Origin of the sequence: Pseudomonas sp. R38(2017), from assembly GCF_002112395.1 — a bacterium.
Taxonomy (GTDB): domain Bacteria; phylum Pseudomonadota; class Gammaproteobacteria; order Pseudomonadales; family Pseudomonadaceae; genus Aquipseudomonas.
The window spans coordinates 1-55,293 of the sequence record NZ_NEHN01000010.1 but is presented as its reverse complement, the minus strand read 5'-3'; the positions used below and the strand labels follow the sequence as shown (position 1 = coordinate 55,293).

Below are 55,293 nucleotides of genomic sequence, written 5' to 3'. Positions count from 1 at the left end.
CGAAGCCGCGTGCGGCGCGTTTTTCCAGGAAGTGCATGCCGGTCATCGCCAGCACCGTCAGGCACAGGTACATGAGGGCGGCGACCATATAAAAGGTGAACGGCTGTTTGGACACGGTCACGCCGATCTGCGCGTGACGCATGATTTCTTCCAGGCCGATGACCGACACCAGCGCGGTGTCCTTCATCAGAATCATGAACAGGTTACCCAGACCGGGCAGGGCGATGCGCCACATCTGCGGCATGATCAGCTTGGTGAAGATCCGCCATTTCGACAGGCCCAGGGCCACGCCGGCCTCACGGTGGCCCTTGGGAATGGCAAGGATCGCGCCTCGGAACACTTCCGTGGCGTAGGCGCCGAAGCACAGGCCCAGCGCGATGACGCCGGCGGCGAAGGCGCTGAGTTCCAGTTCGGGGTTGCCGAAGAACTCTCCAAGCGCGCGCATGGCATTGACCGTACCGAAGTAGATCAGCAGTACCCAGAGCAATTCCGGGACGCCGCGCACCAGGGTCGAATAAGTGCCGCCAAGCCATTGCAGCGGCTTGTACGGAGAAGTCTTGGCCAGGGCGCCGAGCAGACCGAGCACCAGCCCGAGGCACAGAGCCGTAAGTGCCAGTTTGACGGTCATCAGCGCGCCGGCGGCGAGCGCCGGGCCGAATCCGTAGAGGTCGATAATCATGGATTTCTTTTCAAATCGCGGCAGGCAAGGCCGGGATCCCGCACCGTCGGATCACGGTGCAGGTCCCGCACGTCAGGATCAGTAGATGCTGAACGGGAAGTACTTGTCGTTGATCTTCTTGTAGGTACCGTCGGCGACGATTTCCTTCAATGCGACGTTCAGCTTCTCGCGCAGCGGGTCACCTTTGCGCACGGCGATGCCGATCTTGTCGCTTTCCACGACCGGGTCACCCTTGAACTCGTAGTTCTTGCCGGCGTCGGTTTTCAGCCAGTCATAGTTGGCGTACTTGTCGGCGAGGATGGCGTCGACACGACCGGAAGTCAGGTCGAGGTAGGCGTTTTCCTGAGTGTCATAGAGTTTGACCTGGATATCGCTACCGTAGGTGTCTTCAAGCCAGGTGCCGGCCAGGGTCGCGCGTTGCGTACCAATGATCTTGCCTTTGAGCGCGTCCTTGTCGGTTTTGAAGTCGACGTTTTTCGGCGCGATGAACTGCAGCTTGTTCGAGTAGTACGGGTCGGTGAAGTCCACCGCACCCTTGCGCTCGTCGGTGATCGACAGCGAGGAAATCAGGAAGTCGAACTTCTTGGCGTTCAGGGCCGGGACGATGCCGTCCCAGTCGGAGGTGACCACGGAACATTCGACTTTCATCTTGGCGCACAGGGCGTCGCCGATGTCTTTGTCGAAGCCGACGACGTTGCCGCTGGCATCTTTATTGTTGAACGGCGGGTAAGCCGCTTCGATGCCCATCTTCAGGGTCTCAGCCATGGCGCCGGCGCTGAACGCCAGGGAGACGGCGGCGGCCAGGAAGACCTTTTTGTAGTTCTGCATGCGGGTAGCTCCGTTAGCGGTTGCTGGACATGAATTGTTTGCAGCGCGCCGAAAGCGGGTTTTCGAACACCTGCTGTGGCGATCCTTGCTCTTCGACCAGGCCCTGGTGGAGGAACACCACTTCACTGGACACCTGGCGGGCGAACCCCATTTCGTGGGTCACGAGCAGCATGGTGCGGCCTTCTTCGGCCAATGCGCGGATGACATTAAGTACTTCCTGGACCATTTCCGGGTCAAGGGCGGAGGTGGGCTCGTCGAACAGGATCACCTTGGGCTGCATTGCCAGCGTGCGGGCAATCGCCGCGCGCTGTTGCTGGCCGCCGGACAGTTGCGCCGGGTAGGCGTGGCGCTTGTCGGCGATGCCGACCTTGGCCAGCAGGGCTTCGGCGACTTCGATGGCTTCGGCCTTGCTCTGGCCGAGCACGCGGCGCGGGGCTTCGATGATGTTGTCGAGCACGCTCATGTGCGGCCATAGATTAAAGTTTTGAAACACAAAACCAATCTCGGAGCGCAGGCGGTTGATCTGCTTGCCGTCGGCGGCAACCAGTTCGCCATTCTTGGCGGCCTTGAGCTTGAGTTCTTCGCCGGCGACCAGGATCTGGCCCTGGTGCGGGTTTTCCAACAGGTTGATGCAACGCAGGAACGTGGACTTGCCGGAACCGGAGGAACCGAGGATCGAGATCACATCGCCGTCGCGGGCGGTCAGCGAGATGCCTTTGAGCACCTCAAGCTGTCCGTAGCGTTTGTGCAGGTTGCGGATTTCAAGCGCGGGCGTGGCCTCAGCCATGTGCGTTCCTCATATATGTTGCGCTCCAGCTGTTGGTGGCCTTCCTGGCGAGGCGGCCAAGCTAGCATAGCGTTTCAATGGCAGCCAACAGCGCTACGAGCGGTAAACGGATGGCGTGTGGCAGGTTGTCGCATCAGCGCAGCAGACTGTCGCCCCGTCAACAACCGAACGGGTGTTTGAACGTTGATTCCCGTGGGTGTCGCGTAAAAAAAGGCGCGATGTTGCCACCTTTGGCGGGGTGTTGGAAGCGCTATCCGGCCGAACGTTCCTCATTCGCCCTTTTATTGTGCATCCCGCACTTTTTCAGTGTGTTTCTGGTGCGCTTGTTCGTTTGAAAAGTGAGTCGCAGGGTAACGCTTTGGCGAAAGGCCAGTATTCTCAAGGACTTGCGATGACTGTCCGGTCGCGCTAAAAACCGCGGGCCAGAAGACTTTGAAACATTTTGGCGCAATTATTGCGTGCAGAATCTGGAACGCCCCGTTGGATTCTTTTTACGAGAAGGAACGCCAGACGGGCCGGACGCAATCGCTTTCCTCGCAAAGGTAGTTTCAATGAGCAGTACCTCAAGCTCCAATGGCCTCGAACAGGGGCTCAAACCGCGTCATGTGACCATGCTGTCGATCGCCGGTGTGATCGGTGCAGGTCTGTTCGTCGGCTCCGGCCACGCGATCGCCGCCGCCGGCCCGGCCGTGCTGCTGGCCTACGCCGCTGCCGGTATGCTGGTTGTGCTGGTCATGCGCATGCTCGGCGAAATGGCTGTTGCCTCGCCGGATACCGGCTCCTTCTCGACTTATGCCGATCGGGCCATCGGCCATTGGGCCGGTTTCACCATCGGCTGGCTCTACTGGTGGTTCTGGGTTCTGGTGATCCCGCTGGAGGCCAACGCCGCTGCAACCATCCTGCACGCCTGGTTTCCGAGTGTGGAAATCTGGGCATTCGCACTGATCATCACCATGCTGCTGACCGTGACCAACCTGTTCAGCGTGAAAAACTACGGTGAGTTCGAATTCTGGTTCGCCCTGCTCAAAGTTGTGGCGATCATCGGTTTCATCATTCTGGGTGTGGCGGCGATTTTCGGTTTCCTGCCGAACAGTCAGGTGAGCGGCGTTTCGCACATCTTCGACACCCAAGGCTTCCTGCCAAACGGTCTCGGCGCTGTATTGGGCGCGATCCTGACCACCATGTTCTCCTTCATGGGTACCGAAATCGTGACCATCGCGGCCGCGGAATCGAAGAACCCGGGCAAGCAGATCTCCAAGGCCACCAACTCGGTGATCTGGCGGATCGGTCTGTTCTACCTCGTATCGATCTTCATCGTCGTGGCCCTGGTGCCATGGAATGATCCGGCGCTGGCCAGCCTCGGTTCCTACCAGACTGTGCTGGAGCGCATGGGCATCCCGAATGCCAAGATGATCGTCGATATCGTGGTACTGGTCGCTGTGACCAGCTGCCTGAACTCGGCGCTGTACACCTCTTCGCGCATGCTGTTCTCCCTCGGCAAGCGTGGTGATGCTCCTGCCATGGCAACCCGTACCAACAAAAGCGGCACCCCTTACTGGGCGGTGATGCTGTCCACTGGCGCGGCGTTCCTGTGCACCTTCGCCAACTATGTGGCCCCGGCTGCGGTGTTCGAGTTCCTGCTGGCCAGCTCCGGCGCCATCGCGCTGCTGGTGTACCTGGTGATCGCGATTTCGCAACTGCGCATGCGTAAACAGCGCATGGCTCGCGGCGAAAAAATCGTCTTCAGCATGTGGCTGTTCCCGGGCCTGACCTACGCGGTGATCGCCTTCATCGTGGCAGCCCTGACCATCATGCTGTTCCAGGACGCCCACCGCGTGGAAATCCTCGCGACTGGCCTGCTGAGTCTGGTCGTAGTAGCTACCGGTCTGTTGGTAGCTCGCCGTCGCAAGGCGGAAAACCGTGGCGCGGCGGTCCTGAACTGATCCGTATCGCGTAATGCAAAACGGCCGCTGTCAGTGATGACAAGCGGCCGTTTTTGTTATTGCGAGCGGTTTATTCGCTCTTCTCTTCCTGCGCTTCCACCGACTGTCCATAGGTGTCCAGCGCAATCCCGAAATCAGTGATGAACTGCGGTTCGCTCAGCCAGGCCTGGGCGGTCTCGCGGTCCATGCCATCGGCCCACATGCGGTAGTCGATCAGCATGTCGGCAGCCAGATGGGTGGCGGCCATGCCTTCGTTGTCGGCGTTTTCCATGTCCAGCAGTTCAGGATGATCAACGATGATGAACGCCAGCTCCCGCAGCAGCGTCAGCAGCATGTCGTTGCGGCTGATGGCTTCGGCGTCGCGCATCTTGCTGAACATCGCCAGGGTGTATTCCGGGATCGGCTCGGCCAGGTGACCGAGGTCATCGTCCTGGGCCAGAGGTTTGCGGCCGACCATGCGGATTTGCTTGGCTTTGGCCTTGGCGCGTTTGGCGCGTTTCTGCTGCTTGTTCAGGGATGCCATGGGAACTCAGTTTTTCTGTTGGGTTTGTGCGGCGATTGCGTCGGACGCGGCCACATAGTCTTTCTGGAAAGCAGGGGATTCGATCCAGGCCAGGGCGCCGGCTTCGTCGGTCTCGGTGGACCACTGGCGGTACTCGATCAGTGCGGCGAGGATGAAGTCCATCGCACCTTCTTCGCCTTCCTGTTCGTACACCAGCTCCAGCAGCGGGTCTTCGAGGAACGCGGTGCACATGGCCTGCTGGCTGATCTTCTCGGCGTCGATCATTTTCTTGAACAGTTCGGTCAGGTCCACCGACTCGAAATCGATGCGGTCGTCGTTCGGGTCCAGCTCGACTGGCGTTTCCGCACGTTTGGTGCGGTTCTGCTTGGCCTTGGTCTTGGCCCGGGCGGCGCGTTTTTGCTGCTTGTTGGCGGAAGCCATGGTGTGTGTTCCGTGATGCGTTAAAGGGCTTGGCTGCGCGGCACTTGCCGCCCCGGAGTGTCGGGGGCCAGTGCGCCGGTTTGCAGCCAGGTCAGAGCGATGGGCCATAGTGTGGCTTGGTATGCGCTGCGAAAAAAGGCGAAATGTCCGACTTCTTGTTCGCCGATGTCCTGCGGTTCGATTCGCAGGTGGGTCTTTCGGGCGTTGTGGAAGTAATCGAGCAGGCGTTCGGTCGCTGGAATGGTTCCGTAAGGATCGTCGCTGATACTGATTGCCAGGGCGTTTGCGTGGACGTTGGTGAAGGGCAGATCGACCATTGCCCGACCGCTTGGGCGTTGCTCATAACGTGCGGCAGGCGTGCTCCAATCGCGCACCACGCCCGCGGGCGTGTCTTCCAGCCAGCCGAGCCGCTTGCCCGGAAAGTAGCCACAGAGCAGCGTCACCAGCGGCATCAGCAGATGCCATTTGCCGAACATCCGCCAGCGGTGTTCCGAGGCGTAATCGCGCCAGTAAGCGAACTGCGCGCCGACCGTAACCAATCGTCGGATCATCTGCCCGGAGGCTCCCAGACCTGCTGCGCAGCCACCAAAGCTGTGCCCGACCACATCGATCGGCTGACCGGGAAACTCCCGCTGCGCGCGTTTGAGCATCGCCTCGAAATCCAGCGCGCCCCAATCCGTCCACGAGGCCTGCAAATGCCTCATCGACTTCGGTCGCGACTCACCAATGCCCCGGTAGTCGTAAATGATCACGTCGAAACCGTTGGCGAACAGGTACGCCGCGAAGCGCGAGTAGTGACGGCAACGCACCGAGGTGGCCGCGTTGATGATTACCACCGAACGCTGCAGGTCGGGCAACGCGTGGCGCCAGGTGAAGCCGCCAAGACGATAGCCATCGGCGGCGGGCTCGTGAAAGGGTTCGTCCAGAACGGCGCTTGCGAGCGCGGTTCTGCCCTGAGGATCTTCCAGTGCGTGCGTCTCTTGAAAACCCATGGCTCTCGACCTTCGCGGAATAGCTGCCAACGATAGTCTCAGGCGGCTCGGTGAACAATCCGTCGTCGGTTAATCATCCGGCTGATCGGTCAGGCGCTCGTCGAGAAACCTCTGTTCCCGGTTCAGTTCCGCTCGCAATTCCTCCTCACTCGGCAGCACCAGTTTGTAGCTGCTGGCGAACAGTTGTTCATTGCCCTTGAGGATTGTGTAGCGCGCAACCGATTCATTTTGCTGTGCGCAGAGGATGATCCCCACCGTCGGCCCATCACCCTCGCTGCGTTTCAGGTCGTCGTACATGCGGATGTACATGTCCATCTGGCCCACGTCCCGGGCGCTGAGTTTGCCGCGCTTCAAATCGAGGATAACGAAGCATTTGAGCAGGTAGTTGTAGAACACCAGGTCAATGTAAAAATCATCGTCTCCAGCGCTGATGCGTTGCTGACGTCCGACAAAAGCGAAGCCCTTGCCCAATTCGAGGAGAAAACCCTGGAGCTGATCGATCAAGGCCTGTTCCAGTTCGGACTCCTGAAGTTTGCCCGGTGAGGGCAGGCCGAGAAATTCCAGAAGGACGGGGTCGCGGATGAATTCCCGAGGATTGTTTATCATCGCGGCGATGTTGGTCGCTGCCTCTGCATAGACGTCGGTCCTGTCTTGGCTCATCAACAGACGTTCGTAGTAAAGCGTGTTGATTTGGCGATCCAGGGCGCGGCTTGACCAGTTTTGTGCAGCTGCTTCGTTCATGTACCACTGCCGGGCCGGTTCGCTTTCAATCCCCAATAGCTTGCGGTAGTGGGTCCAGCTCAATTCGTGACGCAGTGCGTCACGAATTGGAAATGCTTGATAAAACAAGCGCATGTAGCGAAGGTTGGAAGAATCGAAGCCTTTTCCAAAATCCGCAGTCAGCTCCTTGGCCAACGTAGCCAGAAGCTGTTTTCCATACCCGGCCCGCCGGGCTCCCTGTTGTTCGAACTCGACAATATGCCGCCCGATCTGCCAGCAGGTCTGGACCTGAATCGTGTCGACCGTTCGCAGCACTTTTTGGCGTGCCTGACGAATCAGGTCGCCAAGGTCGCCCAGCAACGAATCGAGTTTCGGATCTTGCGCTTCAGAAGGTTCAAGTTGGCTCATCAGGTTTTCCGACGCAGGAGGAACAGAAGCAAAAGCATGCCTGTAACCCACGGCTTGGCGATGCCGGCCATGTCTGGTTCAACTGAAGGAAGGGTGAGCGGGTTTTGCGGGATCTGACCGAAGGCGGCAATGATTGGGGAATACAACGCGTAGTCCTTTTCGCACCCAAGACAACTCCCAATCAATCTAAAACCAGCCCCGCATCGCAAAATCTAAACAGGAGTAACGATTGGGTTCTGCGAGAACCCGGGAGTACTCATCATGAAACGCGTCACTTCACTCATGTTGCCCGTCGCCGCTGTGGCGATTCTGATGTTCCCGCTCATGGCGCAGGCCACGAGTGCCGAGCCTATCGAAAGCGCCGGCGTGCAAGTCCAGCAGCAACAGCAGAACGGGATCAATTATCTGTCCGGCGGGATTGGCCTGGACGAGTCTCGGGCCATTCAACAGTCCACCGGTTACAACCTGCATATGACTTTCGCCGTCGGTGCGCAAAATCTGTACACCTCGGACGTTGATCTGGTTGTCCAGAAGGCGACGGGGCAGCCTGTACTGAATCTGAGTCAGATCGGACCGCTGGTTTATGCACAGTTGCCACCAGGCAAATACACCGTGGTTGCCACGCGCAATGGCGAGGTGCGCCGGGACGTTGCCAATGTCGGCAGCGGCGCAGCCAGCAATCTGGTGTTTCATTGGGACTGGCATCAATAGCTTCGGCCAGGACGGGATTCGCCCTGAATCCCGTCCTTCACGATTACTTGCGCGCTTTCAGGTAGATACGTAACCCGAACAACGAAATCGCCAGCAGCAACAGCGTGCCAAGGCTTTGCCATATCACTTCGAACCAGTATTTGTGCGGTTGCAGGTCGCGCAGCCAAGTGTTGCGCGGGCCTCGATTGTTCGTCGTGATCGAACCTGTGATCAGGCTGTCGATGATCATGTAGAGGGACGCGCCGATGGCGAACGTGATCAACACCCCGACAAGAAGGGTCAGCCAGAATGAAGTCCGGCTCTGCCGATAAGGTGGCGGATAGGGCAGGGGGACGCGGGTGCGTTTCTGGTTCATCGACGTGATGACCCTCTTCCGTAAGGGGCGGGCAAAGAACCGCGAATGGCGGCCTGCAAGAAGCGCGTAATTCAGCCATCATCAAATCGCAGGCATAAAAAAACCCTGAATCTTGCGATTCAGGGTTTTCGGTATTTGGTGCCCAGAGACGGAATCGAACCGCCGACACGGGGATTTTCAATCCCCTGCTCTACCGACTGAGCTATCTGGGCAACGGGGCGCATTAAAAGGGTTTTTCGGATTTACGTCAACGACTTTTTTAAAATTTCTTAAATTAATTCCGTCGCTTACGATCAGACCCCCGATTTCCGCTGATTATTCCGCTGGCGGAACGTAGCCTTCGGCCTGGGCGTATTCCTCGCCGGAGAAGTACTTGTCCATTTCGCCCTGCAGATATTTGCGGTCTTCGGCGTTCATCATGTTCAGGCGTTTTTCGTTGATCAGCAGGGTCTGGTGTTTCTGCCAGTCGGCCCAGGCCTTGGCCGAGACGTGTTCGAAGATGTCCTGGCCCTTGGCGCCCGGGTACGGTGGGCGCTCCAGACCTTCGAGTTGTTCTTTGTACTTGCGGCACATTACGGTGCGGGTCATGTCGACTCTCCTGCATTCAAGACGGCGGCCGCGCGTTCGAGCAAGGTCTTGACCGGGGCGGCGAGGCCCAGGCGCGGCGGGGTGGCGAGGTTATACCAGAGCCAGTCGGCCTCGGCCACGTGACCGCCGGCTTCCTGCACCTGGACCAGCCAGGGTTCGATGGACAGCTGGAAGTGGCTGAATGTGTGGACGAGGCTCGGCAGCGCCTGCTGCTCGCCCAGTTCCAGCGAGTGCTGTGCGGCGAGGTGTTGCAGGTCGTCGAGGTCGTCGAGCTCCGGCAGGCTCCACAAACCGCCCCACAATCCGCTGGACGGGCGGCGATAAAGCAGAATCGCGCCATCCTCGTTGGCCAGTAGCGGCATCAGCGTGCGTTTCTGCGGGATGGCCTTGCGTGGCTTTGGAATCGGGTAACGGGTCTCCAGGCCAAGCAGGTGCGCTTCGCAACCCTTTTTCAGCGGGCACAGCAGGCAGCTCGGTTTGCTGCGGGTGCACAGCGTGGCGCCCAGATCCATCATCGCCTGGGTGTAGGCGTTGACCCGATCCTGCGGCGTGAAGCGCTCTGCGTTGGCCCACAGCTGTTTGGCGACCTTCGGCTCGCCCGGATAGCCTTCTTGCGCTGTAAAACGCGCCAGCACCCGTTTGACGTTGCCGTCGAGGATCGGCGCGCGCAGGCCCATGCTGATGCTGGCAATCGCGCCGGCGGTAGACAGGCCGATGCCCGGCAAGTCCGTGAGCTTCTCGACATCCCGGGGAAATTCGCCGCCGTACTGGCTGACGACGATCTTCGCGGTCTTCTGCAAATTGCGCGCGCGAGTGTAGTAACCCAGGCCCGTCCACAGGTGCAGCACTTCGTCCTCCGGGGCTTCGGCCAGGGCCTCGACCGTCGGCAGCGCGGCCATGAACCGGTCGAAGTAATTGAGCACGGTGCTGACCTGGGTCTGCTGCAACATGATCTCGGACACCCACACCCGATACGGGTTGATGTTCTGTTGCCAGGGCAAATCATGGCGGCCGTGGCGGTCGAACCATTCCAGTACCGCCGTGGAAAACTGCTCCGCTCTCATCGCTTGAACAGCCCCTTCAATGCGTTTTTCAGTTCCGGGCTGACTTTGTCGCCCAGTTTTTCGTCGATTTTTTCACTGAGCTTGTCGCCGGCCATTTTGGTCGCGACCTGGCCCAGGCGCTCGTTGTCTACGCGGCAGGCCTTGGCGCCCAGTTCCAGCGGGCCACGGCAGCGCAGCGGCCATTCGATGCCGACGAACTTCTCGCCGACCTGGCAGGCCGGGTCCGGCATGGCGCTGGTGTCGCCTTCGACGATGATGCCGACGCGATAGTCCATGCCCAGCACTTTCAGGTCGATGTCGCCGTCGCCGTTGACGGTCATGCCCGGGATGCGCACTTTCAGATCCGGGTTGTTGGCCACGCCGTTGCGGAAGGTCAGGTTGCCCTTGAGCTCCTGGAACGGCGTGTCCTTGCCGCGCGGTTCGCCGCTCAGGGATTTGCGGTTGAGGGTGGCGATGCCTTTGCACAGTTGCTGTTCAAGGTTGGCATTGAGCAGCACGCCGTTGTTGATCACGAAACTGGCGTTGCCGTTGAGGGTGTCGATCAGTGCCTGTTGGCTGTTGCCGCTGCCGGTGACGGTACTGGTGAGGTTCACCAGGCCTTTGACCGGTGGGTTCTTGCCTTGGCTTTCGAGGATTTTTTCCACCGGCACCCGGTTGATCCGGGTTTGCAGATTCAGCACTGGTGTCGTCTGGCGCACGTCCAGCGTGCCCTTGGCTTCGAAGTCGCCGTTGTACAACTCGCCGCGAAGGTTCTCCAGGGTCAGCAGGCCGCCCTGGCCGGAGGCTTTCAGTGCAGCGTTCTGGATCGGCAACTTATCGAGGGTCAACTGGCCGAAGGTCAGGTCGGCGTTCACGTCCAGTTTGCTCAGGCGCTCCACCGGGAACAGGCGCTCGGTGCTCCAGGCGCTTTTGCTCGGTTTGTCCGGCAGCGGAGTGCTGCCGGCGCCGGCCATGGCATCGGCTTCGGTGCTGGCGACTTCGGTCTGCCGCGCCTGGGTGGCGCTGGCGGCTTTTTCCGATTTCGGCGGCAGGTAGCGGTCAACGTTGAAGGTGTCAGCCTTGAGGATCGCTCGCAGCGATTGCTTGGCGAAGTCTTCGACGGCGATGCGACCGCTGAAGCTGCTGTCGTCGAGTTTCAGGTTGATGTTGTCCAGCGCCAGGCTGGTCGGTGTGGCGGCGACACGGCTGACCAGTTCGACCTTGCTCAGGTTGCCTTCGGCCATGGCCGGCAGGGTCTGGCCGATGCTGTCGACGAACTTGGCCAGATCGAACTGGGCGATGGAAATCGCACCAGTGATCTGCGGGGTCTTGTCCAGATCGTTGGCCTTCAGTTCGCCCAGTGCGCGCAACTGGTTGGCGGAGATCTTGATCCCGGTCCATTCGGCGACGTTCGCGGCCTTGTCGAGCAACATCTGCCCTTGGGCGGAGAACGTCATGGCTTTGCCTTGCAGCGGGTCGCCGGTCAGTTCGCCGGACAGCTTAAGATCTTCGAACTTGTAGCGTTGCAGGGCGCGCTCGATGCGCAGTTCGCCATTGAGCTCGGTGCGCACCCGCAGCACGGGCTGATTGGTGCTGAGGAACGCCGTGGCTTTCAGCGGAATGTTGGTCGAATCGTGCACCGCACCGGTGCTCAGCTGGATGCTTTCGGCGCTGAACTGTTTGCCGGTCTGCTCATCGTTGTATTCAACCCGGGCGTTGTTGACCGTCAGGCTGTCGATGTCGAGGCGGATCGGCTGCGGCGGCTTTTCCGGCTGGGCAGGCGTTTCGGCGACCGGTTCGCCGGCGGTAGCTGGCGGGGTGCTGCCCGGCGCAGGGGCGGCAGTCGGCAGCTTGCCGATGTCTTCCCAGTTGCCGTGGCCGTTCTTGTCGCGGTTCAGACGCAGGTTCAGGCCTTCGACGCGCACGTCGCTCATCTGCACTTCGCGGCGCAGCAGCGGCAGCACGCGCACCGACAGACCGAGCATCTGCAGATCGGCATACGGCTCGTCAGGCTTGATCAGGGTGGCGACGCTGGCCTCGTGCAATTCCAGGCCGAGCCACGGGAACAGGCTCCAGCCGATATCGCCATTGAGCGTCAGCTCGATGTGGGCCTTGTCGCGGGCTATCTGGCGGATCTCGTTTTTGTAGTCGTTGGGATCGAAGAAGTGGGTCAGGGCGAAGCCCGCCGCCACAATGATCAGCAACAGCCCGAGAATTACCAGACCCAGGATTTTGCCGAACGCTTTCATGGGCGAGTCCTTGTAGTTAGTCGAATTCGTAATTTAGCCGGGGAGTATAGCGCTGCCTGACCCCTTGCTGGTGCGGTGTCCTGAGGAGCCTCTTGAACCGCGGCGTGCAGCGCTTCGACAACGGTCGGCGGGAGGGTTCCCCGGTGATATGAGATCAGATGACTCGAAAAAGGTGATATCAGTTTGGTTTTTCTGTCACGTGCAGATGGTAACCTTCGCCCGTTCGTCCGTCCCTCTGCGACTTTTGGTCGCGCTTCAAGGAGCTCCACCCACTAACACGGTCATGCCTGCGTGCATAAAGGCCGGGGGTGAGCAGTGGCTGACGAACACATACTAATAATTGGGGGATACACAATGAGCACAAGCATCACGGCGGACGGCCTCAGCGCCGCCCAGCCTGCATTCCTGTCCAAGGAACGCATCATCGCCAAACCCGGTTTCAACCGCTGGCTGGTACCACCGGCCGCTCTGGCCATCCACTTGTGCATCGGCATGGCCTACGGTTTCTCGGTGTTCTGGCTGCCGCTGTCCAAGGCACTCGGCATCACCGCGCCGGTGGCTTGCGCGCCGGACATGAGCTTCATCGCACAGGTTTTCTCGTCGCAATGCGACTGGCCGATCTCCATGCTCGGCTGGATCTACACCCTGTTCTTCATCTTCCTCGGCTGCTCGGCAGCGATCTGGGGCGGCTGGCTCGAACACGCAGGGCCACGCAAGGCCGGCGTTGTATCGGCACTGTGCTGGTGCGGCGGTCTGCTGATTTCTGCGCTGGGGATCTATACCCACCAGATCTGGCTGATGTGGATCGGCTCCGGCGTGATCGGTGGTATCGGTCTGGGCCTGGGCTACATCTCGCCGGTCTCGACCCTGATCAAGTGGTTCCCGGACAAGCGTGGCATGGCCACCGGCATGGCGATCATGGGCTTCGGTGGTGGCGCGATGGTCGGTGCTCCACTGGCAACTGCTCTGATGAGCCATTTCGCTTCGCCGACTGGCGTGGGCGTATGGCAGAGCTTCGTGGCCATGGCCGCGATCTATTTCGTGTTCATGATCGGTGGTGCACTGGCTTACCGCGTGCCGCCAACCGGCTGGAAGCCTGAGGGCTGGACCGCTCCGGCGAAGAAAGCCTCGAATGCGATGATCACCCACCGTCACGTTCACGTGAATGTGGCGTGGAAAACCCCGCAATTCCGTCTGGTGTGGCTGGTGCTGTGCCTGAACGTGTCCGCCGGTATCGGCATCCTCGGCATGGCTTCGCCACTGTTGCAGGAAGTGTTCGGTGGAAAATTGATCGGTGTCGATCTGCCGTTCGGTCAGCTGGACGCCGGGCAACTGGCCTCGATCGCAGCGATTGCGGCCGGTTTCACCGGTCTGCTGAGCCTGTTCAACATCGGCGGTCGTTTCTTCTGGGCGTCGTTCTCGGACTATCTGGGCCGCAAGAACACTTACTTCGTGTTCTTTGCACTGGGTTTTGCGCTGTACGCGTTGATCCCGAACCTCGGTCACCTGGGCAACGTTGCGCTGTTCGTGGCGGCGTTTTGCATCATCCTGTCGATGTACGGCGGTGGTTTTGCAACCGTTCCGGCCTATCTGGCGGACCTGTTCGGCACGCAAATGGTCGGCGCGATCCACGGTCGTCTGCTGACCGCCTGGGCCGCCGCTGGCGTGCTGGGTCCGGTGCTGGTGAACTACCTGCGTGAGTATCAGTTGAGCATCGGTGTTGAACGCGCCGCTGCTTACGACATCACCCTGTACATCCTCGCCGGCCTGCTGGTGCTGGGTTTCCTGTGCAACCTGCTGGTGCGCCCGGTAGCGGACAAGTACTTCATGACCGACGCCGAACTGGCCGCCGAGCAGGCGCTGGGCCACGACAAGGGTGCTGACAGCAGCACTGTGCTGGAGTGGAAAGCCGCGCCGGGCAGCAAGCCGCTGGCAATCGCTGCGTGGCTGGTGGTAGGGATTCCGTTGGCGTGGGGTGTGTGGGTGACCCTGCAGAAGACGGCGGTGCTGTTCCACTAAGTAAAACGTCGTAACCCTGTGGGAGCGAGCCTGCTCGCGATAGCGGTCTGACAGTCGACAGTGATGTTGAATGTGCGGCCCTCATCGCGGGCAAGCTCGCTCCCACAGTTGTTTTGGGCTGTATGAAATGGCTTGTATGGACATGTCTATCCCCGACAGTACGGGCTTCTATCCGTCTGCCATATCACGTCTCGTGTTTCTGTTTCGGCCCCGCGCCCCTATAATGGCTGCCTTTTTCGCCCAATGATTTTGCGGAGCTGGTGATGGCCGAACGTAAGGCGTCTGTCGAGCGCGACACTCTGGAAACCCAGATCAAAGCCTCGATCAACCTTGATGGCACCGGAAAGGCCCGATTCGATATCGGTGTTCCTTTTCTTGAGCACATGCTGGATCAGATCGCCCGTCACGGGTTGATCGACCTGGATATCCAATGCAAGGGCGATCTGCATATCGACGACCACCATACCGTGGAAGACGTCGGTATCACCCTTGGCCAGGCCTTCGCGCAAGCCATCGGCGACAAGAAAGGCATCCGTCGCTACGGCCACGCCTACGTGCCGCTCGATGAAGCGCTGTCGCGCGTAGTGATCGACTTCTCCGGCCGTCCTGGCCTGCAGATGCACGTGCCGTACACCCGCGCCACCGTCGGCGGTTTCGACGTCGACCTGTTCCAGGAATTCTTCCAGGGCTTCGTCAACCACGCGCTGGTCAGCCTGCACATCGACAACCTGCGCGGCACCAACACCCACCACCAGATCGAAACTGTGTTCAAGGCTTTCGGCCGCGCACTGCGCATGGCCGTCGAACTGGACGAGCGCATGGCCGGCCAGATGCCTTCGACCAAGGGCGTGCTGTAATGCAGACGGTTGCAGTCATCGATTACGGCATGGGCAACCTGCACTCGGTGGCCAAGGCCCTCGAGCACGTCGGCGCCGGCAAGGTGTTGATCACCAGCGATGCGGACGTGATCCGCGAAGCCGACCGCGTGGTTTTCCCCGGCGTCGGCGCGATTCGCGATTGCATGGCGGAGATCCGTCGCCTCGGTTTCGACTCGCTGGTACGCGAAGTCAGCCAGGATCGCCCGTTCCTCGGCATCTGCGTTGGCATGCAAGCCTTGCTCGACACCAGCGAAGAAAACGACGGCGTGGATTGCATCGGCCTGTTCCCGGGCGCGGTGAAGTTCTTCGGCAAAGACCTGCATGAAGACGGCGAGCACCTTAAAGTCCCGCACATGGGCTGGAACGAAGTGAAGCAGTCGGTGGATCACCCGCTGTGGCACAACATTCCGGACCTGGCGCGTTTCTACTTCGTGCACAGCTACTACATCGCCGCCGGTAATCCGCGCCAAGTGGTCGGCAGCGGTCATTACGGTGTCGATTTCGCCGCAGCGCTGGCCGAAGGTTCGCGTTTCGCCGTGCAGTTTCACCCGGAGAAGAGCCATACCCATGGCCTGCAATTGCTGCAGAACTTCGCGGCGTGGGACGGTCGCTGGTAAATGGCCACCAAGAAAAAACCGCCGATCCTGACCCTCACGCCCGAGCAGGAAAGCGATGCAAATCGCAAGATCCAGCGGTTCATGGAGGATCGTTTCGAACTGGACCTGGGTTCGTTCGAGGCGGCGGAAATTCTTGAGCTGTTTACCCGCGAAATTGCTCCGCACTATTACAACAGGGCGATTTTCGATGTGCAGACCCAGCTCAAGGAGCGGTTTGAAAGCATCGAAAGCGACCTGTGGGCGCTCGAGAAAAACTGATTTCCGAGCCAAGCTGAACATTCAAATTTGAAGGTTTGCCAGATGCTGATTATTCCCGCTATCGATCTTAAAGACGGTGCCTGCGTACGTCTGCGCCAGGGCCGCATGGAAGATTCCACAGTGTTCTCCGATGACCCGGTGAGCATGGCTGCCAAGTGGGTGGAGGGCGGTTGCCGTCGTCTGCATCTGGTCGATCTGAATGGCGCTTTCGAAGGTCAGCCGGTCAACGGCGAAGTGGTGACAGCGATTGCCAAGCGCTACCCGACCCTGCCGATCCAGATCGGCGGCGGTATTCGTTCGCTGGAAACCATCGAGCACTACGTCAAGGCCGGCGTGAGCTACGTGATCATCGGCACCAAGGCTGTGAAGAATCCGGCGTTCGTCGCTGAAGCCTGCCGCGCCTTCCCGGGCAAGATCATCGTCGGTCTGGATGCCAAGGACGGTTTTGTCGCCACCGATGGCTGGGCTGAAATCAGCACTGTGCAGGTCATCGACCTGGCCAAGCAATTCGAAGCCGACGGCGTGTCCTCGATCGTTTATACCGACATCGCCAAAGACGGCATGATGCAGGGCTGCAACGTACCGTTCACTGCTGCTCTGGCTGCTGCCACGAAGATCCCGGTGATCGCTTCCGGCGGCATTCACAACCTGGGTGACATCAAGTCGCTGCTTGACGCCAAGGCGCCAGGCATCATCGGCGCCATCACCGGCCGGGCGATCTACGAAGGCACCCTCGACGTCGCCGAAGCGCAAGCTTTCTGCGATTCGTATCAAGGCTGAGGACTGACCATGGCGCTGGCCAAACGCATCATCCCTTGCCTGGACGTGGACAACGGCCGGGTCGTCAAAGGTGTGAAGTTCGAGAACATCCGTGACGCCGGCGACCCGGTGGAAATCGCCCGTCGCTACGACGAGCAGGGTGCCGACGAGATTACCTTTCTCGATATCACCGCCAGCGTCGATGGCCGTGACACCACGCTGCACACCGTCGAACGCATGGCCAGTCAGGTGTTCATTCCGCTGACCGTCGGCGGTGGCGTGCGCACCGTGCAGGACATTCGCAACCTGCTCAACGCCGGTGCGGACAAGGTGTCGATCAACACCGCTGCCGTGTTCAACCCGGAATTCGTCGGCGAAGCGGCGCAGCATTTCGGCTCGCAATGCATCGTCGTCGCCATCGACGCGAAGAAGGTCTCGGGACCTGGCGAAACCCCGCGCTGGGAGATCTTCACTCACGGCGGTCGCAAACCGACCGGCCTCGACGCGGTCGAGTGGGCGAAGAAAATGGAAGGCCTGGGTGCCGGTGAAATCCTCCTGACCAGCATGGATCAGGACGGCATGAAAAACGGCTTTGACCTCGGCGTGACGCGCGCCATCAGCGATGCGCTGGGCATTCCGGTGATCGCTTCCGGCGGCGTCGGCAACCTGCAACATCTGGCTGACGGCATTCTTGAAGGTCACGCCAGCGCAGTACTGGCAGCGAGTATTTTCCACTTCGGCGAATACACGGTTCAGGAAGCCAAGGCTTACATGGCTCACCGCGGCATCGTAATGCGTTAAACAACCATACAGGCCAGTGGACAGCATGGCGTACCCAAGGCACTCTTGGGCACGCCATGGATTTCGGTAGCCCGACATGATCAAACGCCTGCTTCTCGCTCTCGCCAGTGCCTCCGTGTTGTTGATCAACGCTGGCCACGCCGAAGAAAGTCCCGACACCGATCTGGTGCTCCTCACCGAAAACTTCCCGCCGTACAACATGGCGAAGAACGGCAAGAATTTCGCTCAAGACGAAAACATCAACGGCATCGCCACTGACATCGTGCGCGAGATGTTCAAGCGTGCCGGCATCACTTACAGCCTGACCCTGCGCTTTCCTTGGGAGCGGGTCTACAAGCTGGCACTGGAGAATCCTGGTTATGGCGCGTTCGTCATGGCGCGCCTGCCGGATCGCGAGACGCTGTTCAAGTGGGTCGGCCCCATCGGCCCGGATGACTGGGTCATGCTGGCCAAGGCCGACAGCAAGATCACCCTCGAAACCCTGAATGACGCACGCAAATACAAGATCGGTGCCTACAAGGGCGATGCGATTGCCGAGACTCTGACCAAGCAGGGCCTGAAACCGGTGGTAGTTTTGCGTGATCAGGACAACGCCAAAAAGCTTGTCAGCGGCCAGATCGACCTGTGGGCCACCGGCGATCCTGCCGGGCGTTATCTGGCACGGCAGGATGGCGTGACCGGCTTGAAAACCGTGCTTCGCTTCAACAGCGCCGAGCTGTATCTGGCGCTGAACAAGGATGTGCCGGACGAGGCCGTTGCGAAGTTGCAGGCTGCGCTCGATCAGATGCGCAAGGACGGCGTGGTCGACGAGATCATGGGACGATATTTGTAACAGTGGGCTCCTCACCCATCGGCTGCGAGACGGTATCGACATTGTTGCTTTCGCTGTCTGAACGGCTTTCGCTTGCTTGCGGCTCTTGCGCCAGTTGTGGAGTGAAAATCAACGTGCTATCGGTTTCTGGCGGATATTCGGTCAGATACAGGCTTTCGTCATCGGTGTAACCGATGCTGACCGCCACTGGCGTACCATCCGCACGTTTCAGCGTGTAAAAGCTCTGTATTTGATAGATCGCCACGGCCTTGCTTTTGGCTGCCATGGCGACGATGTCCAATGGGCGAGAATCATTCCAGCCGCTGGAAGATTTCTCGGAGTAAGTGAAGTCCTTGTACAAATGAGCCGAGAACCTGATGGGCCGGACGCCGCTCGCCCCCTTCTCCGACCACACCGTCGCAATTTCGATAGAGCTGAGGCGGCTGAAAATGTGCAGCATCTGTGCATTTTGAGCCCGGAGTGCTCGCCACTTGAAAGGTCGCGGTTGGTCACTGGTGTTGTGTCCATGTCCCACCAGCACATATTGATCCGTCCGCTCCAGACGGTAGAAAGGGGATGTACGCAACTGCTCGCCTGGAGGCAAGTGATCGGTCACGGCGAACCAGGGAATGCGAACAGTTTGAGTGAGTTTGGAGGGTTCCAGTTCTGAAGGTGCTTCATACCCCGATAGCTTTGGAGCCTCGGGGGCTGATGCTGACTGGCGAGGGATCTGCATCCGTAATGCGTAAGCGGCGGATGTAGCGGGTCTGGAATGGCTCTGGACACCGAAAAACGTCCCCGGTGCAAAGTAGATTTCACCTGCGGCAGCCTGCGGAGGATCAATATTCCAGGCGCTGAAATTCTGCCTGGCGCCACTGCCTTTATCGTTCCAGATCAGGCCGCCGATCCCTGTGGCAATGACCAGGTCTTCCCGGACACAGCGGACCGCATTGAGTAATGGCTTGTCACGACCGTTGGAACAGACAAGCCCCATGGCCACGTAGCCGGCAGGAGGGATCGGGCGCCATACCGTGCAGTCGGCGGCGGCGCCGGAGTTGGAGTCTCTCCAGACTCTTTCATAGTCTGTGGGCGGGCTGAGTGCCCTGCCTTGGGAAGCATCCTCGCTTTGCGGCTCGCCTTCGCAGACGACAGCCATGATTCTGTTTCCATTGACATTGTCGTATCCGGTCACCGCCAGATCCCCCAGAGGAAAATATCCTGGCAGCAGATCAGGGGCGGGGGTCGGGCGCCAGAAACTACCGACAGAGGAGCCCGAGCCCCGACTGTCCCATATCCTGTGAAACTCGCTGGTGAAATTGATCAGCAGATTGCCGAACTTTATCGATTCCATTTGCCCGGCCGGAAATGTGGTGCTGTCGTTGCTAGTCATAGTCAGTCCTGAAGTTTGAAAGGCGACTCGTGGAGGTCGCTGACACTTGCAAGGCTGACTATCCCGACTGGGCCAAGTCTTCTTGCGGTAACTATGTGTGACGGTTGTTTCAGGGCATTTATCGGTAGACACCGTCTTTGCCATGAGCGGCCGTGGCGCGATTGCTGCGCACACTGATCATCTGCTTGATGTCGATCCACTCGATGCCTTGAGCTTTCAACTTCGGCAGCTCCCGCTCCAGCACCGCCAGCGTCTGTGGATAAGGATGGCCGATCATCACCGCCGAACCCTGTTTGCGCGCCAGGTTGATCGCGGTCTGCAACTGGCTGTAGATCGCCGCTTCGGTGCGCTCGTCATCGAGAAACACGTCCCGCGAAACGCTTGCCAGATCGATCTTCTGTGCCTGTTGCGCAGCGACCGTTTGCGCGCTGGTGCGGCTGTCGACGAAGAACTTGTGGCGGCGCTGCAACTCACCCATCAACCATGCCATCGCCACAGGTTGTGCGGTCATGCGACTGCCCATGTGGTTGTTGATGCCTGCGGTGTACGGGACCATTTTGAATGCAGCGTTCAGCCGTTTCTCAAGTTCTTCGATGGGCAGTTCAGGATGCCAGGCAAACGGGCCGGTGGCCGGGTCCATCGGCATGTGCAGGATCACGATCTTGCCGGCGCGATGGGCTTCGCGGGCAAATTCGGTAGCGTGCGGGGTGTCGGGCATGATCGCCGTGGTGACCGGTCCGGGGAGGGCCAGCACACGACGATCCCGGGGCAGATTTTGCCCCAGGTCGTCGATGATCAGTGTCAGGTAGGCTTTTTGTGGTGTTGGTCTGGCGGGCTCTGCGTGAGCAGCCCCCACCAGACAGCACAGCAGGACAAAGACGAAACGCAAAGACATCCTCAACGGCCGGACGTGATGCTCAGGCCTTTGAGCAGGCTCAGGGCCTGGGCCAACTGGTAATCGTCATCCTGTGGCATGGCTTTCGGTTTGCCACCGGAGCCGGTCGGTTTGTCCGCGCCGCCGTTGCCGTTGCCCAAGTGACCCTGCAGGTCGGCTTCCTTGAAGTAGTCGCCGTCCGCCTCGTTGGTGATCTTGGCCTTGCGCACTTCGATGTCCGGGACGATGCCCTGGGCCTGGATCGAGCGGCCGTTCGGCGTGAAGTACAGCGCGGTGGTGATCTTCAGCGCCCGGTCGTTGTTCAGCGGCAGCACGGTCTGCACCGAGCCTTTGCCGAAACTGGTGGTGCCCATGACCACGGCGCGTTTCTGGTCTTGCAGGGCGCCGGCGACGATTTCCGAGGCCGAGGCACTGCCACCGTTGATCAGCACAACCATCGGCACTGCTTCGCTTTCGTCCTTGCCGGTGGCGGAGAAACGCAGCTCGGAATTGGCGATCCGGCCCTTGGTGTAGACGATCAGGCCTTTGGTGATGAAGTGGTCGACCACTTCCACCGCCGCCTGCAGCACGCCGCCCGGGTTGTTGCGCAGGTCGAGAATGATGCCGTTGAGCTTCTTGCCGTTGTCCTTGCGCAGTTTGGCCAGGGCCTTGGAGACTTCCTCGCCGGTCTTGACCTGGAACTGGGTGATGCGGATCAGGCCATAACCCGATTCGAGCAGTTGCGCCTTGACGCTCTTCACCTGGATCACTGCGCGGGCCAGGGTCACGTCGAACGGCGTACCGCCGTCGCGGACCAGGGTCAGGGTGATTTTCTGGCCGATCTTGCCACGCATCTTGTCCACGGCTTCGGTCATGGTCTGGCCGCGGGTCGGCGCGCCGTTGATCTTGACGATGAAGTCGCCGGCCTGGATGCCGGCCTTCGATGCTGGCGTATCGTCGATTGGCGACACGACCTTGATGAAGCCGTCTTCCGAGCCGACTTCGATGCCCAGGCCGCCGAACTCACCGCTGGTGCTTTCCTGCAGCTCGGTGAAATCTTCCGGGCCGAGGTAGGCCGAGTGCGGGTCGAGGTTGCTGAGCATGCCTTTGATGGCGTTTTCCAGCAGGGTCTTGTCGTCCACCGGTTCGACATAGGCGGCCTTGATCCGGTCCATGACCTCGGCAAAGGTGCGCAGCTCTTCCAGCGGCAACGGGGCCTTGGAAGTCGCGGCAGTGCCTGCCGGAGCGACAGCCGGAGCCGGTTGAGCGGCAAACGCCAGAGGCGCGCCGATCACCAGGGCGATCGTCAGGGCCAGCGAGGTAAGACGGGACAAATGCAGCATGTCGAACGAACTCCTAAAGTTGGTGACTCAACGCCTATCCTTGCGCGCGGCACCATTGCGCCGGATCACTCGGGTGACCCTGCTGACGAATTGCGAAATACAGCGCTGGTGTGTCCTGCCCACCACTGCTACCGACAGTGGAGATGGACTCACCGGCTTTTACCACGTCACCAGCCGACTTCAGCAGCGTCTGGTTATGACCGTAAAGGCTCAGAAAACCGTTGCCGTGGTCGAGGATCACCAGCAGCCCGGCACCGCGCAACCAGTCGGCAAACACCACGCGCCCGCCGTGTACGGCGTGCACCTGGCTGCCGGCGGAGGCGCTGATCATCACGCCATCCCACTTGGTTCGGGCATCGTCGCCACGGGTTTCACCGAAGCGTGCCAGCAGTCGACCATCAACCGGCCATGGAAGTTTTCCCCGGGTGGCAGCAAAAGGGCCGCCGAACGTCTCGCCGCTGCTGGAAACCAGCGCACCAGGTGTGGGTCTGGCTTGTTTGCGTGGGGCGTCGCTGGTGTCCGAGTCCGCATCGGCGCGGGCCTGGGCCTCACGCAAACGCTTTTTTTCGGCTTCCTGCTGGGCGATGAGCGCTTTCTGTCGCGCTTCTTCTGCCTCACGGGCCTGGCGGGCCAGGGTTTCTTCAATGGTTTTAAGGACTTTAGTCAGGTCTGCCTGATCCTGCTCGCGGGCGGCCAGTTTCTGATCGCGCGCTTTCACGTCGTCGTTGAGCTTGGCCAGCACCTGCTGGCGCTCCTTGCGGACCTTGTCGAGTGCGTCGCGCTGGGTATCCAGATCGCTTTTCTGCACCAGCAACTGGGCTTGCTGGGCCGAGATGTCTTTTTCGACATTGGCCAGCTGGCGCAGGGTTTCGTTGAAATTCTTCAGCTGTTCCAGGCGGGCCTGGCTCAGGTAGTCGTAATAGGTGAGGGTGCGGGCGAATTTCTCGGGATTCTGCTGATTGAGCAGCAGCTTGAGGTATTCCTGGCGACCGTTCTGGTAGGCCGCGCGGGCCTGGATGGCAATCAGTCGTTGCTGTTCAGTGCGCGCGCTCTGGAGTTTTTTTTTCTCCGCATCGAGCCGCTGCAGCTCGGATTCGCTCTTCTTCAGCTCTTTTTGCAGGGCGTCGACCTGTTTCTCGAGATTGCCCATCTCGGTTTCGGTGCCCTTGAGCTCTTTCTGTACGCCGGATTTTTCCTCCTGGAGCTTGCCCAGCAGCTTTTTCAGCTCGGCGATGTCCTGACGCGTGGCGTCCAACTGTTGTTGGGTTTGCGCACGCTCGTCAGCGAAGGCCGGTTGGAGCAGGCATGTCAGAGCGAGGGCGATCAGGACGCGGAGCATAGGGGCGGGCGGCACCAGGGTAAGGGACGGCCTAGTATGCCCGCCCCACGCGGCAAAAAAAACGCCTCAAAGCCAACTGCTTTGAGGCGTTCGTCATAAAAAGCCGTTTCAGGCTGATTACAGGGCGTTTTTGATATCAGACCAGAATCGAAGTGCCAGTCATTTCCACTGGTTTTTCCAGGCCCAGCAGTTTGAGCATGGTCGGCGCCACGTCCGCCAGTACGCCGCCTTCGCGAACCTTGAGGTCGCGTTTGCCGACGTAGATGAACGGCACCGGCTCGGTGGTGTGCGCAGTGTGCGCCTGGCCGGTGGCTTCGTCGGCCATTTGTTCGACGTTACCGTGGTCGGCGGTGATCAGCGCTTCGCCGCCGACCTTTTCCAGCGCTTCGACGATGCGGCCCACGCAGGTGTCCAGGCATTCCACGGCTTTCACCGCCGCCTCGAATACGCCGCTATGGCCGACCATGTCGCCGTTGGCGTAGTTGACCACGATCACGTCGTAACGCTGGTGCTCGATGGCATCGACGATGCGATCAGTGACTTCCGGCGCGCTCATTTCCGGCTGCAAGTCATAGGTGGCGACTTTCGGCGACGGGATCAGGATGCGTTCTTCGCCCGGGAACGGCTCTTCGCGACCGCCGGAGAAGAAGAAGGTCACGTGGGCGTATTTCTCGGTTTCGGCGATACGCAGTTGAGTCTTGCCGTTCTTCGCCAGGTAATCGCCGAGCACGTTTTCCAGGCTGCCCGGTGCAAAGGCTGCGGGTGCCGGGATGCTGGCGGCGTACTGGGTCAGGCCGACGTACTGCACTTTTGGCTGGCGTGCGCGCTCGAATTCCTTGAAACCGTCTTCGACAAACGCACGGCTCAGCTCACGGGCACGGTCGGCGCGGAAGTTCATGAACACCACGGCGTCGCCGTCTTCAATTTTTACCGGTTCGCCGATGCTGGTGGCTTTGACGAATTCGTCGCTCTCGCCACGGGCGTAAGCGGCTTCCAGGCCTTCCTGAGCGGTGGCGGCGTTGAATTCGCCTTTGCCATCAACGATCAGGTTGTAGGCCTGGGATACGCGATCCCAACGGTTATCGCGGTCCATGGCGTAGTAGCGGCCGATGAGGCTGGCGATGCGGCCCTTGCCGAGGGCTTGGAAGGTCGCGTCGAGCAGTTCGATCGACGAAGCAGCGCTTTTCGGTGGCGTGTCACGGCCGTCGAGGAAGGCGTGCAGGTAGATTTTTTCGGCGCCACGCTTGAAGGCCAGTTCGGCCATAGCGATCAGATGGTCCTGGTGGCTGTGAACGCCGCCGTCCGACAGCAGGCCCATGAAATGCACGGCCTTGCCGGCGGCCACGGCCTTGTCGACGGCGGCGCAGATGGTCGGGTTCTCGAAGAACTCGCCGTCGCGGATCGCTTTGGTCACGCGCGTGAAGTCCTGATACACCACGCGGCCGGCGCCGAGGTTCATATGGCCGACTTCGGAGTTGCCCATCTGGCCGTCCGGCAGGCCGACGTCCATGCCGCTGCCCGAGATCAGGCCGTTCGGCACGGTGGCCCACAGGCGATCCAGCACAGGCTTTTTGGCCGCGAAGACGGCGTTGGATTCGGGGCTGTCGCTGTGACCGAAGCCGTCGAGAATCATCAGGACCAAAGGTTTAGGCGTGGTAGTCATGGAATCCACTCGTGGCTAATAAAGAAGAGGGCGATGGAAAAGGGAGTTGGAGTTTAAAGCGAAGTTCCGACCGCGTCACCGCCGGACGGGGTTTGGCCGACCATAGTGGCTGTGTATACTGGCCGACATTTTAACGCCCTGGAACCTCCTTCGATGGTTGCTCACCTGATTGAATTTGCCACTAACCACTACATTCTTGTCGGTATCTTCGTCGTACTGCTGGCATTGCTGCTGGCGCACACAGTGCAGGGCGGCGGTAAAAGCCTGAGCACGGGCGAGCTGACCGCACTGGTCAACAAGGAAGCCGGCGTGGTCGTGGACATCCGTCCGAGCAAGGAATACGCCGCCGGTCACATCGTTGGCGCGGTGAACATTCCCCAGGACAAGCTGGCCGCCCGTATCGGCGAGCTGGAAAAACACAAGGCCAAGACCATCATTCTGGTCGACGCCCTGGGCCAGACCGCCGGCACTCATGCCCGTGAGCTGATGAAGGCCGGCTTCACCGCCGCCAAGCTGTCCGGCGGGATTTCCAGCTGGAAAGGCGACAACCTGCCGCTGGTGAAGTGATATGAGCGAAGTCATCGTCTACTCCAGCGATTACTGCCCTTACTGCTCGCGCGCCAAGTACCTGCTCGCGAACAAAGGCGTGGCCTTCGAAGAGATCAAGGTCGATGGCAAGCCGCAAGTGCGCGCCGCCATGGCCCAGAAGGCCGGACGCACGTCCGTGCCGCAGATCTGGATCGGCGACACCCACGTCGGCGGATGTGACGATTTGTACGCCCTGGAGCGCGCCGGCAAGCTCGACGCGCTGCTCAAGGCCTGACCTGCTGCACGCTCTACCGAACACCAAGAACCCTACAAGACCCGAGATCAGAAAGGATCTGAGATGACTGACCAACAGAACACTGCAGCCAGCGAAGAAGAAACCGCACCGCAATTCTCCTTGCAGCGCATCTACGTACGCGACCTGTCCTTCGAAGCCCCGAAAAGCCCGGCGATCTTCCGTCAGCAGTGGGACCCGGCGGTCGGTCTGGATCTGAACACCCGCCAGAAAGCCCTGGAAGGTGATTTCTACGAAGTCGTGCTGACCCTGTCCGTCACCGTGAAGAACGGTGAAGAAGTTGCCTTCATCGCTGAAGTGCAACAGGCCGGCATCTTCCTGATCAAGAACCTGGACGCGGCTTCGATGAGCCACACTCTGGGTGCGTTCTGCCCGAACATCCTGTTCCCGTACGCTCGCGAAACCCTGGACAGCCTGGTGACCCGTGGTTCGTTCCCGGCCCTGATGCTGGCACCGGTGAACTTCGATGCCCTGTACGCGCAAGAGCTGCAGCGCATGCAGGAAGCCGGCGAGACCCCGACCGTTCAGTAAGCGGTCGATACAACAACGAAAAAAGCGCCGTTACAGGCGCTTTTTTCTTGGGCGATCGTATGGCGTTACTTGAAGTCGTTCTGCCGCCACGCTTCATACACGGCCACTGCCACTGTGTTGGACAGGTTCAGGCTGCGGCAACCCTCGCGCATCGGCAGGCGCAGGCGTTGTTCGGCGGGCAGGGCGTCCAGCACTTCAGGCGGCAGGCCACGGCTTTCCGGGCCGAAAATGAAGGCATCGCCGGGGACGAACGCGGCATCGTGAAACGGTCGCGAACCCTTGGTGGTGAAGGCGAACAGCCGAGGGTGGCCGAGGCTTTCCAGGCAACTGGCCAGGTCGGCGTGGCGTTGCAGAGTGGCATACTCGTGATAGTCGAGACCGGCGCGACGCAGACGCTTGTCATCCATCTCGAAGCCCAGCGGTTCGATCAAATGCAGGTGGCAGCCGCTGTTGGCGCACAGCCTGATAACGTTACCGGTGTTCGGTGGAATTTCCGGTTGAAAAAGGATGACGTGAAACATGCACGGCTCCGAAGGTAAAGATGACGCGCATTCTACGCCGCAAGCCGACCCGCGTTCGAAACTATTCCTGCGGGTAATGGCGTCACTGGCGATCGTCGGTGTGATGGTCGGGATGATGATCGGCCGCTTGACCACGCCTGACCCGAGCGTCTTGCAGCAGGTCGAGGTGATCGATGGGGGGCTGGCGGTCTGGTTCAACAACGAGCCGAAGCTGCACGGCGAGATCGTCGATGGCAGCGTTGCGTTGCTGTTCGAGGCCGAAGGCAAGGTGCAGAAAGGACAGCTCAAGTTCAACGGCAAAGACGTGAACTGGCGGACGCGGTTGAGTGACGGGGGATTGTTGCTGACGCTGGTGGCGGCGCGGCCGCTGCAGGGCGACTGGGCCGGCCAGGCGGTCGATGACCGCTGGCGGCTGGAGATCCATCTCCGGGAGCAATAAAAGAGGGAATCCCCGGCCTGCCTGTACCAAGGTTCCCGAAACGGGTGGGCTCATCGCATCGCGTTCTGAGCCGGTGTAAAGAAGGAACCCCTGACCTGCCTGTATCAAGGGCCCCAAAAGGGTGGACTCGATGAGTCCGGTGTAAAGAGGGGAATCCCCGGCCTGCCTGTACCAAGGCCCCCGAAAGGGTGGGTGAATCGAATCACCTGATGGAGTTATTGCAGGGGGCGTGCCAGGTTTTCTCGTTTTGAAACAATAAAGCCCGACACAATGACGAAGGCCCCGTAATACGGGGCCTTCGTCTTTCCACAGGATGGAATTTTCAGGGGTTTTCAGTGCAAGCCTGAGCCGGTGGCCGTGCCCGATTACGGGTCACGGTGCCTTTCGGCGGTGCAGACTGGCGCTCAATCTCAGCCTTCATCACCCTCGTCGTCATCCCCGCCATCGACCTTCATGCCGAGCTCCTTGATCTTGCGGGTCAGGGTATTGCGGCCCCAGCCCAGCAGCACCGCAGCATCACGACGACGCCCGGCGGTGTGCTTCAACGCCGTCTCGATCATGATTCGCTCGAACGCCGGCACCGCGCTGTCGAGCAGGCTCGACTGGCCGCGCGCCAGAGCCTGATCGGCCCACTGGCGCAGCGCCTGTTCCCAGTTGGTCACCGGTGCGGAGTCCTGCGGCAGGCTCAACAGTTCCGGCGGCAGGTCGCTGATGTGCACCTCGCGCCCGGACGCCATCACCGTGATCCAGCGGCAGGTGTTTTCCAGCTGACGCACGTTACCCGGCCATGGCAGGTTTTTCAGGTATTCCTCGGTCTCGCTTTTCAGCAGCTTCGGTTCGACCGCCAGTTCTTGCGCGGCGCGGCTGAGGAAGTGCTTGGCCAGGGTCGGGATGTCTTCGCGGCGATCCGACAGGCGCGGGATGTGGATGCGGATCACGTTGAGGCGGTGGAACAAGTCCTCACGGAATTTCCCGGCGTGAACCAGAGTTTCCAGATTCTGGTGGGTTGCAGCGATGATCCGCACGTCGACCTTGACCGGCACGTGCCCGCCGACACGATAGAACTCGCCATCGGCCAATACCCGCAACAGTCGGGTCTGGGTGTCTGCCGGCATGTCGCCGATTTCATCGAGGAACAGCGTGCCGCCGTCGGCTTGTTCGAAGCGGCCGCGACGCAGGTTGGCCGCGCCGGTAAACGCGCCTTTCTCGTGGCCGAACAGCTCGGATTCCATCAGGTCTTTCGGAATCGCCGCCATGTTCAGCGCGATGAACGGCGAGGCCGCGCGCGGGCTGTGGCGGTGCAGGGCGTGAGCCACCAGTTCTTTACCGGTGCCGGATTCGCCGTTGATCAGCACGGTGATGTTGGAGTGGCTCAAGCGCCCGATGGCGCGAAACACTTCCTGCATCGCCGGTGCTTCGCCGATGATTTCCGGGGTGCGGGTCAGGGTCGGCGCGACTTCCAGGCCCTGTTGTTCCTGGGCGTGCTGATTGGCGCGTTTGACCAGCGACACCGCTTCGTCGACATCGAACGGTTTTGGCAGGTACTCGAAGGCGCCGCCCTGATACGAGGCGACAGCGCTGTCCAGATCGGAGTGAGCGGTCATGATGATGACCGGCAGTCGTGGGTGTTGCTCGCGGATGCGCGCCAGCAAGTCCAGGCCACTGGCGCCGGGCATGCGGATATCGGAGATGATCACATCCGGCTGCTGGCGGGCCAGGCGGCTCATCACGCCATCGGCACTGTCGAAGCTCTGGGTGGTCATGCCTTCCTGTTGCAGGGCTTTTTCCAGAACCCAACGGATAGAACGGTCGTCATCGACGATCCACACTGTTTCACTACGGCTCATGTCGATGTGGCTCCTTGTTCCAGTGGCAGAAAGATCGAAAACGTGGTGTGGCCTGGATGGCTGTCACACTCGATCAGGCCCTGGTGCTGGCTGATGATGTTCTGGGTGATGGCCAGGCCCAGCCCGGTACCGTCCGGACGGCCGCTGACCATGGGAAAGAAAATGGTTTCCTGGAGTTCCGTCGGGATCCCCGGGCCGTTGTCGATGATCTCGATCTTGGTCACCAGGCGATGGCGGATGTGGCCGATGGTGAACTGGCGCATGGCGCGGGTGCGCAGGCTGATGCGGCCCAGGCGCAGCTCGTTCTGGCTGCTGATCGCCTGCATCGCGTTGCGCACGATGTTCAGCACGGCCTGAATCATTTGCTCGCGGTCGATCAATACGTCGGGAATGCTCGGGTCGTAATCGCGCACCAGCGTGATGCAGCCCTGGCTTTCGGCCTCGACCAGTTGGCAGACACGCTCCAGCACCTCGTGGACGTTGCACAGGGCCAGCGACGGCAGTTTGTTCGAGCCGAGCATGCGGTCGACCAGATTGCGCAGGCGGTCGGCCTCTTCGATGATCACATTGGTGTAGTCGCGCAGGCTGTCTTCCGGCAGCTCCCGGGCCAGCAATTGCGCTGCGCCACGAATACCGCCCAGCGGGTTCTTGATCTCGTGGGCGAGGCCGCGCACCAGCATCTTGCTGGTTTCCTGTTTGGACAGTTGTGCCTCTTCCTTGGTGATCCGCAGCAAGCGATCACGGGGATGCACTTCCAGCAACAGCAGGGTCGCGCCGTTGCTGAGGATCGGCGTCACCGCATAGTCCACGGTGAGTGTCTGGCCGGTGAGGGCGGTGAGCATTGCTTCGCGCTTGGTGAACGGATGAGCCTGTTCCACTGCCTGGCGCAACGAATTGAGCGCCTCGGTGGACTCGGTGAACAGCTCGCTGATGAACTGGCCATGGCTGCGCTGACCGCTGATGGCCAGCAGCATCTCCGCCGCCGGGTTCATGTACTCGAGGCGCAATTCGGCATCGAGCAGGATGGTGGCGGTGGTCAGGTTGTCGAGCAACAAACGGTGGAGTGCGTCGCTTATGGTCATCAGGACCTCTTTTGGAGCAAGGCGTGCGCAAGGAACCAAGCGCCGATATCAGGAAAATGCAAAAACCAAACCAAGGCTCCGAAAAGAAGCGTTCGCCCCCTGAAACGGGCGTTTTACGCTCGTTTGCGTGGCGATCCGCCAGCCCTGTCGGGTACTTTTGAACCAAAATGGGTTGCAATGTGGGTAGGGTGCAGACTGCTGCACCAATATAGTGCGCAAAGCTGAACGGCGTTAGAAGAAACGCAGGAAGGGATTTTTCGGTTCGACGGGTTTGTCCTTCAGCGGGCATTCGGGGCGGACGCCGTAGTCGTCGGTGGAGCAAGGTTTGACCTGGCGTTTCTGTGCCAGCGAGATGCGCTGCATGTGGAACGGCTGATTGGCTGTGCGCTCGACGATACGATCCTGTGCGTCGAGGATCTCCACCGACAGGTTATGGCTGCCGCGATCGATATTGCTCAGCGGGAATACCGGGCTCAGGCCGGGCTCGCCGGTGGCCTGGCCGTCCAGCAGCAGGCGATAGCGATGACCTTTTTGCAGGCCAGGTTCGCTGGTGATGCTGACGATCAATTCGCCGGCGCTGCTGCGGATGGTGGCGTCCGGCTCGGGGATCAGCACGCGTAGCATGTCGTAGCGGAACAGCGGTTGCTCCGGTGATTTTTTAGCCGTGATGATGGGCGCCGCCCCGGTCGGGTTCGAGGCCATGCGATTGCTGGTGGCCAGCGGTACACGCTTGGCATTGCCCCGTGGTTGATCGGTGTAAACCCGGTTGCCCTGCGAATCGACATAAGTGAAGACCTCGGCAGATGCGCCGAACGCAAACAGGGCCAGACACACAGCGATCAATCTGCGAGTCATGGCTTGTGCACCCGTTGCACAGTGAGGACCACAGCCGGACTCTGTTGAATGATCGCCTCGCCATCGATCACCTGAACCGCCAGCCGATGCTCGCCCCGGTCAACGTTCACCAGTTGCAGGATCGGCACGTTGCTCGGCTGGCCATAAGGCGCGTTGTCCAGTAGCAGGCGCAATTGATGTGGTGGTTGCAGGCGCGGCTCGATCTGCACGCTGACAGTGAACGTGCCGTTGTTGGCGCGCAGAGCCTCTTCAGTGGGCAGGCCGGTCAGTTCCAGCACCTCATAGGCATTGCGCGCAGGTGCACGGCTGGCCGTGTCTGATGACGGCGCACTCGGTGCCTGAGGCTGGACGCTATTGAGCGGCGGCAACTCCACCGGCTGCGCCTGCACCCCGTCTGGCGAGTGATCGCTGTACACCGTGTTGCCGTTTGCGTCGTTGTATTTGTAGATCTGCGCAGCGGCGGGCAGGGCGATCAGCAGCAGGATGTAGAGAAAGGTGCGACCCATGAAATCGACCGGAAAAGAAAACGATGGGTTGCAGCATAGGCCAGGGACGGCTTTTAGCCCAACCGGGACAACATCCGTTCATACAAACGCCCCGGATTTACTGTGAGGTGCTCGGCGTAACCACATTTTTACGGGCGGCGGACAGGGAACCGGCCTTGTAGTGCTCGATGAAGAGCAGCACACCATTGGCGTCGACTTCGCGCAACTCGCCTTCCTTCTTGTCTTCAGCGAAGTGGACGCTCCGGCTGTGGCCATTGTCCGTCTTGGTCACCCAGAGGCCTTCGCGTTTGCCATCGCGATATTCGCCGCGCTCGGTAGTACCACGGAGAGTCAATTCACTGGGGCCGTTGAGTTGGCCGTGGGCATAGGTCTGGAATCCTGTGGCGACCCATTCCAATTCGTCGTAGTTGTGAAGCTGCCAGCGGCCCTCGCGCAAGTCATTGTGGTAGTCACCCTCCAGAATTTGACCATCCTGGTACAGACTCCACTGTCCCTCTCGTTTGCCCTCTACGAAATTGCCGGACTCCGAGTATTTTTCGTCTTTGGAGGACGACCACGGACCGATTCGCACACCTTGCTTGAAAGCCCCTTGGGCCGAGATCGATACGGAATCATAAGACACTGACTGGCCGTCTTCGCCGCCAGTGAATCTGGTCGGTTCGGTTTCCCAGGCAATGCGCCTGACCCGGTAGTTGTAGAGCGTGCGGTTACCCTCGACGAGGGTCTTGTCTAGCCAGCGCCAGAAGGTAACGGTGAGAAACCGGCCGTCTTTTTCCTGGTAGGTCTTCTTGAAAAAGTACGGCTCGTCATCTGGCGTCGGGTTGTTCAGTGGGTCGTAGTACTGGCCGTAATAGCTCACCAGTTTCCCTTGGCTGAGATCGAGCTGGTCGAATTCCGGTATACCGGACTCTTCAAGGAGGAGGCTGTAGTTGAGCGGGGTGATCTGGCTCAGCGCTTTCTTGATGGTCAGGGCGTCGAGGTGCTTGTGGCCTTCAGTGATACGGTCCAGCGCTGGCTGCAGTCGCGTGACGCGGCTATAGAGTTGATCGTTGGCGTTGTACTTGTAGGCGTAGATCCTGTAGCCGTCGCTTTGCCGAAAAAGCACGAAGCGAGTGGGATCCTCACTGTCGAGCGACATGAGAAAAACCGACTCGATACTCGCCTGGCCGAAGTCATCAAGCAATTGCGGACGTTCGCCCGGTGTCTTGCAACGGCAGTAATAGTCTTTGACACCGCTGGCTTCCTTGATGAACGCCAGGGTCATCGAGCTCTCCTGCAAGCCCTGAATCAGCGGGTGAGCCAGCGGCTTGTTTTCATAGAACTCGGCAGCGCCGGCTGTCGAGCAGGCGAGACCGGCCATCAGGGCGATAACCCGTAACCACTTCATGCGAATCCCTTCGTCAAGGCGCCGGTCATGGCGCGAAAGCGGCGGATTATCCATGGATGAGCGGGCACAAAAAAGGCCTCCCGAAGGAGGCCTCTCTTTTGTCACGCCGCGTAGCGCAGCGCTACCGGATCAGCAGCTGTAGTACAGCTCATATTCCAGTGGGTGTACGAAGGTGCGAACCTTGATTTCTTCTTCGGATTTCAGCGCGATGTAGGCATCGATGAAGTCGTCGGAGAACACGCCGCCCTTGGTCAGGAACGCGCGGCCCTTGTCCAGCTCTTCCAGGGCTTCTTTCAGGCTGCCGCAAACTTGCGGGATCTCTTTCGCCTCTTCAGGCGGCAGGTCGTACAGGTTTTTGTCGGCAGCATCGCCTGGGTGGATCTTGTTCTGGATACCGTCCAGACCGGCCATCAGCAGTGCTGCGAAAGCCAGGTACGGGTTGGCAGCCGGATCCGGGAAACGTGCTTCGATACGACGGCCGCGTGGGCTGTTGACGTAAGGAATACGGATCGAGGCGGAACGGTTGCGAGCCGAGTAGGCCAGCATCACCGGAGCTTCGAAACCTGGCACCAGACGCTTGTAGGAGTTGGTGGCCGGGTTGGTGAAGCCGTTCAGGGCCTTACCGTGCTTGATGATGCCGCCGATGAAGTACAGGGCGGTTTCGGACAGGCCGGCATAGCCTTCGCCAGCGAAGGTGTTCTTGCCATCTTTGGCGATGGACATGTGAACGTGCATACCCGAACCGTTATCGCCGTACAGAGGCTTCGGCATGAAGGTCGCGGTGCGGCCATAGGCATCGGCCACGTTGTGTACAACGTATTTCAGAGTCTGAACTTCGTCAGCTTTCTTCACCAGGGTGTTGAACTTGACACCAATTTCGTTTTGACCGGCAGTCGCCACTTCGTGGTGGTGAACTTCAACGGTCTGACCCATCTCTTCCAGTGCGTTGCACATGGCGGTACGGATTTCGTGGTCGTGGTCGAACGGCGGAACCGGGAAGTAGCCGCCTTTCACGCCTGGACGGTGGCCCTTGTTGCCGCCTTCCACGTCCTGGTCGGACATCCACGAGCCTTGCTCAGAGTAGATCTTGAACATCGAGCCGGAGATGTCGGACTTGAACTTCACTTCGTCGAAGATGAAGAACTCAGGCTCTGGGCCGGCGAATACGGTGTCACCGATACCGGTGGTCTTCAGGTATTCCTCGGCGCGGTGGGCGATGGCGCGCGGGTCGCGATCGTAACCCTGCATGGTCGAAGGTTCGATGATGTCGCAGACCAGGATCAGGGTCGGCTCTTCGGTGAACGGGTCCAGAACGGCGGTTTCGTCGTCCGGCAGCAGGATCATGTCGGAAGCTTCGATGCCTTTCCAGCCAGCGATGGAGGAACCGTCGAACATCTTGCCAACTTCGAAGAAGTCGTCTTCCAGCGCATCGCGAGCCGGCATGGTCACGTGGTGCTGAGTGCCTTTGGTGTCCGTGAAGCGCAGATCAATCCACTTGACGTCATGATCTTTGATGAGTTGAACCGACTTCGACATAGTGTCCTCCGGGTGGCTTAGGGCTGGTAGTGGATGCCCTTAAATGTTGGTGATGCCGGCGCGAATACTCTGCCAAGGCAACCTGCCTCACAAGGGAGCAAATTGCATGCCAGTGCCCCAGCATGGGTTTTTTGCCCCAAATTCACGCTTATTAAGGTGCGAAACGCATAAAGGCTGAAAATCTCGCCCTTTAATGTAGCGCCACAAGCCGAAAATGACCCGTTTTGGTGCATGCAAAACCTTCTGCACATTAACTGGTTAAACCTTGAGCAATTTCCGCTATAATCCGCGCCCCCCTTTTTCGGCTGGCCCAGCGCGCGCTGTTTTCATGAAACTAATCGTAAAAGTCTTCCCCGAGATCACCATCAAAAGCCGACCTGTCCGGACGAAATTCATCCGCCAGCTGGCCAAGAACATCCGCACCGTGCTCCGCGACCTGGACCCGGCCGTGGTGGTGAACGGCGTGTGGGACAATCTCGAGCTGGAAACCCGCGTAACCGACCCCAAGGCCCTGAAAGAGATGGGCGAGCGCCTGACCTGCATGCCGGGCATCGCGCACTTTCTGCAGATCGACGAGTACCCGCTGGGCGACTTCGACGACATCACCGAGAAGTGCAAGCAGCACTATGGCGATGCACTGGCCGGGAAGATTTTCTCGGTGCGCTGCAAACGTGCGGGCAAGCATGCATTCAGCTCGATGGACATCGAAAAATACGTCGGCAGCAAGCTGCGCCGTGAGTGCGGTGCCGCCGGAATCGACCTGAAAGCGCCGGAAATCGAAGTCCGCATCGAAGTTCGCGACAAACGGTTGTTTGTTATCCACAGCCAGCACAATGGCATCGGCGGCTACCCGCTTGGTGCGCTGGAACAGACGCTCGTATTGATGTCCGGCGGCTTTGACTCGACGGTTGCCGCCTACCAGATCATGCGTCGTGGCCTGATGGCGCACTTCTGCTTCTTTAATCTGGGCGGTCGTGCCCACGAATTGGGCGTGATGGAAGTCGCGCATTTCATCTGGAAGAAGTACGGCAGCTCGCAACGCGTGCTATTTGTCAGTGTCCCGTTCGAAGAAGTGTTGGGCGAAATTCTCGGCAAAGTCGATAACAGTCATATGGGCGTCGTATTGAAGCGTATGATGTTGCGCGCGTCCTCGGCCATCGCCGAGCGTCTGCACATCGATGCGCTGGTCACCGGTGAGGCGATCTCCCAGGTGTCGAGCCAGACGCTGCCGAACCTGTCGGTGATCGACTGCGTGACCGACAAACTGGTCCTGCGCCCGCTGATCGTCGCCCACAAGCAGGACATCATCGACACGGCCAACGAGATCGGCACCGCCGATTTCGCCCGGCACATGCCGGAATACTGCGGGGTCATTTCGGTCAATCCGAAAACCGCCGCCAAGCGTGGTCGCGTTGAGCACGAAGAGCAGGAATTCGACATGGCGGTGCTTGAGCGTGCGCTCGCAAACGCCAGACTGGTGCCGATCGATCGGGTGATCGACGAATTGGGCCAGGATTTGCAAATCGAAGAAGTCAGCGAAGCACTGGCCGGCCAGATCGTCATCGACATCCGTCACCCGGATGCCGCCGAGGATGAGCCGCTGGAGCTCGAGGGCATAGAAGTACAGACGATGCCGTTCTATGCAGTGAACGCACGTTTCAAGGAACTGGACCCTACTCGCCAGTACCTGCTGTATTGCGACAAAGGCGTGATGAGTCGCCTGCATGCTCACCATTTGCTCAGTGAGGGGCATGCCAATGTGCGCGTTTATCGACCGAGCTAAGTGCCCGGGGCTGTTTGCCTGTGGCCTGCGTCACCGGCCCCCCGACACCGCCGTCAAGCTGTAACGGCCATGCCGGACACTACTGCTAATCGCTGCCAAGACTTGTCAGCAAACCGAATCCTCTGATCGAGATACACAAGTGATCGAAAATCTACGCAACATCGCCATCATTGCCCACGTTGACCATGGTAAGACCACCCTGGTAGACAAACTCCTGCGTCAATCCGGCACCCTGGAGCGCAACGAGCTCAACGACGAGCGCGTGATGGACTCCAACGACCAGGAAAAAGAGCGCGGCATTACCATTCTGGCGAAAAACACCGCCATTAACTGGAACGGCTACCACATCAACATCGTGGACACCCCGGGCCACGCCGACTTCGGCGGCGAAGTTGAGCGCGTAATGTCCATGGTTGACTCCGTGCTGCTGCTGGTCGACGCTCAAGACGGCCCTATGCCGCAAACCCGTTTCGTGACCAAGAAGGCTTTCGAAGCCGGCCTGCGTCCAATCGTGGTCATCAACAAGGTTGACCGTCCGGGCGCGCGTCCTGACTGGGTTCTGGACCAGATCTTCGATCTGTTCGACAACCTGGGCGCTACCGAAGAACAACTGGACTTCCAGGTTGTTTACGCTTCGGCCCTGAACGGCATCGCCGGTCTGGACCACACCGCCATGGCGGAAGACATGACCCCGCTGTACCAAGCGGTTGTCGACCACGTTCCAGCTCCGGCTGTTGACCGTGACGGTCCGTTCCAGATGCAGATCTCCGCTCTGGACTACAACAGCTTCCTGGGTGTTATCGGTGTTGGCCGTATCGCTCGTGGTCGCGTCAAGCCGAACACTCCGGTTGTGGCTATCGACGCCAACGGCAAGCGCCGCAACGGCCGTATCCTGAAGCTGATGGGTCACCACGGTCTGCACCGCGTCGACGTTGAAGAAGCAGCGGCCGGCGACATCGTCTGCATCAGCGGTTTCGACGAGCTGTTCATCTCCGACACCCTGTGCGACATCAACAACGTCGAGGCGATGAAGCCTCTGACCGTTGACGAGCCAACCGTTTCCATGACCTTCCAGGTAAACGACTCGCCATTCTGCGGTAAAGAAGGCAAGTTCGTGACCTCCCGTAACATCAAGGATCGTCTGGACAAAGAGCTGCTGTACAACGTTGCACTGCGCGTTGAAGAAGGCGACTCGGCTGACAAGTTCAAGGTATCCGGCCGTGGTGAGCTGCACCTGTCGGTACTGATCGAAACCATGCGTCGCGAAGGCTTCGAGCTGGCCCTGGGCCGTCCTGAAGTGATCATCCGTGAAGTTGACGGCGTGAAGCAGGAACCGTTCGAAAACGTAACCATCGACATCCCTGAAGAATCCCAGGGCAAGGTCATGGAAGAGATGGGTCTGCGTAAAGGCGACCTGAGCAACATGGTGCCGGATGGCAAGGGCCGTGTTCGTCTGGAATACAACATCCCTGCTCGCGGTCTGATCGGTTTCCGTAACCAGTTCCTGACCCTGACCAACGGTGCTGGCATCCTGACCTCGATCTTCGACCGTTACGCTCCAGTGAAGTCGGGCCACATGTCCGGCCGTCAGAACGGCGTTCTGGTTTCGGTTGAAACCGGCAAGGCGCTGACCTACTCCCTGGAAACCCTGCAGGCTCGTGGCAAGCTGTTCGTAGAACACGGCCAGGAGATCTACAACGGTCAGATCGTTGGTCAGAACTCCCGCGACAACGACCTGGGTGTGAACCCAACCAAAGGCAAGAAGCTCGACAACATGCGTGCTTCGGGTAAAGACGAAACCATCGCTCTGGTCCCACCTGTTCGCTTCACTCTGGAACAGGCTCTGGAATACATCCAGGAAGACGAGCTGTGCGAAGTTACTCCTAAGTCCATCCGTCTTCGCAAGAAGATCCTGGACGAAAGCGAGCGTACCCGCGCTGCCAAGAAAGCCAAGGCGTAATTTAGCCCAGGCTTAAAAAAACGCCCCCGGTCGAGAGACCGGGGGCGTTTTTGTTTGTCTGGGCTTTTTTGATATCTCGTTCCCACGCAAAGCGTGGGAACGATCAAGAGCCGATCAGAACTTCTCGATCGACCGCGAATTCTGCACCCGCTCCACTTCCTTCGGCTTGTACGCGCAATATCCCGGGCGCGGGCCGATCTTCGGGTGGTTGCGGCAGGTGTCCGGGCGCTTGTCATAAATGGTGCACAGCCGGCTCTTACGATCCAGGTAGTAGCAATCGTTGTTGCTCATGCGCTGCAGGGTGAAGATCCCTGACTTCTGGTTGAAGCGTTCCACCAGGCCTTCCTTTTGCAGGCGCTTGGCGATGTTCTTCGGCGGGTCGCCCAGTTCGAATTCGTCGACCACACCGATTCGCACCAGATCCTTGATCTTGACCTCGACCGGCAGCGTGCAGCAGCTGGAAACGCACGAGCCGCACATCGGGGCCGAATATTTGGCCCAGGTATCGAGACGGTCGATCTCGGCTGCGGCGATCAGGTTGGGCTTCATCATCGGGGTTTACCAGGCGTGTGCATCAGGGCGCGCGATCATACCGGGACTGGTGGATTTTTGAACAACCTTTCGCCAGATTTTTTCTTTCTGTCATCACTGGGGTAGACAATTCGGCACGGCCCCTGCATTCATTCAGGCATTCGCCAGGGTATTGCCGGACGAACGCTCACTCTCAGGAAAAACTGCCGAACCAGAGCCCCCACCGTCGGTCAGACCGTCTAGGCTCTGACAATTCCCCGCTCGCTCGAGGTCCTATCGATGACTCAAGAACCACTAGTTCGCGAAGCAGAGGTGGCCGCATTCCGCGACGCCGTCCTGACCAAACTCACCTACGCGGTGGGCAAAGACCCGGATCACGCCTTCGACCATGACTGGTTCGAAGCCATTGCGCTGGCGGCGCGCGATCACATGGTCGAGCACTGGATGGACCACACCCGGCAGATCTACCGCAAAGGTCAGAAGCGGGTGTATTACCTCTCGCTGGAATTTCTTATCGGCCGTTTGCTCTACGACAGCCTGAGCAACCTCGGCCTGCTCGACGTTGCCCGTGAGGCGCTGACCGAACTGGGCGTGGACCTGGAGCGCATCCGCCTGCTGGAACCTGACGCGGCACTGGGTAACGGTGGCCTCGGACGGCTGGCGGCGTGCTTCATGGAAAGCATGTCGACCCTCGGCATCGCCGGTCACGGTTATGGCATTCGCTATGAGCACGGGCTGTTCCGCCAGGCCATCGTCGACGGCTGGCAGCAGGAGCAGACCGAGCACTGGCTGGATTTCGGCAACCCGTGGGAGTTCGAGCGGCCGGAGGTCGTCTACACCATCGGCTTCGGCGGCAGCGTCGAGACCGTCACCGATGTCAGCGGCAAGAGCAAACAGGTCTGGCACCCGGCGGAAACCGTTCGGGCAATTGCCTATGACACTCCGGTGGTCGGCTGGCGCGGGGCAAGCGTCAATACCTTGCGTCTGTGGCGCGCCCGGGCGATGGAGGACTTGCACCTGGAGCGCTTCAACGCCGGTGACCACCTGGGTGCTGTGGCCGAAGTGGCTCGGGCCGAAAGTATTTCCCGCGTGCTCTACCCGGCGGACAGCACCGAGGCCGGTCAGGAACTGCGCCTGCGTCAGGAATACTTCTTCGTCGCCGCCTCGCTTCAGGATCTGCTGCGTCGTCATCGCAACATGCACACCTCGGTGCTGACTCTGGGCGATCACGCGGCGATCCAGCTCAACGACACGCACCCCTCGATTGCCGTCGCCGAACTGATGCGCCAACTGGTGGACGTCTACGACGTGGCGTGGGACGCGGCGTGGCAAGTCACCGTCGACACGCTGTCGTACACCAACCACACGCTGTTGCCTGAAGCACTGGAAACCTGGCCGGTGGGGTTGATGGAACGGATGCTGCCGCGGCACATGCAGATCATTTACCTGATCAACGCCCAGCACATCGATTCGCTGCGGGCCAAGGGCATTCACGATTTCGACGTGCTGCGCGCGGTGTCGCTGATCGAAGAGGACAACTGTCGCCGGGTACGCATGGGCAATCTTGCGTTCCTCGGCTCCCACAGCGTCAACGGCGTGTCCGGGCTGCACACGCAGTTGATGCGCAAGACCGTGTTCGCCGAACTGCACAAGCTCTATCCGGAGCGGATCAACAACAAGACCAACGGCATCACCTTCCGCCGCTGGCTGTTTCAGGCCAACGCCGAACTGACCTCGATGCTGGTGGATGCCCTCGGCCCGGATGTGCTGGACAACCCCGAAGAGCGTCTGCTGGACCTTGAGCCGTTCGCCGAGAAAGCAGCGTTCCGCAAGGCCTTCGCCGAACAGCGACTGCACAGCAAGAAAGCATTGGCTTACCTGATTCACGAACGACTGGGGATCGCGGTCAACCCGGCGGCGATGTTCGATGTGCAGGTCAAAAGGATTCACGAATACAAACGTCAGTTGCTCAACCTGATGCACACCGTGGCGTTGTATCAGGCGATTCGGGCCGAGCCTGAAATCGATTGGGTGCCGAGGGTCAAGATCTTCGCCGGCAAAGCGGCGGCCAGTTATCACCAGGCCAAGCTGATCATCAAACTGACCAATGATGTCGCCCGGGTGGTGAACAACGACCCGACCGTGCGCGGTCTGCTCAAGGTGGTGTTCCTGCCCAACTACAACGTCAGCCTGGCCGAGAGCATCATCCCGGCGGCGGATTTGTCGGAGCAGATTTCCACTGCCGGTTTCGAAGCCTCGGGCACCAGCAACATGAAGTTCGGCCTCAACGGCGCGTTGACCATCGGTACCCTTGACGGTGCCAACGTGGAAATGTGCGAGCGCATCGGCGCCGAGCACATGTTCATCTTCGGCCTGAGTGCCCAGCAGGTCGAAGCGCGCAAGCAGAACCACGAGTTCAGCGCCGTGCCGGACATTGCGGCGTCCCATCGCCTCAATGACGTGTTGCAGGCGATCCGCAGCGGCGTTTTCTCGCCGGACGACACCTCGCGCTATACCGGGTTGATCGATTCGCTGGTGGACTACGACCGCTTCCTGGTCTGCGCCGACTTCGATTCTTACTGGGAAGCGCAGATGCGTGTCGACGCGCTCTGGCACGATTCCAACAACTGGTGGCGTTCGGCGGTGCTGAACACCGCGCGGATGGGCTGGTTCTCGTCGGACCGCACGATTCGTGAGTACGCCACGGATATCTGGAAGGCACTGGAGTAACTTTTAGCGACAAATGTGCGCCCGGCCCCACGCTTGTTGGGCCGGGCCGATATACTGAGCCCTGGTTTCGCCCCGTTCCGGGGCTGCTCAGGGATATCGACCATGCAATGGATGTTCATGTTGATCGGGCTGCTGCTCGGTTGGCTGCTCGACGAATCGTTCAGTTCTGCGCTATTGGGCGCGTTGCTGGGCCTGGCGATCGGGCAGACGATCCGCATCATGCGGCTCGGCTCGCAGGTGGCGGAGCAACAGCAGCAACTTGAACAGGCGAAGGTGGCGTTGCAAGGCGTCGCGCAGCGTCTGTATCTGCTGGAGGGATCGCCTTCTCACGCAGTGCCGGCACCAAGTGTAGAGCCGGTCCCCGAGCCGTTGGTCGAGCCCGCCGAGGTCGCCGAAGAAGCTGCGACCCCTGAACTGGTCTGGGAGTTGCCGCCCGAACTCGAACCTCTCTCCGCCGTCGCCAGTGAAGCCAGTCAGCCGCTACCGGCCGATGTCTGGCGTCTCGACGCCGTAACCCCGGACACTCCCGAACCGCAGCAACCTGCCGAACCCCGTGGCCCGAACCTCATCGAGCGCGGCATCAGTGCTGCGCGCAACTGGTTGTTCGGGGGCAACACCGTGCTGCGGGTGGGCGTGGTGCTGTTGTTCTTTGGTCTGGCCTTCCTGCTGCGTTACGCCACCGAAGGCATGGTGGTGCCGATCGAAATGCGTTATGCCGGAGTCGCGGCAGCAGCACTGGGGTTGCTGGCGCTGGGCTGGTGGTTGCGCCATCGCAACAGCAGTTACGCCTTGATGCTGCAAGGCACCGGGATCGCAGTGTTGTACCTGACGGTATTTGCGGCGATGCGTCTGCACCCGCTGCTCGATCCGTCCGCTGCGCTGGGATTGCTGGTGGCGGTGACGGTGTTCTCGGCCATTCTGGCTATTACTCAGGATTCTCTCGCTCTGGCTTGCGTTGCCGCGTTGGGCGGTTTCGCCGCGCCGATCCTGACCTCCACCGGCGCTGGCAACCATGTCACGCTGTTCAGTTATTTCGCGTTGCTTAACGCAGGCATCCTGGCCATTGCGTGGTTCAAGGCCTGGCGTCTGCTCAACCTGATCGGCTTCGCCGGCACCTTCGGCATCGGATTCGCCTGGGGTGTGCGTTCGTATACGCCGGAACTGCTGTGGAGTACCGAGCCGTTCCTGATTCTGTTCTTCCTGATGTACCTGGCCATCGGCCTGCTGTTCGCCCGACGCAAGTTGCTGGACATGCCGGACGCCCCGGCGGATGGCGATCGCGAGGCGCTGCTGAATTGGTCGGCGCGCAAGGGTGACTACGTCGACGGCACCATGTTGTTCGGTCCGCCGCTGGTGGGTTTCGGTCTGCAATTTGCGTTGGTGCAGCATCTGGAATTCGCCGCTGCGTTCAGCGCATTGGCGCTTGGCATGATTTACATGACGCTCGCTCGGGTGCTGATGGGCGGCCGCGCGTTGTTGCTGGGCGAAACCTGTCTGGCGCTCGGCGTGATTTTCGCCAGTCTGGCGATTCCATTGGGGCTGGATGCGCGCTGGACATCTGCTGCCTGGGCGGTGGAGGGCGCAGGGATTTTCTGGCTTGGCCTGCGTCAGCACCGGCCGTTCGCCCGGGCTTTTGCGTTGCTGCTGCAACTGGGCTCGGCGCTGGCGTTTCTCAGCCAGTTGCGTGTCGGCGAAAGCAGCCTGCTCGACGGTGCGCCGCTGGGCGCGTTGATGCTGGGCATTGCGTTGCTGTTCAGTTTCTATCAATTGCGCAAGGCGTTGCCGGAGCAGGTTTCACCGTGGGAGCGTCAGGGCTTGCCGGTATTGGCGAGTCTTGGTCTGACTTTTCTCTATCTGCTGGCACCGTTGTTTTTCTTCGTCCAGGCCACGGCCATCAGTTGGGCATTGGCGGGTCTGGTGACCTTGTTCGTTGGCTTGCGCCTGCAATCGCGCACGTTCCTGTTCTGCGCATTTGCCGTACAACTGCTGGGCGGGGCGTTGTTCCTGTTGCGCCTGCAAGGAGCAGGCGAGGATTCGGCGGCCGTGTTCAGCGCCGGTTGGAGCGGTTTGCTCAGCGCCTCGCTGATTGGTCTGGCGTTGATCGCCGGCATGCTGTTGGCGGCGCGCGACGAGATGGTGCGCAACGATGTGCGGCTGTTGCGCGGTTTGTCGGTAGTGCTGTTGGCGGGGTTGGTGTTGATCAACCTGGCGGTGTTGTTCGTCCTGCCGTGGCAAACCGCGAGCGCCGTGTGGGCGGCGAGTGGGTTGCTGATCATCTGGCTCAGTCTGTATCTCAAGCAGCGCGTGAGTTTTGTCTTCGGTCTGTTGTTGCAATTGATCGGCGGCGCGGCGTTTTTGCTGGCCGGTCCGGAGTTGCTCGGGCCGCTGTCCAGCGAAGGTCTGCGACCACTGGCCCATGGCGGATTCTGGACGCCGCTGGTGCTGGGGCTGGCGGCGATGATCGGGGCGTGGCGCCTGCAACTGGGCAATCACGCTTCGGCGTTCGATGTGCTGAGTTTGCAGCGGTTGTCCGAAGTGTTGCTGGTGTGGGGCGCCGGTTGGTGGGCGCTGGCGTGGGTCAGTGAAGTGCTGCGTTTTGCGCCACTGAATCTGCAGGCAACGCTGTTGCTGGTGGTTGCCGCGCTGAGCGTCGCGTTGTGGACGGTGTTGGCATTGCGCCTGAAATGGCCGTCGCTCGGTCTACTCTGCACCTTGCTGATTCCGGCGGCCGGGCTGGTGTTGCTCGCCGCGTGGCACTCGCGTTATCACCCGGCGGCCAATTTCGGCTGGCTGGCGTGGGCGGCAGTGTTCGCGGTGCATTTCTTCAGCCTGCGGCGTCTGGCGCCGATGTTGCCGGCGCGAGCCTTGAACACGGCCCATGTGCTCGGCTGCTGGCTGCTGATCGGCGTGCTGGCGCTGGAGCTGCGCTACGGCCTGCTGCTGTTGTCCGAGCAGTACAACGCCTGGCGCTGGCTGGGCTGGGCGATTCTGCCGAGTGTGTATCTGTTGCTGATGGCCGCACCGCGTCAATGGCCGTGGCCGGTGGCGGCGTTCCCTCGCGAGTACCGCTTGTTCGCGGCAGCGCCGCTGGCGGTGCTGATGCTCGTCTGGTTCTGGCTGGCGAACGGGGTGAGCGACGGCAACGCCGAACCGCTGCCTTACGTTCCGCTGATCAACCCGTTGGAGCTGGGTCTGTTGATCGCGTTGTTCAGTGTCTATGTCTGGTCGCGCAGTGCGGTAGCCGAGCTGTCGATCCGCAAGGATTACGCCGCTCACGCTTCGCAACTGATCGCCGGTGTTTCTCTGTTCGCCTTCTGCACTGCGTTGGTGACCCGCGCCGCACACCATTGGGCGGGGATCCCGTTCGAGCTCGACCTGTTGCTCGAATCAATGCTGGTGCAGGCCGGGCTGTCCATCGTCTGGACGCTGATGGCGCTCGGATTGATGATCGGCGGGCACCTGCGCCATCGCCGCGAAGTGTGGCTGATCGGTGCGGCGCTGATTGCGCTGGTGGTGGCGAAACTGATTTTTGTCGAACTGAGCAACCGTGGCGGGCTGGCGCGGATCGTCTCGTTTATCGGCGTCGGTGTGTTGCTGCTGGTGGTGGGTTACTTCGCGCCGCTGCCGCCCAAACGCGTCGAAGCTGCACCGGAGGCGGACAAACCGGCCCCGGAAACCGAAGGAGTGTCGTCTTGAGTCGCATGCTTAATCTCGGGTGGCTGTTGCTGGGCGTGGCCATGACGGCCGGCGCTCAGGAAAAACCGGCGGACTTCGCCGCACTGGTGCCGTTGTCGGTCGGTGGCGCAGGCCCGTGGTATCGCCTCGAACTGCCGCTGAGCGTGCAGTTGCAGGCGCGCCAGACCGACCTCAGTGACCTGCGGGTGTTCAACGCCGCCGGTGAACCGCAGGCCTATGCGCTGGCCCGGGAATCGGCGCAGACCCGCGATGACGGCCACATGAACACGGTGAAGTGGTTTCCGCTGTATAACTCGGCGGATGCCACCGAACGCGCGCCGGGCGTGCGGGTGCAGTCCACGACCACCGGCACGCTGGTGGAAGTGCAGCCCTCCAGCCAGCTGGAAGCGGGCGAGGAAGTGCTGCGCGGCTGGCTGCTGGATGCCAGTGCAATCAAGGCACCGTTGCAGCAACTGATCCTCGACTGGACCAGCGAGCGCGACGGCTTCCAGCGTTTCAGCATCGAGGCCAGCGACGACCTGCAGCACTGGCAACCATGGGGTGAAGGCCAGGTCGCGCGCCTGACTTTTTCCGATGAGCGCATCGAACAGCATGAAGTCGCGCTGCCGGGGCAATCGGCGCGCTATCTGCGGCTGTTGTGGGATTCGCCCAATGCAGCACCAACGCTGACCTCGGCGCAATTGAAAAGCAGCGACCCGCAAAACCTGCCGTTGCCGCTGGTCTGGTCGCCAGCGCTGGCCGGCAGCAGCACCAAGGCCGGGGAATACACCTGGCAGTTGCCGATGGGGCTGAATGTCGAACGGGTCCAGGTTGAGTTGAAACAACCCAATAGCCTGGCGCCGGTGACGCTCTCGGGGCGCCGCGAAACCAGTCTGCCGTGGCAACCGTTGAGCAGCGGCTTGCTCTATCGCCTGACCCAGAATGGCCAGGACGTGGTGCAGAACGAATTGCAGCTTTACGGCCAGGCCGTCCAGCAGTTGAAGCTGACGGTCGACGAACGCGGCGGCGGCCTCGGCGAGCAGGCGCCGAGCATCAAGTACGCGGTGCGCGCCACACAGGTGATCTTCCTTGCTCGCGGTGACGGGCCTTACAGCCTGGCGCTGGGCAATCCGACGGTGAGAACGGCGAACCTGCCGCTGAGCACGCTGATCCCCGACTTCAAACCGGAGAAGCTGGCCACGCTGGGCAAGGCCACGGTGCAGGGCGATGCAGTCGCGACGCAGACAACGACGGCGACGACAGCAGCTGTCGCCGAGACCAACTGGAAGAAAATCGGATTGTGGGCGGTATTACTGTTGAGTGTGCTGTTTCTGGCCGCGATGGCCTTCAGTCTGCTGCGCAAGCCGCCGGCCAAGTCCTGAGTTATGACGGGTGTGGCCTCCACACCCGTCGGGTTTCCAACTACGCTGAATCCCGTGTCTGAACTCTCCCGGTTCGATCACGTCTGATAGCAGGAATTGCACCCGACGCACGTTAGCGGGCGTCATTGCTCGCTACGGTTTAAGACTCCCTGTAAACTGCGCGGGTTTTCAGCCCCCCCCATTCCACCGGAGCCGTCCATGTCCCGCGTTACCCTGAGTCGCTATTTGATTGAGCAGACCCGCAGCAACAACACTCCTGCCGATCTGCGCTTCCTGATCGAAGTGGTGGCGCGTGCCTGCAAAGAGATCAGCCACGCCGTGTCCAAAGGCGCCCTGGGCGGTGTTCTGGGCAGCATGGGCACTGAGAACGTGCAAGGCGAAGTGCAGAAGAAGCTCGACGTGCTGTCGAACGAAATCCTGCTCGAAGCCAACGAGTGGGGCGGTCACCTGGCCGGCATGGCGTCCGAAGAAATGGACAACGCCTACCAGATCCCGGGCAAATACCCGAAAGGCGCCTACCTGCTGGTATTCGACCCGCTGGACGGTTCGTCGAACATCGACATCAACGCGCCGGTCGGCACCATCTTCTCGGTACTGCGTTGCCCGAACGAATACCTGAGCCAGAACGAAGCCCTGAACGAAAAGGCCTTCCTGCAGCCAGGCACCCAGCAGGTTGCGGCCGGTTACGCGATCTACGGTCCGCAGACCATGCTGATCCTGACCCTGGGCAACGGCGTGAAGGGTTTCACCCTGGACCGCGAAATGGGCAGCTTCGTCCTGACTCACGAAGACATCACCATTCCTGAAAGTACCCAGGAATTCGCCATCAACATGTCCAACCAGCGTCACTGGGAAGCTCCGGTACAGCGCTACGTTTCGGAACTGCTGGCCGGTGAAGAAGGCCCGCTGAAAAAGAACTACAACATGCGTTGGGTCGCGGCGATGGTTGCCGACGTGCACCGCATCCTGACCCGTGGCGGTCTGTTCATGTACCCGCGCGACAGCCGCGAGCCGTCCAAGCCAGGCAAACTGCGCCTGATGTACGAAGCCAACCCGATGTCGTTCCTGGTGGAACAGGCGGGCGGCGCTTCCACCGACGGTCACCAGCGCATCCTCGACATCCAGCCTGAAGGCCTGCACCAGCGCGTAGCGGTGTTCCTCGGCTCGAAAGAAGAAGTCGCCCGCGCCACGGCTTACCACAAGGAATAAACCATGACCGTGCCTTGGCAGCCGTTGCTCGATTGGTGGTTCGGTCATGCCGAGTCAGCGACTGAAGTGACGGCGCAACAGGGCAAGTTGTGGTTCGGCAAGAAAGACAGTCAGGACCTCGAAGCGCGTGAGCGTTTCGGGGTCTTTGTCGATCAGGCCCTCGCCGGCGGATTGACCGAGTGGACGCAACGTCCCGAAGGTTGGCTGGCGCTGGTGCTGCTGCTCGACCAACTCCCGCGAATGATCTTTCGCGATACACCCAAGGCTTTTTCCGGCGATCTGCGGGCGCAGAAACTGGTCGCCGAAGGCATTGCGGCGGATTTCGACCGGCAGTTGAAACCGATTCAGCGACTCTTCATCTACCTCGTCTTCGAACACTGCGAAAACCTCGCGGTGCAGAACGAAGCGGTCTCGCGATTCATCGAACTGGTGACCGAACAGCCGGAGGCGGAGCGCGGGGTGTTTGCCGACAACCTGGATTATGCCGAGCGGCACCAGCGGGTGATTGCGCGGTTTGGGCGGTTTCCGCATCGCAATGCGGTGTTGGGGCGGGAGTCTACGGCGCAGGAATTGGAGTTTCTCAAACAGCCTGGGTCAAGTTTCTAGCTTGTCCGCGTCCACTTTATCCAATTCAAGAAACAAGTCTTCAACGTCTCTGTACTTTTCTTGATCAATTTCGTCGGCACCCAATGCAAGGATTGCCAATAAAGTAGTTTGATCTGAATCCGTGCAATTGTGATTTTTGTTCATTGGCCAAATCTCCTTGCGAATCGCGGATTACATTTCCGGCCTTCTGCGTCATGTATACCGCTATCGCGGGCAAGCCCGCTCCCACAGTGTTTGATGTGAGACACAAATTGTGTGAACACACATTACCTGTGGGAGCTACGGTGCGACGACTCGACTTGCCAGCGATGAGGTCAGTAACCGCGCCTCAGATCCGGAAGCTACCCACCAACTGCTTCAACCGCGCCGCCTGCTGCTCAAGATCCGCACAAGCGCGCAACGTCGCCTGCAGGTTCTCCACACCTTCCTGGTTCAGCGTGTTGATCTCGTTGATATCCACGTTGATCGACTCGACCACCGCTGTCTGCTCTTCGGTCGCGGTCGCCACCGACTGGTTCATGCCGTCGATCTCGCCGATGCGTTGGGTCACGCTTTCCAGACGCTCGCCGGCCTGATTGGCAATGCCGACGCTGCTTTCGCTCTCGCGTTGGCTCTCGGTCATGATGCCGACGGCCTGACGCGCGCCGACTTGCAGCTCTTCAATCATTATCTGCACTTGCTGCGCCGAATCCTGGGTGCGGTGTGCCAGGTTGCGCACTTCGTCGGCCACCACGGCGAAACCACGACCAGCCTCACCGGCACGGGCCGCTTCGATGGCGGCGTTGAGCGCCAGCAGGTTGGTCTGCTGGGAGATGCTGGTGATCACTTCCAGAATCTGCCCGATGTTCACGGTGTTGCTGTTCAAGGTTTCGATGTTGCCGCAGGAGTCGCTGATCTTCGCCGACAGTTGCTGCATCGCGTGGATGGTTTTATCCACAACCTGCTGGCCGTCTTCGGCCAGGCTGCGTGCGTCGCTGGAGTGTTGCGAGGCGAGGGCGGCGTTCTGGGCGATTTCCTGGGCGGCGGCGCCGAGCTGATTGATTGCAGCGGCCACGCTGTTGGTGCGCGAGGCCTGTTGGTCGGAATTGAACATCGACGAGTTGGACGCCGCGACCACGCGCAGGGCGACTTCGTTGACCTGCCCGGTGGCCGAGGACACTTCGCGGATCGAGGTGTGGATACGCTCGACGAAACGGTTGAACGACAACCCCAGCGCACCGAACTCGTCGTGGCCGTGGATGGTCAGGCGTTTGGTCAGGTCGCCTTCGCCTTCGGCGATGTCATGCATGGCGCGGCCCATGGTCAGCAGCGGTTGCATCAGCACGCGGATCAGCATGCCGAGCAGGGCGATGATGATCACCACGGCGATGACCATGGCGATCAGCGCCGATGTGCGGAACTCGCTGAGCATCGAGAACGCGGTGTCCTTGTCCAGCACCAGACCCACGTACCAGTCGGCCGATGGCACGCCGTTGACGCGGGTGAAGGAGATCAGTTGGGTCTTGCCGTCGAACTCGACTTCCTTCAGGCCCGGGCTGACTTTTGGTGCACCGTTGGGATAGGCCTCGGCCAGGGTCTTGAGCACCAGTTTGCTGTCCGGGTGGATCAGGATCTTGCCGTCTGCACTGACGATGAACGCGTGGCCGTGGCCACCGAAGTTCAGCGAGTTGATGATCGCGCTGACACTCGACAGATCAATGTCGGCACCGGCCACACCAATCATCTGGCCCTGGCGCTGTACCGGAGTGGCAACGGTAATCACCAGTTTGCCTGACGAGGCGGCGATGTACGGTTCGGTGACGATGGTCTGCTGGGCGCTGTTCGCGGCTTTGTACCAGCCACGGGCGCGCGGGTCGTAGTCCGGTGCGCGGTTGCCGGCCGGGATCGAGAACATCACACCGTCGGCGCCGCCGAAGTAGCTGAGCTGGAAATTGCCGGTGTAGGCGGGCAGGTCGATGATGCGCTTAAGACTGGCCGGGGCGTTGCCGTCGGCGACAACCTGCTGCGACATCGATTGCAGCAACTGGATGCGGCTTTCCAGCCAGGTCTGGATGTTGCTGGTGGTCAGGCTGCCCAGTTCCTGCATGGACGCTTCGGTACTGGTTTGCAGGGCTTCGCGTTGTCGATAGTCGTTGAACAAAATGAAACAGGCGAACGCTACGGCCACCACGAGGGCAGCAGCCAACAAGATCTTGTGGCTGAATTTCATGTTTCTGGTCATTAAGTGAGCTACCGCGAAGGGGCTGGTCAAGAAAGGGCGGCAATTTGCCACACTCTCGGGCTTTGCGCTGCTCTTATTTCGACCGCCGCGTGACAAAGATGAGGACGCTTTTTTTAAAGGCGACGAAATGCTCAATAGCCTTACAAAGTGTCTGATTTACCGATGAATGCCGGACGAGCGGGCGAACAAATAGCCAGTCCCCCAGGGAACCAGACAGGGGTTTTCTCTTCTAAGCTTCTGGTTGGCGCCAGGCCATCCCCCTTCCGTTCCAGGAGTTACACCATGTCGCTGCGATCTATCGCCCTTCTGTCGTTTTGCGTGCTGTTGGCCGCATGCAGCAAGGTCAATCAGGAAAACTACTCCAAGCTCTCGGCCGGCATGGCCAAGGCCGAAGTGGAGACGCTGCTCGGCAAGCCTACCGATTGCTCGGGCGCGCTCGGCATGTCCAGTTGCACCTGGGGCGACAAGAACAGCTTTATCAGCGTGCAGTACGCCGGTGACAAAGTGTTGATGTTTTCCGGCCAAGGCCTGAAGTAAACCGGGGCTACGCGCCCACGGGAGAAAAACAATGAAGCGGTTATTGCTTGTCCTTTTTGCCGGCCTGGTATTGGCCGGCTGCGCCACGACCGGTGAAGATCCGCTGGCGCCCAAGACAGTCCACAGCGTCAACCTCAAGCGTTACCAGGGCACCTGGTACGAACTGGCACGACTGCCGATGTATTTCCAGCGCAACTGCGCACAATCCGAAGCTCGTTACACGCTCGAATCGGACGGCAACCTGGGCGTGTTCAACCGTTGCCTGACCAAGGACTGGCAATGGGAAGAGGTCAAGGGCACGGCTTATCCACAGGTGCCGGGTAAAACCGACAAATTGTGGGTCGAGTTCGACACCTGGTTCTCGCGGCTGATTCCGGGTTCGGCCAAGGGCCAATACTGGGTGCTGTACGTCAGTGACGACTACAAGACCGCCATTGTTGGTGACCCGAGCCGACGTTACCTGTGGTTGCTGTCCCGCACCCCGACTGTCAACGGTGTGGTGCGCGAGGAGCTGTTGAGCAAGGCGCGTCAGCAGGGTTACGACACCACGCGGTTGATCTGGCGGTCGTCGGATCAGCAGATGGCCAAGACGTCCAACTGACGCGCAACAAAAAACCTGTGGAGGTAGCCCTCCACAGGTTTTTTTGTGTCAACCCAAAAGCTCTCGCAGGACTTGGGTGAAGGCGCGATTGCTGTCCTCTTCCCCGGCATGGTGCCCGTCACGTACGACCCACTGACCGTTGACCAGCACGTCACGCACCTGACGGTCGCCACCGGCAAACAGCCAGCGGTTGAGGATCCCGTCACCGCTGGCCGTGGCCAGGTACGGATCGCTGCCATCGAGCACAATCCAGTCGGCGCGTTTGCCGACTTCCAGCGCGCCGATCGGCTGGCCCAGCGCCTGAGCGCCACCGTCCAGTGCGGCGTCATACAACGTGCGACCAACCATCGGTTGATCCGCGCCATACAAGCGATTGCGTCGCTGATCGCGCAGACGCTGGCCGTATTCCAGCCAACGCAGTTCTTCCACCACACTCAACGACACATGGCTGTCGGAACCGATGCCCATGCGTCCGCCCTGAGCGAGGAAATCCACCGCCGGGAAAATCCCGTCGCCGAGGTTGGCCTCGGTGGTCAGGCACAGGCCGGCAATGGCGCGACTCTTGGCCATCAGCGTGACTTCTTCCGGATTGACGTGGGTCGCGTGCACCAGACACCAGCGCTGATCGACTTCGGTGTTTTCATACAGCCACTGCAGCGGACGGCGACCGCTCCAGCTCAGACAGTCGTCGACTTCCTTCTGCTGTTCGGCGATGTGGATATGCACCGGGCATTGCTTGTCGCTGGCCGCCAGCACTTCGCTGATCTGCTGCGGGGTAACCGCGCGCAACGAGTGGAAACACAATCCCAGCGACTGAGCCTTCTGCTGCGCCAGCAACGGTTGCAGGCGTGATTGCAGTTTCAGGTAGTTTTCGGTGCTGTTGATGAAGCGGCGCTGGCCCTCGTTCGGCGTCTGGCCACCGAAACCGCTGTGGCTGTAGAGCACCGGCAACAGCGTCAAACCGATGCCGGCGGAGCTGGCGGCCTGGCTGATGCGCAACGCCAGCTCGGCCGGATCGGCGTACGGCTGCCCGTTGTGATCGTGATGGACGTAATGGAATTCGGCGACCGAGGTGTAACCGACCTTGAGCATTTCGATGTACAGCTGACGGGCGATCACGCCGAGCTGGTCCGGGCTGATTTTTCCGACGAGCCGGTACATCAGATCGCGCCAGGTCCAGAAACTGTCATTGGGATTGCCGGCCACTTCTGCCAACCCGGCCATCGCTCGCTGGAACGCGTGGGAGTGCAGATTCGGCATGCCCGGCAGCAGCGGACCGCTCAGCCGTTCGGCGCCATCTGCAGTGGAATCGGCCTGGATTCGGGTCAACACGCCATCGGCGCTGACCTCGAGACGTACATTGTTGGCCCATCCGTTAGGCAGCAGCGCGCGTTCGGCAAAGAAGGCGGACATGGTTCAGCACCCCATCGTGTGTTATTTGTATATACATATACAGACGTTTGCCTGCCCGGTAAACTCCGGCAAGCTAGCAACCTTATCCAATGAACAGGGATCCATCGTGCCGACTCCGCCTCCAGTTTCTCCGTTGGCCGCGAACATGGGCGACAGTCCGGCGCCCTTGTACGCCCGCGTCAAACAGATGATCACCCAGCAGATAGACAGTGGTAACTGGCCGCCGCATTACCGCGTGCCGTCGGAAAGCGAGCTGGTCAGCCAATTGGGCTTCAGCCGCATGACCATCAACCGCGCGCTGCGCGAGATGACCGCCGACGGTTTGCTGGTGCGCATGCAAGGTGTCGGCACGTTCGTCGCCGAACCGAAGAGCCAGTCCGCGCTGTTCGAGGTGCACAACATCGCCGATGAAATCGCCTCCCGTGGCCATCGCCACACCTGCCAGGTGATTACCCTGGAAGAAGAGGCCGCCGGTTCCGAGCGCGCCCTGGCCCTGGACATGCGCGAAGGGCAGAAGGTATTCCATTCGCTGATCGTGCATTACGAAAACGATATTCCGGTGCAAATTGAAGACCGCTTCGTCAACGCGCTGGTCGCTCCGGAATACCTCAAGCAGGACTTCACCCTGCAGACGCCTTACGCCTATCTCAACCAGGTCGCGCCGCTGACCGAAGGCGAACATGTGGTCGAAGCGATCCTCGCCGAGCCGTCCGAATGCAAATTGCTGCAGATCGAAAAAGGCGAGCCGTGCCTGCTGATCCGTCGCCGCACCTGGTCGGGCCGTCAGCCGGTGACGGCGGCGCGCCTGATCCACCCCGGTTCCCGTCATCGTCTGGAAGGTCGGTTCCATAAATGAAAGAGTTGAAGGTTTTACGCGCCGAAGGCTACCCGCGCATGCCGTGGAAAAACGGCGGCGGCAGCACCGAGGAAATCACCCGTGACGCCGGTGCCGGCCTCGACGGTTTCGGCTGGCGCCTGTCGATTGCCGATATCGCCGAATCCGGTGGCTTCTCGACGTTCTCCGGTTATCAACGGGTGATCACGGTGTTGCAGGGCGACGGCATGACCTTGTGTGTCGACGGTGACGACACTCGGCCGCTGTTACCCCTCGACCCGTTTGCCTTCAGCGGCGAAAGCCAGGTCTCCTGCACCTTGCTCGGCGGGGCGATCCGCGATTTCAACCTGATCTACGCGCCGCAGCGATACAGCGCGCGTTTGCAATGGCTGGATGGCGAGCAGCGGTTTTTCAGCTCCGCCGGCACCGTTCTCGTCTTCAGTGTCAGCGAGTTGCTGCAAGTGCAGGTCGATGACAGTGCTACGCAACTTGGCCGACATGACTGCCTGCAACTGGACGGTAACACCGGTCTGGTGGAAATCACCGTCAACGCGGGCTGCTGTGTGATCGAACTGACTGCACGCTGATCCGAACCTTGAAAAGCCGCCGCTTTGGACAGCGCCTGTAAGGGCTGTTAAAAGCGGCGGCTTTTTTCATCCCGACGTTCCCGAATGCGCACCAACTTGTTACCGAACGCCCCAGCGTGGCGCAAAACCACGTTACTGAAACAGCCTTCCGCGTCTTCTAACCAACCCCGCGAAAAAAATCATACACGCCACAACCCTTGATTCAGGCGTCCTCCAGCTATGCCCTGCATTTTTGTTGAACAGCCCTCCAACAAGTTGGCCGCCCGATTGCATATGCTTGTATGTACAAGTAAAGACGTATGCGTATGAGTCGTTAGAGATTCTCCGCAGCGTCCCTGATTCGCTTGTCGCGCATTGAAGCGCACAAGCCGCTTGCCCATCGCCAGGGTTGGTTTGAATTGATCGCTGAGGAGTCTTTTTTCGTGACTGACGCAAAAACTACTAAATTCCGTGACGTCGAAATCCGCGCTGCCCGCGGCAACAAGCTGACCGCCAAGAGCTGGCTGACCGAAGCGCCGCTGCGCATGTTGATGAACAACCTCGACCCGGAAGTGGCCGAGAACCCGAAAGAACTGGTGGTCTACGGTGGCATCGGTCGCGCCGCGCGTAACTGGGAGTGCTACGACAAGATCGTCGAAAGCCTGACCAATCTGAATGATGACGAGACCCTGCTGGTGCAA

At 60.3% G+C, this 55,293-nt stretch carries 51 protein-coding genes, 1 tRNA gene and 2 pseudogenes (1 of these 54 only partly in view); 25 read left to right on the top strand and 29 right to left on the bottom strand.

Annotation, left to right across the window (positions count from 1 at the left end):
* The 3 genes from CAF87_RS23510 to CAF87_RS23500 form a co-directional block, all read right to left on the bottom strand.
* Positions 1-679, bottom strand: the 5' portion of a protein-coding gene (locus CAF87_RS23510) for an ABC transporter permease (protein ID WP_085712749.1). 17 nt of this gene lie to the left of the window's left edge; 679 of the gene's 696 nt are visible here — the first part of the coding sequence; its start codon is at positions 677-679; its stop codon lies beyond the left edge, outside the window.
* A 78-nt stretch (positions 680-757) separates the two neighbouring features.
* Positions 758-1,507: an ABC transporter substrate-binding protein gene (locus CAF87_RS23505; RefSeq protein WP_085733297.1), complete on the bottom strand. Its 750-nt coding sequence runs from the start codon at positions 1,505-1,507 to the stop codon at positions 758-760.
* Positions 1,508-1,520: 13 nt separating this feature from the next.
* Positions 1,521-2,294, bottom strand: coding sequence for an ABC transporter ATP-binding protein (locus CAF87_RS23500; RefSeq protein ID WP_007897462.1), 774 nt, complete (start codon positions 2,292-2,294; stop codon positions 1,521-1,523).
* A gap of 551 nt (positions 2,295-2,845) precedes the next feature.
* Between CAF87_RS23500 and gabP the strand changes: the two genes are divergently transcribed.
* Positions 2,846-4,237: a GABA permease gene (gene gabP / locus CAF87_RS23495; protein WP_085733296.1), complete on the top strand. Its 1,392-nt coding sequence runs from the start codon at positions 2,846-2,848 to the stop codon at positions 4,235-4,237.
* A gap of 70 nt (positions 4,238-4,307) precedes the next feature.
* Here the strand turns inward: gabP and CAF87_RS23490 are convergent, their stop codons facing one another.
* From CAF87_RS23490 to CAF87_RS23475, 4 genes are all read right to left on the bottom strand, one after another.
* On the bottom strand, positions 4,308-4,760 hold the full coding sequence (locus CAF87_RS23490; protein ID WP_085733295.1) for a hypothetical protein: 453 nt from the start codon (positions 4,758-4,760) through the stop codon (positions 4,308-4,310).
* A gap of 6 nt (positions 4,761-4,766) precedes the next feature.
* Positions 4,767-5,180, bottom strand: a complete 414-nt coding sequence (locus CAF87_RS23485; RefSeq protein WP_085733294.1) for a hypothetical protein — start codon at positions 5,178-5,180, stop codon at positions 4,767-4,769.
* A gap of 20 nt (positions 5,181-5,200) precedes the next feature.
* Positions 5,201-6,172: an alpha/beta fold hydrolase gene (locus tag CAF87_RS23480; RefSeq protein ID WP_085733293.1), complete on the bottom strand. Its 972-nt coding sequence runs from the start codon at positions 6,170-6,172 to the stop codon at positions 5,201-5,203.
* 69 nt (positions 6,173-6,241) lie between these two features.
* Complete coding sequence (locus CAF87_RS23475) at positions 6,242-7,300, bottom strand: YhcG family protein (protein ID WP_085733292.1); 1,059 nt, start codon at positions 7,298-7,300, stop codon at positions 6,242-6,244.
* 261 nt (positions 7,301-7,561) lie between these two features.
* On the opposite strand from CAF87_RS23475, the gene CAF87_RS23470 reads away from it, so the two are divergent.
* Positions 7,562-8,011: a hypothetical protein gene (locus CAF87_RS23470; protein WP_085733291.1), complete on the top strand. Its 450-nt coding sequence runs from the start codon at positions 7,562-7,564 to the stop codon at positions 8,009-8,011.
* Positions 8,012-8,054: 43 nt separating this feature from the next.
* Here CAF87_RS23470 and CAF87_RS23465 read toward each other — a convergent pair whose 3' ends face one another.
* From CAF87_RS23465 to CAF87_RS23445, 5 genes are all read right to left on the bottom strand, one after another.
* Positions 8,055-8,366, bottom strand: a complete 312-nt coding sequence (locus tag CAF87_RS23465) for a hypothetical protein (protein WP_085733290.1) — start codon at positions 8,364-8,366, stop codon at positions 8,055-8,057.
* Positions 8,367-8,502: 136 nt separating this feature from the next.
* Positions 8,503-8,578, bottom strand: a tRNA-Phe gene (locus tag CAF87_RS23460).
* A 103-nt stretch (positions 8,579-8,681) separates the two neighbouring features.
* Entirely contained in the window at positions 8,682-8,954 is a 273-nt protein-coding gene (locus tag CAF87_RS23455) for an oxidative damage protection protein (protein WP_085712761.1), read from the bottom strand.
* Positions 8,951-10,018, bottom strand: a complete 1,068-nt coding sequence (gene mutY / locus CAF87_RS23450; protein WP_085733289.1) for an A/G-specific adenine glycosylase — start codon at positions 10,016-10,018, stop codon at positions 8,951-8,953. Before mutY ends, CAF87_RS23455 begins: the two co-directional genes overlap by 4 nt.
* Complete coding sequence (locus tag CAF87_RS23445) at positions 10,015-12,246, bottom strand: AsmA family protein (RefSeq protein WP_085733288.1); 2,232 nt, start codon at positions 12,244-12,246, stop codon at positions 10,015-10,017. Before CAF87_RS23445 ends, mutY begins: the two co-directional genes overlap by 4 nt.
* 354 nt (positions 12,247-12,600) lie before the next feature.
* Here CAF87_RS23445 and CAF87_RS23440 point away from each other — a divergent pair, with 354 nt between their 5' ends.
* The 7 genes from CAF87_RS23440 to CAF87_RS23410 all read left to right on the top strand — a co-directional run bounded on the left by CAF87_RS23440 (position 12,601) and on the right by CAF87_RS23410 (position 18,410).
* Positions 12,601-14,265, top strand: coding sequence for an OFA family MFS transporter (locus CAF87_RS23440; RefSeq protein WP_085733287.1), 1,665 nt, complete (start codon positions 12,601-12,603; stop codon positions 14,263-14,265).
* A 263-nt stretch (positions 14,266-14,528) separates the two neighbouring features.
* Positions 14,529-15,122 carry an imidazoleglycerol-phosphate dehydratase HisB gene (gene hisB, locus CAF87_RS23435; RefSeq protein ID WP_039764670.1) on the top strand — a complete coding sequence of 198 codons (594 nt, stop codon included), beginning with the start codon at positions 14,529-14,531 and terminating at the stop codon, positions 15,120-15,122.
* On the top strand, positions 15,122-15,760 hold the full coding sequence (gene hisH / locus CAF87_RS23430; RefSeq protein WP_085712765.1) for an imidazole glycerol phosphate synthase subunit HisH: 639 nt from the start codon (positions 15,122-15,124) through the stop codon (positions 15,758-15,760). Before hisB ends, hisH begins: the two co-directional genes overlap by 1 nt.
* Entirely contained in the window at positions 15,761-16,018 is a 258-nt protein-coding gene (locus tag CAF87_RS23425) for a DUF2164 domain-containing protein (RefSeq protein WP_085733286.1), read from the top strand.
* 42 nt (positions 16,019-16,060) lie between these two features.
* Positions 16,061-16,798: a 1-(5-phosphoribosyl)-5-[(5-phosphoribosylamino)methylideneamino]imidazole-4-carboxamide isomerase gene (gene hisA / locus CAF87_RS23420; RefSeq protein WP_085733285.1), complete on the top strand. Its 738-nt coding sequence runs from the start codon at positions 16,061-16,063 to the stop codon at positions 16,796-16,798.
* Positions 16,799-16,807: 9 nt separating this feature from the next.
* Positions 16,808-17,578, top strand: coding sequence for an imidazole glycerol phosphate synthase subunit HisF (gene hisF, locus CAF87_RS23415; RefSeq protein WP_007897430.1), 771 nt, complete (start codon positions 16,808-16,810; stop codon positions 17,576-17,578).
* A 76-nt stretch (positions 17,579-17,654) separates the two neighbouring features.
* Positions 17,655-18,410, top strand: coding sequence for an ABC transporter substrate-binding protein (locus CAF87_RS23410; RefSeq protein WP_085733284.1), 756 nt, complete (start codon positions 17,655-17,657; stop codon positions 18,408-18,410).
* Here the strand turns inward: CAF87_RS23410 and CAF87_RS23405 are convergent.
* The 5 genes from CAF87_RS23405 to gpmI form a co-directional block, all read right to left on the bottom strand.
* Positions 18,391-19,779 (bottom strand): Vps62-related protein, encoded by a 1,389-nt coding sequence (locus CAF87_RS23405; protein WP_085733283.1) that lies wholly within the window; start codon positions 19,777-19,779, stop codon positions 18,391-18,393. The genes CAF87_RS23410 and CAF87_RS23405 overlap by 20 nt on opposite strands.
* Positions 19,780-19,897: 118 nt before the next feature.
* Entirely contained in the window at positions 19,898-20,674 is a 777-nt protein-coding gene (locus CAF87_RS23400; RefSeq protein ID WP_085733282.1) for a divergent polysaccharide deacetylase family protein, read from the bottom strand.
* Positions 20,675-20,676: 2 nt separating this feature from the next.
* Positions 20,677-21,996 (bottom strand): S41 family peptidase, encoded by a 1,320-nt coding sequence (locus CAF87_RS23395; protein WP_085712771.1) that lies wholly within the window; start codon positions 21,994-21,996, stop codon positions 20,677-20,679.
* A 34-nt stretch (positions 21,997-22,030) separates the two neighbouring features.
* Positions 22,031-23,335 carry a murein hydrolase activator EnvC gene (locus tag CAF87_RS23390; protein WP_085733281.1) on the bottom strand — a complete coding sequence of 435 codons (1,305 nt, stop codon included), beginning with the start codon at positions 23,333-23,335 and terminating at the stop codon, positions 22,031-22,033.
* Positions 23,336-23,471: 136 nt separating this feature from the next.
* A complete protein-coding gene (gene gpmI, locus CAF87_RS23385; protein ID WP_085733280.1) occupies positions 23,472-24,998 on the bottom strand; it encodes a 2,3-bisphosphoglycerate-independent phosphoglycerate mutase in 1,527 nt (508 codons plus the stop codon).
* A 153-nt stretch (positions 24,999-25,151) separates the two neighbouring features.
* Here gpmI and CAF87_RS23380 point away from each other — a divergent pair, with 153 nt between their 5' ends.
* The 3 genes from CAF87_RS23380 (at position 25,152) to secB (ending at position 26,370) form a co-directional block, all read left to right on the top strand.
* Positions 25,152-25,565 carry a rhodanese-like domain-containing protein gene (locus tag CAF87_RS23380; protein ID WP_085702705.1) on the top strand — a complete coding sequence of 138 codons (414 nt, stop codon included), beginning with the start codon at positions 25,152-25,154 and terminating at the stop codon, positions 25,563-25,565.
* A 1-nt stretch (position 25,566) separates the two neighbouring features.
* Complete coding sequence (gene grxC, locus CAF87_RS23375; RefSeq protein ID WP_085712775.1) at positions 25,567-25,821, top strand: glutaredoxin 3; 255 nt, start codon at positions 25,567-25,569, stop codon at positions 25,819-25,821.
* 63 nt (positions 25,822-25,884) lie between these two features.
* Positions 25,885-26,370, top strand: a complete 486-nt coding sequence (gene secB, locus CAF87_RS23370; RefSeq protein ID WP_085733279.1) for a protein-export chaperone SecB — start codon at positions 25,885-25,887, stop codon at positions 26,368-26,370.
* 65 nt (positions 26,371-26,435) lie between these two features.
* On the opposite strand, the gene CAF87_RS23365 is transcribed toward secB, so the two are convergent.
* On the bottom strand, positions 26,436-26,891 hold the full coding sequence (locus tag CAF87_RS23365) for a tRNA (cytidine(34)-2'-O)-methyltransferase (RefSeq protein ID WP_041071426.1): 456 nt from the start codon (positions 26,889-26,891) through the stop codon (positions 26,436-26,438).
* Between CAF87_RS23365 and CAF87_RS23360 the strand changes: the two genes are divergently transcribed.
* Positions 26,890-27,330, top strand: coding sequence for a hypothetical protein (locus CAF87_RS23360; protein WP_085733278.1), 441 nt, complete (start codon positions 26,890-26,892; stop codon positions 27,328-27,330). The two genes, CAF87_RS23365 and CAF87_RS23360, sit on opposite strands and share 2 nt — an antisense overlap.
* A gap of 410 nt (positions 27,331-27,740) precedes the next feature.
* Here the strand turns inward: CAF87_RS23360 and ntrC are convergent, their stop codons facing one another.
* The 6 genes from ntrC to glnA form a co-directional block, all read right to left on the bottom strand.
* Positions 27,741-29,177 carry a nitrogen regulation protein NR(I) gene (ntrC, locus tag CAF87_RS23355; protein ID WP_007952518.1) on the bottom strand — a complete coding sequence of 479 codons (1,437 nt, stop codon included), beginning with the start codon at positions 29,175-29,177 and terminating at the stop codon, positions 27,741-27,743.
* Positions 29,174-30,259 (bottom strand): nitrogen regulation protein NR(II), encoded by a 1,086-nt coding sequence (gene glnL / locus CAF87_RS23350; RefSeq protein ID WP_085733277.1) that lies wholly within the window; start codon positions 30,257-30,259, stop codon positions 29,174-29,176. Before glnL ends, ntrC begins: the two co-directional genes overlap by 4 nt.
* Before the next feature lie 231 nt (positions 30,260-30,490).
* Positions 30,491-31,114 (bottom strand): DUF4124 domain-containing protein, encoded by a 624-nt coding sequence (locus CAF87_RS23345; protein WP_085733276.1) that lies wholly within the window; start codon positions 31,112-31,114, stop codon positions 30,491-30,493.
* Entirely contained in the window at positions 31,111-31,620 is a 510-nt protein-coding gene (locus CAF87_RS23340) for a DUF4124 domain-containing protein (RefSeq protein ID WP_085733275.1), read from the bottom strand. The genes CAF87_RS23345 and CAF87_RS23340 overlap by 4 nt, the downstream gene beginning before the upstream one ends.
* Positions 31,621-31,717: 97 nt before the next feature.
* Positions 31,718-33,007 carry a toxin-antitoxin system YwqK family antitoxin gene (locus CAF87_RS23335; RefSeq protein WP_085733274.1) on the bottom strand — a complete coding sequence of 430 codons (1,290 nt, stop codon included), beginning with the start codon at positions 33,005-33,007 and terminating at the stop codon, positions 31,718-31,720.
* Positions 33,008-33,136: 129 nt separating this feature from the next.
* The gene (gene glnA, locus CAF87_RS23330; protein WP_085712782.1) at positions 33,137-34,543 is read right to left on the bottom strand and encodes a glutamate--ammonia ligase; all 1,407 of its coding nucleotides are present in this window, start codon (positions 34,541-34,543) and stop codon (positions 33,137-33,139) included.
* 328 nt (positions 34,544-34,871) lie between these two features.
* On the opposite strand from glnA, the gene thiI reads away from it, so the two are divergent.
* Positions 34,872-36,326, top strand: coding sequence for a tRNA uracil 4-sulfurtransferase ThiI (gene thiI, locus CAF87_RS23320; RefSeq protein ID WP_085733273.1), 1,455 nt, complete (start codon positions 34,872-34,874; stop codon positions 36,324-36,326).
* Positions 36,327-36,465: 139 nt separating this feature from the next.
* Entirely contained in the window at positions 36,466-38,286 is a 1,821-nt protein-coding gene (gene typA / locus CAF87_RS23315; protein ID WP_085733272.1) for a translational GTPase TypA, read from the top strand.
* A gap of 114 nt (positions 38,287-38,400) precedes the next feature.
* Here the strand turns inward: typA and CAF87_RS23310 are convergent, their stop codons facing one another.
* Positions 38,401-38,838, bottom strand: coding sequence for a YkgJ family cysteine cluster protein (locus CAF87_RS23310; protein WP_007961740.1), 438 nt, complete (start codon positions 38,836-38,838; stop codon positions 38,401-38,403).
* Positions 38,839-39,096: 258 nt separating this feature from the next.
* Here CAF87_RS23310 and CAF87_RS23305 point away from each other — a divergent pair, with 258 nt between their 5' ends.
* From CAF87_RS23305 to CAF87_RS23285, 5 genes are all read left to right on the top strand, one after another.
* Positions 39,097-41,547 (top strand): glycogen/starch/alpha-glucan phosphorylase, encoded by a 2,451-nt coding sequence (locus tag CAF87_RS23305; protein ID WP_085733271.1) that lies wholly within the window; start codon positions 39,097-39,099, stop codon positions 41,545-41,547.
* Positions 41,548-41,649: 102 nt separating this feature from the next.
* Entirely contained in the window at positions 41,650-45,243 is a 3,594-nt protein-coding gene (locus CAF87_RS23300; protein WP_085733270.1) for a DUF2339 domain-containing protein, read from the top strand.
* Positions 45,240-46,604 carry a DUF3999 domain-containing protein gene (locus CAF87_RS23295; RefSeq protein ID WP_085733269.1) on the top strand — a complete coding sequence of 455 codons (1,365 nt, stop codon included), beginning with the start codon at positions 45,240-45,242 and terminating at the stop codon, positions 46,602-46,604. The genes CAF87_RS23300 and CAF87_RS23295 overlap by 4 nt, the downstream gene beginning before the upstream one ends.
* Before the next feature lie 198 nt (positions 46,605-46,802).
* A complete protein-coding gene (locus tag CAF87_RS23290) occupies positions 46,803-47,813 on the top strand; it encodes a class 1 fructose-bisphosphatase (protein WP_065261556.1) in 1,011 nt (336 codons plus the stop codon).
* Between the two features lie 3 nt (positions 47,814-47,816).
* Positions 47,817-48,419: a DUF924 family protein gene (locus CAF87_RS23285; RefSeq protein WP_085733268.1), complete on the top strand. Its 603-nt coding sequence runs from the start codon at positions 47,817-47,819 to the stop codon at positions 48,417-48,419.
* Here CAF87_RS23285 and CAF87_RS29345 read toward each other — a convergent pair.
* The 3 genes and pseudogenes from CAF87_RS29345 to CAF87_RS29760 form a co-directional block, all read right to left on the bottom strand.
* On the bottom strand, positions 48,408-48,563 hold the full coding sequence (locus CAF87_RS29345; RefSeq protein ID WP_170929592.1) for a hypothetical protein: 156 nt from the start codon (positions 48,561-48,563) through the stop codon (positions 48,408-48,410). The two genes, CAF87_RS23285 and CAF87_RS29345, sit on opposite strands and share 12 nt — an antisense overlap.
* A 184-nt stretch (positions 48,564-48,747) precedes the next feature.
* A complete protein-coding gene (locus CAF87_RS29765) occupies positions 48,748-49,512 on the bottom strand; it encodes a methyl-accepting chemotaxis protein (protein ID WP_371850991.1) in 765 nt (254 codons plus the stop codon).
* Between the two features lie 93 nt (positions 49,513-49,605).
* Positions 49,606-50,628: pseudogene (locus tag CAF87_RS29760) on the bottom strand (cache domain-containing protein); the annotation flags it as partial.
* 294 nt (positions 50,629-50,922) lie between these two features.
* On the opposite strand from CAF87_RS29760, the gene CAF87_RS23275 reads away from it, so the two are divergent.
* Both CAF87_RS23275 and CAF87_RS23270 read left to right on the top strand, forming a co-directional pair.
* Entirely contained in the window at positions 50,923-51,177 is a 255-nt protein-coding gene (locus CAF87_RS23275; protein WP_007952486.1) for a hypothetical protein, read from the top strand.
* Positions 51,178-51,208: 31 nt separating this feature from the next.
* A complete protein-coding gene (locus tag CAF87_RS23270) occupies positions 51,209-51,778 on the top strand; it encodes a lipocalin family protein (protein ID WP_085733266.1) in 570 nt (189 codons plus the stop codon).
* 48 nt (positions 51,779-51,826) lie between these two features.
* Here the strand turns inward: CAF87_RS23270 and CAF87_RS23265 are convergent, their stop codons facing one another.
* Positions 51,827-53,191, bottom strand: a complete 1,365-nt coding sequence (locus CAF87_RS23265) for a formimidoylglutamate deiminase (RefSeq protein WP_085733265.1) — start codon at positions 53,189-53,191, stop codon at positions 51,827-51,829.
* Between the two features lie 145 nt (positions 53,192-53,336).
* Here CAF87_RS23265 and hutC point away from each other — a divergent pair, with 145 nt between their 5' ends.
* The 3 genes and pseudogenes from hutC to CAF87_RS23250 form a co-directional block, all read left to right on the top strand.
* Entirely contained in the window at positions 53,337-54,047 is a 711-nt protein-coding gene (gene hutC / locus CAF87_RS23260; RefSeq protein WP_162803449.1) for a histidine utilization repressor, read from the top strand.
* On the top strand, positions 54,044-54,613 hold the full coding sequence (locus CAF87_RS23255) for a HutD family protein (RefSeq protein ID WP_085733264.1): 570 nt from the start codon (positions 54,044-54,046) through the stop codon (positions 54,611-54,613). The genes hutC and CAF87_RS23255 overlap by 4 nt, the downstream gene beginning before the upstream one ends.
* 422 nt (positions 54,614-55,035) lie before the next feature.
* A pseudogene (locus CAF87_RS23250) lies at positions 55,036-55,293 on the top strand (urocanate hydratase); the annotation flags it as partial.

Excerpts from the sequence above, each read along its gene's own strand:
- CAF87_RS23470 (WP_085733291.1), top strand. The coding sequence starts at position 7,562 with ATGAAACGCGTCACTTCACTCATGTTGCCCGTCGCCGCTGTGGCGATT.
- CAF87_RS23475 (WP_085733292.1), bottom strand. The coding sequence starts at position 7,300 with ATGAGCCAACTTGAACCTTCTGAAGCGCAAGATCCGAAACTCGATTCG.
- CAF87_RS23380 (WP_085702705.1), top strand. The coding sequence starts at position 25,152 with ATGGTTGCTCACCTGATTGAATTTGCCACTAACCACTACATTCTTGTC.
- CAF87_RS23360 (WP_085733278.1), top strand. The coding sequence starts at position 26,890 with ATGCACGGCTCCGAAGGTAAAGATGACGCGCATTCTACGCCGCAAGCC.
- hisB (WP_039764670.1), top strand. The coding sequence starts at position 14,529 with ATGGCCGAACGTAAGGCGTCTGTCGAGCGCGACACTCTGGAAACCCAG.
- gabP (WP_085733296.1), top strand. The coding sequence starts at position 2,846 with ATGAGCAGTACCTCAAGCTCCAATGGCCTCGAACAGGGGCTCAAACCG.
- CAF87_RS29765 (WP_371850991.1), bottom strand. The coding sequence starts at position 49,512 with ATGTTCAATTCCGACCAACAGGCCTCGCGCACCAACAGCGTGGCCGCT.
- CAF87_RS23265 (WP_085733265.1), bottom strand. The coding sequence starts at position 53,191 with ATGTCCGCCTTCTTTGCCGAACGCGCGCTGCTGCCTAACGGATGGGCC.
- CAF87_RS23285 (WP_085733268.1), top strand. The coding sequence starts at position 47,817 with ATGACCGTGCCTTGGCAGCCGTTGCTCGATTGGTGGTTCGGTCATGCC.
- hutC (WP_162803449.1), top strand. The coding sequence starts at position 53,337 with ATGGGCGACAGTCCGGCGCCCTTGTACGCCCGCGTCAAACAGATGATC.
- CAF87_RS23505 (WP_085733297.1), bottom strand. The coding sequence starts at position 1,507 with ATGCAGAACTACAAAAAGGTCTTCCTGGCCGCCGCCGTCTCCCTGGCG.
- CAF87_RS23270 (WP_085733266.1), top strand. The coding sequence starts at position 51,209 with ATGAAGCGGTTATTGCTTGTCCTTTTTGCCGGCCTGGTATTGGCCGGC.
- CAF87_RS23305 (WP_085733271.1), top strand. The coding sequence starts at position 39,097 with ATGACTCAAGAACCACTAGTTCGCGAAGCAGAGGTGGCCGCATTCCGC.
- glnL (WP_085733277.1), bottom strand. The coding sequence starts at position 30,259 with ATGACCATAAGCGACGCACTCCACCGTTTGTTGCTCGACAACCTGACC.
- CAF87_RS23405 (WP_085733283.1), bottom strand. The coding sequence starts at position 19,779 with ATGACTAGCAACGACAGCACCACATTTCCGGCCGGGCAAATGGAATCG.
- hisA (WP_085733285.1), top strand. The coding sequence starts at position 16,061 with ATGCTGATTATTCCCGCTATCGATCTTAAAGACGGTGCCTGCGTACGT.
- CAF87_RS23310 (WP_007961740.1), bottom strand. The coding sequence starts at position 38,838 with ATGATGAAGCCCAACCTGATCGCCGCAGCCGAGATCGACCGTCTCGAT.
- hisF (WP_007897430.1), top strand. The coding sequence starts at position 16,808 with ATGGCGCTGGCCAAACGCATCATCCCTTGCCTGGACGTGGACAACGGC.
- CAF87_RS23395 (WP_085712771.1), bottom strand. The coding sequence starts at position 21,996 with ATGCTGCATTTGTCCCGTCTTACCTCGCTGGCCCTGACGATCGCCCTG.
- CAF87_RS23480 (WP_085733293.1), bottom strand. The coding sequence starts at position 6,172 with ATGGGTTTTCAAGAGACGCACGCACTGGAAGATCCTCAGGGCAGAACC.
- mutY (WP_085733289.1), bottom strand. The coding sequence starts at position 10,018 with ATGAGAGCGGAGCAGTTTTCCACGGCGGTACTGGAATGGTTCGACCGC.
- hisH (WP_085712765.1), top strand. The coding sequence starts at position 15,122 with ATGCAGACGGTTGCAGTCATCGATTACGGCATGGGCAACCTGCACTCG.
- CAF87_RS23390 (WP_085733281.1), bottom strand. The coding sequence starts at position 23,335 with ATGCTCCGCGTCCTGATCGCCCTCGCTCTGACATGCCTGCTCCAACCG.
- CAF87_RS23335 (WP_085733274.1), bottom strand. The coding sequence starts at position 33,007 with ATGAAGTGGTTACGGGTTATCGCCCTGATGGCCGGTCTCGCCTGCTCG.
- CAF87_RS23345 (WP_085733276.1), bottom strand. The coding sequence starts at position 31,114 with ATGACTCGCAGATTGATCGCTGTGTGTCTGGCCCTGTTTGCGTTCGGC.
- CAF87_RS23425 (WP_085733286.1), top strand. The coding sequence starts at position 15,761 with ATGGCCACCAAGAAAAAACCGCCGATCCTGACCCTCACGCCCGAGCAG.
- CAF87_RS23300 (WP_085733270.1), top strand. The coding sequence starts at position 41,650 with ATGCAATGGATGTTCATGTTGATCGGGCTGCTGCTCGGTTGGCTGCTC.
- CAF87_RS23340 (WP_085733275.1), bottom strand. The coding sequence starts at position 31,620 with ATGGGTCGCACCTTTCTCTACATCCTGCTGCTGATCGCCCTGCCCGCC.
- CAF87_RS23410 (WP_085733284.1), top strand. The coding sequence starts at position 17,655 with ATGATCAAACGCCTGCTTCTCGCTCTCGCCAGTGCCTCCGTGTTGTTG.
- CAF87_RS23485 (WP_085733294.1), bottom strand. The coding sequence starts at position 5,180 with ATGGCTTCCGCCAACAAGCAGCAAAAACGCGCCGCCCGGGCCAAGACC.
- CAF87_RS23255 (WP_085733264.1), top strand. The coding sequence starts at position 54,044 with ATGAAAGAGTTGAAGGTTTTACGCGCCGAAGGCTACCCGCGCATGCCG.
- CAF87_RS23365 (WP_041071426.1), bottom strand. The coding sequence starts at position 26,891 with ATGTTTCACGTCATCCTTTTTCAACCGGAAATTCCACCGAACACCGGT.
- thiI (WP_085733273.1), top strand. The coding sequence starts at position 34,872 with ATGAAACTAATCGTAAAAGTCTTCCCCGAGATCACCATCAAAAGCCGA.
- CAF87_RS23455 (WP_085712761.1), bottom strand. The coding sequence starts at position 8,954 with ATGACCCGCACCGTAATGTGCCGCAAGTACAAAGAACAACTCGAAGGT.
- grxC (WP_085712775.1), top strand. The coding sequence starts at position 25,567 with ATGAGCGAAGTCATCGTCTACTCCAGCGATTACTGCCCTTACTGCTCG.
- CAF87_RS23400 (WP_085733282.1), bottom strand. The coding sequence starts at position 20,674 with ATGTCTTTGCGTTTCGTCTTTGTCCTGCTGTGCTGTCTGGTGGGGGCT.
- CAF87_RS23465 (WP_085733290.1), bottom strand. The coding sequence starts at position 8,366 with ATGAACCAGAAACGCACCCGCGTCCCCCTGCCCTATCCGCCACCTTAT.
- glnA (WP_085712782.1), bottom strand. The coding sequence starts at position 34,543 with ATGTCGAAGTCGGTTCAACTCATCAAAGATCATGACGTCAAGTGGATT.
- ntrC (WP_007952518.1), bottom strand. The coding sequence starts at position 29,177 with ATGAGCCGTAGTGAAACAGTGTGGATCGTCGATGACGACCGTTCTATC.
- CAF87_RS23440 (WP_085733287.1), top strand. The coding sequence starts at position 12,601 with ATGAGCACAAGCATCACGGCGGACGGCCTCAGCGCCGCCCAGCCTGCA.
- CAF87_RS23500 (WP_007897462.1), bottom strand. The coding sequence starts at position 2,294 with ATGGCTGAGGCCACGCCCGCGCTTGAAATCCGCAACCTGCACAAACGC.
- CAF87_RS23290 (WP_065261556.1), top strand. The coding sequence starts at position 46,803 with ATGTCCCGCGTTACCCTGAGTCGCTATTTGATTGAGCAGACCCGCAGC.
- secB (WP_085733279.1), top strand. The coding sequence starts at position 25,885 with ATGACTGACCAACAGAACACTGCAGCCAGCGAAGAAGAAACCGCACCG.
- gpmI (WP_085733280.1), bottom strand. The coding sequence starts at position 24,998 with ATGACTACCACGCCTAAACCTTTGGTCCTGATGATTCTCGACGGCTTC.
- CAF87_RS29345 (WP_170929592.1), bottom strand. The coding sequence starts at position 48,563 with ATGAACAAAAATCACAATTGCACGGATTCAGATCAAACTACTTTATTG.
- CAF87_RS23275 (WP_007952486.1), top strand. The coding sequence starts at position 50,923 with ATGTCGCTGCGATCTATCGCCCTTCTGTCGTTTTGCGTGCTGTTGGCC.
- CAF87_RS23445 (WP_085733288.1), bottom strand. The coding sequence starts at position 12,246 with ATGAAAGCGTTCGGCAAAATCCTGGGTCTGGTAATTCTCGGGCTGTTG.
- CAF87_RS23490 (WP_085733295.1), bottom strand. The coding sequence starts at position 4,760 with ATGGCATCCCTGAACAAGCAGCAGAAACGCGCCAAACGCGCCAAGGCC.